This window comes from Sphingobium sp. DC-2 (assembly GCF_000722555.1).
GTDB lineage: Bacteria > Pseudomonadota > Alphaproteobacteria > Sphingomonadales > Sphingomonadaceae > Sphingobium > Sphingobium quisquiliarum.
On record NZ_JNAC01000165.1, the window covers coordinates 166,975 to 224,645 of the forward strand.

Annotated in this window: 50 protein-coding genes and 1 pseudogene (2 of these 51 only partly in view); 29 read left to right on the forward strand and 22 right to left on the reverse strand. The window is 64.8% G+C overall.

Annotation, left to right across the window (positions count from 1 at the left end; all coding sequences use genetic code 11):
- Nucleotides 1-578: the 5' portion of a DUF1338 domain-containing protein gene (locus ET21_RS0124820; protein WP_030541776.1), read on the reverse strand. The gene continues 442 nt to the left of window position 1, outside the view; 578 of the gene's 1,020 nt are visible here — the first part of the coding sequence; its start codon is at nt 576-578; its stop codon lies beyond the left edge, outside the window.
- A gap of 82 nt (nt 579-660) precedes the next feature.
- Nucleotides 661-1,656: an SPOR domain-containing protein gene (locus ET21_RS0124825; protein WP_021237239.1), complete on the reverse strand. Its 996-nt coding sequence runs from the start codon at nt 1,654-1,656 to the stop codon at nt 661-663.
- 193 nt (nt 1,657-1,849) lie between these two features.
- Here ET21_RS0124825 and ET21_RS0124830 point away from each other — a divergent pair, with 193 nt between their 5' ends.
- Genes ET21_RS0124830 through ET21_RS0124840 form a run of 3 tightly spaced genes read left to right on the forward strand, consistent with a single transcriptional unit; the run spans nt 1,850 to nt 4,418 of the window.
- Nucleotides 1,850-2,569: a ParA family protein gene (locus ET21_RS0124830; RefSeq protein ID WP_030541777.1), complete on the forward strand. Its 720-nt coding sequence runs from the start codon at nt 1,850-1,852 to the stop codon at nt 2,567-2,569.
- A 14-nt stretch (nt 2,570-2,583) separates the two neighbouring features.
- Complete coding sequence (locus ET21_RS0124835) at nt 2,584-3,105, forward strand: hypothetical protein (protein WP_030541778.1); 522 nt, start codon at nt 2,584-2,586, stop codon at nt 3,103-3,105.
- A gap of 17 nt (nt 3,106-3,122) precedes the next feature.
- On the forward strand, nt 3,123-4,418 hold the full coding sequence (locus ET21_RS0124840) for an SPOR domain-containing protein (RefSeq protein ID WP_030541779.1): 1,296 nt from the start codon (nt 3,123-3,125) through the stop codon (nt 4,416-4,418).
- Between the two features lie 43 nt (nt 4,419-4,461).
- Here ET21_RS0124840 and ET21_RS0124845 read toward each other — a convergent pair whose 3' ends face one another.
- Genes ET21_RS0124845 through ET21_RS0124860 form a run of 4 tightly spaced genes read right to left on the reverse strand, consistent with a single transcriptional unit; the run spans nt 4,462 to nt 8,627 of the window.
- Nucleotides 4,462-5,532: a PA0069 family radical SAM protein gene (locus ET21_RS0124845; RefSeq protein ID WP_030541780.1), complete on the reverse strand. Its 1,071-nt coding sequence runs from the start codon at nt 5,530-5,532 to the stop codon at nt 4,462-4,464.
- 43 nt (nt 5,533-5,575) lie between these two features.
- On the reverse strand, nt 5,576-6,103 hold the full coding sequence (gene moaB, locus ET21_RS0124850) for a molybdenum cofactor biosynthesis protein B (RefSeq protein ID WP_030541781.1): 528 nt from the start codon (nt 6,101-6,103) through the stop codon (nt 5,576-5,578).
- On the reverse strand, nt 6,103-7,890 hold the full coding sequence (locus ET21_RS0124855) for a lytic transglycosylase domain-containing protein (protein WP_030541782.1): 1,788 nt from the start codon (nt 7,888-7,890) through the stop codon (nt 6,103-6,105). Before ET21_RS0124855 ends, moaB begins: the two co-directional genes overlap by 1 nt.
- Nucleotides 7,891-7,892: 2 nt before the next feature.
- Complete coding sequence (locus ET21_RS0124860; protein ID WP_030541783.1) at nt 7,893-8,627, reverse strand: uracil-DNA glycosylase family protein; 735 nt, start codon at nt 8,625-8,627, stop codon at nt 7,893-7,895.
- A 127-nt stretch (nt 8,628-8,754) separates the two neighbouring features.
- Between ET21_RS0124860 and ET21_RS0124865 the strand changes: the two genes are divergently transcribed.
- From ET21_RS0124865 to ET21_RS0124900, 8 genes are read left to right on the forward strand one after another with little or no spacing between them, the layout of a single operon-like run.
- Complete coding sequence (locus ET21_RS0124865; protein ID WP_030541784.1) at nt 8,755-10,407, forward strand: electron transfer flavoprotein-ubiquinone oxidoreductase; 1,653 nt, start codon at nt 8,755-8,757, stop codon at nt 10,405-10,407.
- A gap of 31 nt (nt 10,408-10,438) precedes the next feature.
- Nucleotides 10,439-12,055 (forward strand): tetratricopeptide repeat protein, encoded by a 1,617-nt coding sequence (locus ET21_RS0124870; protein WP_030541785.1) that lies wholly within the window; start codon nt 10,439-10,441, stop codon nt 12,053-12,055.
- Nucleotides 12,042-12,935: a 4-(cytidine 5'-diphospho)-2-C-methyl-D-erythritol kinase gene (locus tag ET21_RS0124875; protein ID WP_030541786.1), complete on the forward strand. Its 894-nt coding sequence runs from the start codon at nt 12,042-12,044 to the stop codon at nt 12,933-12,935. The genes ET21_RS0124870 and ET21_RS0124875 overlap by 14 nt, the downstream gene beginning before the upstream one ends.
- Nucleotides 12,932-13,648: an N-formylglutamate amidohydrolase gene (locus ET21_RS0124880; protein ID WP_030541787.1), complete on the forward strand. Its 717-nt coding sequence runs from the start codon at nt 12,932-12,934 to the stop codon at nt 13,646-13,648. The genes ET21_RS0124875 and ET21_RS0124880 overlap by 4 nt, the downstream gene beginning before the upstream one ends.
- A 45-nt stretch (nt 13,649-13,693) precedes the next feature.
- Nucleotides 13,694-15,415, forward strand: a complete 1,722-nt coding sequence (ilvD, locus tag ET21_RS0124885) for a dihydroxy-acid dehydratase (protein ID WP_021237251.1) — start codon at nt 13,694-13,696, stop codon at nt 15,413-15,415.
- Complete coding sequence (locus ET21_RS0124890; RefSeq protein ID WP_030541788.1) at nt 15,396-15,788, forward strand: hypothetical protein; 393 nt, start codon at nt 15,396-15,398, stop codon at nt 15,786-15,788. Before ilvD ends, ET21_RS0124890 begins: the two co-directional genes overlap by 20 nt.
- A complete protein-coding gene (locus tag ET21_RS0124895) occupies nt 15,785-17,176 on the forward strand; it encodes a bifunctional ADP-dependent NAD(P)H-hydrate dehydratase/NAD(P)H-hydrate epimerase (protein ID WP_030541789.1) in 1,392 nt (463 codons plus the stop codon). Before ET21_RS0124890 ends, ET21_RS0124895 begins: the two co-directional genes overlap by 4 nt.
- Nucleotides 17,173-18,381, forward strand: a complete 1,209-nt coding sequence (locus tag ET21_RS0124900) for a class I SAM-dependent RNA methyltransferase (protein WP_030541790.1) — start codon at nt 17,173-17,175, stop codon at nt 18,379-18,381. Before ET21_RS0124895 ends, ET21_RS0124900 begins: the two co-directional genes overlap by 4 nt.
- Nucleotides 18,382-18,448: 67 nt before the next feature.
- On the opposite strand, the gene ET21_RS0124905 is transcribed toward ET21_RS0124900, so the two are convergent.
- The 3 genes from ET21_RS0124905 to ET21_RS0124915 form a co-directional block, all read right to left on the reverse strand.
- Entirely contained in the window at nt 18,449-19,639 is a 1,191-nt protein-coding gene (locus tag ET21_RS0124905) for a type III PLP-dependent enzyme (protein ID WP_030541791.1), read from the reverse strand.
- 147 nt (nt 19,640-19,786) lie between these two features.
- Nucleotides 19,787-20,959: a carboxynorspermidine decarboxylase gene (locus ET21_RS0124910; RefSeq protein WP_030541792.1), complete on the reverse strand. Its 1,173-nt coding sequence runs from the start codon at nt 20,957-20,959 to the stop codon at nt 19,787-19,789.
- Between the two features lie 107 nt (nt 20,960-21,066).
- A complete protein-coding gene (locus tag ET21_RS0124915; protein WP_030541793.1) occupies nt 21,067-22,272 on the reverse strand; it encodes a saccharopine dehydrogenase family protein in 1,206 nt (401 codons plus the stop codon).
- 204 nt (nt 22,273-22,476) lie between these two features.
- Here ET21_RS0124915 and ET21_RS0124920 point away from each other — a divergent pair, with 204 nt between their 5' ends.
- Complete coding sequence (locus ET21_RS0124920) at nt 22,477-22,875, forward strand: hypothetical protein (protein WP_030541794.1); 399 nt, start codon at nt 22,477-22,479, stop codon at nt 22,873-22,875.
- Between the two features lie 21 nt (nt 22,876-22,896).
- Here ET21_RS0124920 and ET21_RS0124925 read toward each other — a convergent pair whose 3' ends face one another.
- Nucleotides 22,897-23,244 (reverse strand): GFA family protein, encoded by a 348-nt coding sequence (locus ET21_RS0124925; RefSeq protein WP_030541795.1) that lies wholly within the window; start codon nt 23,242-23,244, stop codon nt 22,897-22,899.
- 244 nt (nt 23,245-23,488) lie between these two features.
- Between ET21_RS0124925 and ET21_RS0124930 the strand changes: the two genes are divergently transcribed.
- Genes ET21_RS0124930 through ET21_RS0124940 form a run of 3 tightly spaced genes read left to right on the forward strand, consistent with a single transcriptional unit; the run spans nt 23,489 to nt 25,978 of the window.
- Entirely contained in the window at nt 23,489-23,767 is a 279-nt protein-coding gene (locus ET21_RS0124930; RefSeq protein ID WP_030541796.1) for a hypothetical protein, read from the forward strand.
- A gap of 41 nt (nt 23,768-23,808) precedes the next feature.
- Nucleotides 23,809-24,912, forward strand: coding sequence for a hypothetical protein (locus ET21_RS0124935; protein ID WP_030541797.1), 1,104 nt, complete (start codon nt 23,809-23,811; stop codon nt 24,910-24,912).
- Nucleotides 24,899-25,978 carry a nucleotidyltransferase family protein gene (locus ET21_RS0124940; protein ID WP_030541798.1) on the forward strand — a complete coding sequence of 360 codons (1,080 nt, stop codon included), beginning with the start codon at nt 24,899-24,901 and terminating at the stop codon, nt 25,976-25,978. Before ET21_RS0124935 ends, ET21_RS0124940 begins: the two co-directional genes overlap by 14 nt.
- 13 nt (nt 25,979-25,991) lie before the next feature.
- Here ET21_RS0124940 and ET21_RS0124945 read toward each other — a convergent pair whose 3' ends face one another.
- Entirely contained in the window at nt 25,992-27,575 is a 1,584-nt protein-coding gene (locus tag ET21_RS0124945) for a cisplatin damage response ATP-dependent DNA ligase (protein WP_030541799.1), read from the reverse strand.
- 119 nt (nt 27,576-27,694) lie between these two features.
- Nucleotides 27,695-28,666, reverse strand: a pseudogene (locus ET21_RS0124950) (ligase-associated DNA damage response exonuclease); the annotation flags it as partial.
- A gap of 131 nt (nt 28,667-28,797) precedes the next feature.
- On the opposite strand from ET21_RS0124950, the gene ET21_RS0124955 reads away from it, so the two are divergent.
- Nucleotides 28,798-30,015 carry a DUF3419 family protein gene (locus ET21_RS0124955; RefSeq protein ID WP_030541801.1) on the forward strand — a complete coding sequence of 406 codons (1,218 nt, stop codon included), beginning with the start codon at nt 28,798-28,800 and terminating at the stop codon, nt 30,013-30,015.
- Nucleotides 30,015-30,662 carry a class I SAM-dependent methyltransferase gene (locus ET21_RS0124960; RefSeq protein ID WP_030541802.1) on the forward strand — a complete coding sequence of 216 codons (648 nt, stop codon included), beginning with the start codon at nt 30,015-30,017 and terminating at the stop codon, nt 30,660-30,662. Before ET21_RS0124955 ends, ET21_RS0124960 begins: the two co-directional genes overlap by 1 nt.
- Before the next feature lie 75 nt (nt 30,663-30,737).
- On the opposite strand, the gene hemA is transcribed toward ET21_RS0124960, so the two are convergent.
- Entirely contained in the window at nt 30,738-31,958 is a 1,221-nt protein-coding gene (gene hemA / locus ET21_RS0124965; protein ID WP_030541803.1) for a 5-aminolevulinate synthase, read from the reverse strand.
- Between the two features lie 155 nt (nt 31,959-32,113).
- Complete coding sequence (murI, locus tag ET21_RS0124970) at nt 32,114-32,917, reverse strand: glutamate racemase (protein WP_030541804.1); 804 nt, start codon at nt 32,915-32,917, stop codon at nt 32,114-32,116.
- A 229-nt stretch (nt 32,918-33,146) separates the two neighbouring features.
- Between murI and plsY the strand changes: the two genes are divergently transcribed.
- From plsY to topA, 3 genes are all read left to right on the forward strand, one after another.
- Nucleotides 33,147-33,746: a glycerol-3-phosphate 1-O-acyltransferase PlsY gene (plsY, locus tag ET21_RS0124975; protein ID WP_030541805.1), complete on the forward strand. Its 600-nt coding sequence runs from the start codon at nt 33,147-33,149 to the stop codon at nt 33,744-33,746.
- Nucleotides 33,743-34,825 carry a DNA-processing protein DprA gene (dprA, locus tag ET21_RS0124980; RefSeq protein WP_030541806.1) on the forward strand — a complete coding sequence of 361 codons (1,083 nt, stop codon included), beginning with the start codon at nt 33,743-33,745 and terminating at the stop codon, nt 34,823-34,825. Before plsY ends, dprA begins: the two co-directional genes overlap by 4 nt.
- Before the next feature lie 74 nt (nt 34,826-34,899).
- Nucleotides 34,900-37,488 carry a type I DNA topoisomerase gene (topA, locus tag ET21_RS0124985; RefSeq protein ID WP_021236566.1) on the forward strand — a complete coding sequence of 863 codons (2,589 nt, stop codon included), beginning with the start codon at nt 34,900-34,902 and terminating at the stop codon, nt 37,486-37,488.
- A 104-nt stretch (nt 37,489-37,592) separates the two neighbouring features.
- Here topA and era read toward each other — a convergent pair whose 3' ends face one another.
- The 4 genes from era to lepB are packed head-to-tail and all read right to left on the reverse strand — an operon-like array spanning nt 37,593 to nt 40,297.
- The gene (era, locus tag ET21_RS0124990; RefSeq protein WP_030541807.1) at nt 37,593-38,501 is read right to left on the reverse strand and encodes a GTPase Era; all 909 of its coding nucleotides are present in this window, start codon (nt 38,499-38,501) and stop codon (nt 37,593-37,595) included.
- A gap of 37 nt (nt 38,502-38,538) precedes the next feature.
- Nucleotides 38,539-38,904, reverse strand: a complete 366-nt coding sequence (locus ET21_RS28870; protein ID WP_337587972.1) for a GIY-YIG nuclease family protein — start codon at nt 38,902-38,904, stop codon at nt 38,539-38,541.
- On the reverse strand, nt 38,805-39,518 hold the full coding sequence (gene rnc, locus ET21_RS0124995; protein ID WP_051209595.1) for a ribonuclease III: 714 nt from the start codon (nt 39,516-39,518) through the stop codon (nt 38,805-38,807). Before rnc ends, ET21_RS28870 begins: the two co-directional genes overlap by 100 nt.
- Nucleotides 39,473-40,297, reverse strand: coding sequence for a signal peptidase I (gene lepB, locus ET21_RS0125000; RefSeq protein ID WP_030541808.1), 825 nt, complete (start codon nt 40,295-40,297; stop codon nt 39,473-39,475). Before lepB ends, rnc begins: the two co-directional genes overlap by 46 nt.
- 178 nt (nt 40,298-40,475) lie before the next feature.
- Between lepB and pgi the strand changes: the two genes are divergently transcribed.
- On the forward strand, nt 40,476-41,978 hold the full coding sequence (pgi, locus tag ET21_RS0125005; RefSeq protein ID WP_030541809.1) for a glucose-6-phosphate isomerase: 1,503 nt from the start codon (nt 40,476-40,478) through the stop codon (nt 41,976-41,978).
- A 97-nt stretch (nt 41,979-42,075) separates the two neighbouring features.
- Complete coding sequence (gene gor, locus ET21_RS0125010) at nt 42,076-43,422, forward strand: glutathione-disulfide reductase (protein ID WP_030541810.1); 1,347 nt, start codon at nt 42,076-42,078, stop codon at nt 43,420-43,422.
- Nucleotides 43,423-43,455: 33 nt separating this feature from the next.
- Here gor and ET21_RS0125015 read toward each other — a convergent pair whose 3' ends face one another.
- Nucleotides 43,456-44,172 (reverse strand): 2OG-Fe dioxygenase family protein, encoded by a 717-nt coding sequence (locus ET21_RS0125015; RefSeq protein WP_030541811.1) that lies wholly within the window; start codon nt 44,170-44,172, stop codon nt 43,456-43,458.
- A gap of 78 nt (nt 44,173-44,250) precedes the next feature.
- Nucleotides 44,251-45,666 carry a short-chain fatty acyl-CoA regulator family protein gene (locus tag ET21_RS0125020; RefSeq protein WP_030541812.1) on the reverse strand — a complete coding sequence of 472 codons (1,416 nt, stop codon included), beginning with the start codon at nt 45,664-45,666 and terminating at the stop codon, nt 44,251-44,253.
- Nucleotides 45,667-45,786: 120 nt separating this feature from the next.
- On the opposite strand from ET21_RS0125020, the gene ET21_RS0125025 reads away from it, so the two are divergent.
- The 7 genes from ET21_RS0125025 to alr all read left to right on the forward strand — a co-directional run bounded on the left by ET21_RS0125025 (nt 45,787) and on the right by alr (nt 56,288).
- Complete coding sequence (locus tag ET21_RS0125025) at nt 45,787-47,319, forward strand: acyl-CoA carboxylase subunit beta (protein ID WP_030541813.1); 1,533 nt, start codon at nt 45,787-45,789, stop codon at nt 47,317-47,319.
- 65 nt (nt 47,320-47,384) lie between these two features.
- A complete protein-coding gene (mce, locus tag ET21_RS0125030; protein WP_030541814.1) occupies nt 47,385-47,825 on the forward strand; it encodes a methylmalonyl-CoA epimerase in 441 nt (146 codons plus the stop codon).
- Between the two features lie 91 nt (nt 47,826-47,916).
- A complete protein-coding gene (gene scpA, locus ET21_RS0125035; RefSeq protein ID WP_030541815.1) occupies nt 47,917-50,070 on the forward strand; it encodes a methylmalonyl-CoA mutase in 2,154 nt (717 codons plus the stop codon).
- Between the two features lie 103 nt (nt 50,071-50,173).
- The gene (gene bioB, locus ET21_RS0125040) at nt 50,174-51,175 is read left to right on the forward strand and encodes a biotin synthase BioB (RefSeq protein ID WP_030541816.1); all 1,002 of its coding nucleotides are present in this window, start codon (nt 50,174-50,176) and stop codon (nt 51,173-51,175) included.
- A gap of 164 nt (nt 51,176-51,339) precedes the next feature.
- On the forward strand, nt 51,340-53,325 hold the full coding sequence (locus ET21_RS0125045) for an acetyl/propionyl/methylcrotonyl-CoA carboxylase subunit alpha (RefSeq protein ID WP_030541817.1): 1,986 nt from the start codon (nt 51,340-51,342) through the stop codon (nt 53,323-53,325).
- Nucleotides 53,326-53,608: 283 nt separating this feature from the next.
- A complete protein-coding gene (locus ET21_RS0125050) occupies nt 53,609-55,201 on the forward strand; it encodes an MFS transporter (protein WP_030541818.1) in 1,593 nt (530 codons plus the stop codon).
- A gap of 40 nt (nt 55,202-55,241) precedes the next feature.
- A complete protein-coding gene (gene alr, locus ET21_RS0125055; RefSeq protein WP_030541819.1) occupies nt 55,242-56,288 on the forward strand; it encodes an alanine racemase in 1,047 nt (348 codons plus the stop codon).
- A gap of 69 nt (nt 56,289-56,357) precedes the next feature.
- Here the strand turns inward: alr and ET21_RS0125060 are convergent, their stop codons facing one another.
- Both ET21_RS0125060 and ET21_RS0125065 read right to left on the reverse strand, forming a co-directional pair.
- A complete protein-coding gene (locus ET21_RS0125060) occupies nt 56,358-57,530 on the reverse strand; it encodes an acetyl-CoA C-acetyltransferase (RefSeq protein ID WP_021236582.1) in 1,173 nt (390 codons plus the stop codon).
- Nucleotides 57,531-57,576: 46 nt separating this feature from the next.
- A protein-coding gene (locus ET21_RS0125065) for an alpha/beta hydrolase (protein ID WP_237751666.1) crosses the window boundary here: on the reverse strand, nt 57,577-57,671 show its 3' end. It continues 994 nt past the right edge of the window; 95 of the gene's 1,089 nt are visible here — the last part of the coding sequence; its start codon lies off the right edge, out of view; its stop codon occupies nt 57,577-57,579.

The following is a 57,671-nucleotide window of genomic DNA, read 5'->3' on the forward strand; positions in this document are numbered from 1 at the left end:
TCGAACGTTACCGGCTCTCCGGCGGAGTAGCGGGCGAGCAGGTCCCGGCAATCGGCGTCGAGAGGATCACGCGACGTTCCGAACAGGCGGCTGGCCGCTTCCAGAAATTCAGCGTCGAAACGGTCGACATGCAGTTCCGACAGGAAGAATTGGGGTATGTTTTCCGGCGCGTCCTTGTGCCGGTAGGCGCGGCCGGTCATCTTCAACCGGTCGAGCGGATAGACGGCGGCCATCTCATAGCCCAGCGGCAGGAATATGCGGGTGAAGGCGTCCTCGCCCGCTGGCAAGGCGCCGGTCGGACCGTGGGGCAGGCGCACGGTGCGCAGCGCGCCATGGTCGAAGACGATCCTTTTTCCCCGCGCACGCACATTGGCGACATAGGCCGCTCCGTCAGGGACCCTTTGCAGCAGCCCGTGGAACAAGAGGACGTTCATCGCCATGGCGAAGGCGGCGCGTGAAATGGCGGGACCTTGCTCCCCCAGCAGTTGCGGATCGATGGCGAGCGAGGCCAATGCCTCGTCAGCGGCCTGCTCGCCTAAAGACGATCGGATGAGGGCGGGGATATTTCCATTGCTCATGGCGCGCTCCGGTTGAGCACGGTTTATCGCCTCTTGCCGGAGAAAAGCCAAGCCTGACGCCCGTCAGCAGCCCGGCTTTTCCTCACATCTTCCGGGGCATGCACTCAGCGCCCGCAGCCTTGATCGCGCCGCAGAGGCGGGCGGCTTCCGCGCTGCTGGACAGTGGCCCGGCCTGGAGCTTTGTCACGGCCCCGCCCTTGACCAGGAAGAGTTGATAGGCGGACAGTCCGCCGACCTGACCTTTCAGCTTGTTCCAGAGCGCGCGGGCGCGGCCCTCTTCACTGAAAGCGCCCAACTGCACCCGCCATGGGCCGCTGGCCGGTTTTGCGGGCGGAGCGGCTTTGGCGGGAGCGGCCTTCTCCACCGGCTTGGGAGCAGCGGCGGGGGGCAGGGGCGCGGCGGTCCGCTTGCTTTCCGCCGGGGGCGATGCCTCCTTCCTCGCCGGAGTTGGGGCAGTGGCTGGCACGGAGGCCCCCTTCTTGTCGCGGCGGTCGTCCTGATCGAGCGCGGCGAGATCCTTGCGGCCTGCCTCATTCGCCATGGCGGCGCCCTGCTGACGCTGCGCGGCGGGGATATATTTGTCCATCTGCTTGAGGCTGGCGGTCGCCTGCGCCAGCCCGGCGGCCGACGCGCGGGTCATCAGAGCATAGGCGCGCACCCAATCCTTGGGCGTCAGGTCGCCGTTGAACAGCGCGGTGCCGACGATATATTGCGCGCGCGGCTCCCCCCGGTTGGCGGCGCGTTCCAGATAGGGCAGGGCGCTCGCCCGGTCGCCCTGCTGGAACATCAGCAGGCCCAGATTATCCTCCGCCCGCACATGACCCTGTTCGGCGGCCTTGCGATACCATTGGATCGCCGTGGCCATATTGGCGGAAACGCCGCGGCCCAGCTTGTAGGCCTGACCCATGTTGAACTGCGCGTCGGGATCGCCCGCCTGGGCCAGCGGCTGCCATTCCGCAACGGCCTTGGCATAATCGCCCTGCTGCCATGCATCGACGCCAGTCTTGACGTCCGCCGCCGCCGGTTGCGCAAGGGCGGCCATCATTCCCGCGGCCAGCGCGGCCCACATCTGCTTCATCTGACATGCTCCCAGCGTATCGCTTTGCAGCAGCCTATGATCGAACAAGGTTAAGAGCAACTTAGCAACATTAACTATAGGCCCGCCGATGCCCCCCCATTCCAGCCGCCGGAAGGCCCATGCGCCGCATTAACCAAATTTTAGGCGCCTGCGTGGCAATTTCCCGGACGATTGAAAATCTGGGGGAAATTGCGTGCGCATACTTGCTTTGGCATCGCAAAAGGGTGGTTCTGGAAAGACCACATTGTCCGGGCATCTGGCCGTGCAGGCGCAAATGGCCGGGGCGGGGCCTGTCGTCCTGATCGACATCGATCCGCAGGGGTCGCTTGCCGACTGGTGGAACGAGCGGGAAGCGGAGTTCCCCGCCTTTGCCCAGACGACGGTGGCGCGCCTTGCCGCCGATCTGGAGATATTGCGCCAGCAAGGGTTCAAGCTGGCCGTCATCGATACGCCGCCCGCCATCACCATGGCGATCCAGAGCGTCATTTCCGTGGCGGAACTGATCGTCGTTCCCACCCGTCCCAGCCCGCACGACCTGCGCGCCGTTGGCGCGACCGTGGACCTTTGCGAACGGGCGGGCAAGCCGCTGATCTTCGTCGTGAACGCCGCCACCCCCAAGGCGCGCATCACGTCGGAAGCCGCCGTCGCGCTCTCCCAGCATGGCACGGTCGCGCCGGTCACGCTGCACCACCGCACCGATTTCGCCGCATCCATGATCGACGGCCGCACGGTGATGGAGGTCGATCCCAAGGGACGCTCCGCCGGGGAGGTCGAACAGCTTTGGAGCTATGTTTCCGACCGCCTGGAAAAGAATTTCCGGCGCACGGTATTTTCGGTGCCCCACAGCGGCAGCACATCGGGCGCGCTTCGTCCCGCGTCGGGCGGCTTTGGCCGCCGCGTCGTGGGCCAGTGAGGGAGGGAAGAGACATGGCCGAACCCAAACCGCTCGCCTCCCTGACCTCAGGCCTTCTTGCCCGCAAGGGAGCGGCCCAGCCCGCGATGCGCCGCCCCGTCATGGGCTTTGGCGGCCAGGCCGCCGCGGCGATGTTGCAGGATGACCTTGGCTGGAACGACATGGGTTTTGACGTGACGGAGCCCGAACCTGCTCCGGCCGAACCCCGTTCGGTGGTGGGCCTGACGCCCATGACGACGCCGGTGACCGCCGCGCCCGTGCCCCCGGTGGTGGTGGAGCGCGTGGAACTGGCGGAGCGCGTGAAGGACGCCGTCGCAGCCGCCGCGCCCGTTACCCGTACCGTGCCGAAAGGACGCAAGGCGGCTTTCACGCTGCGGCTGGATTCCGAACGGCATCTGCGGCTGCGGCTCGCCTGCGCGGTCAGCGGCCGATCGGCTCAGCAGATCGTGACCGATGCGCTGGACGCGCTGTTGGCCACGCTACCGGAAATCGACCGTCTGGCGCAGCAGGTGCCGGGCGAACGCGACACGCATTGAAGAAGAAGGACCACGGCATGAAACGCACGGCTTTCGCCAAGGCGGCGGTTTCGTCGCTGATCTTGGCAACGACCATGGTGGGCTGCGCCGGATCGGCTTTCCGCCCTTCGGCCGCTGCACCGCAGCACCGGCAGGATCGCGATTCGCTCGCCGCCGCCACGGAAAAGGCTCTGGCCAGCCGCGATGGCGCAAAGGCAGTGAAGGCGGCGGAAGCGGCGGTAAGCGCCGATCCGCGCAACGCGGCCTATCGTCAGTTGCTGGGCCGCGCCTATGTGGCGAGCGGGCGTTTCGCTTCGGCGGAGACGGCGCTGACCGACGCCATGACGCTGGGCAATCGCGATGCGCGCACCATCGTCAGCCTTGCGCTGGTGAAAGCCGCTCTGGGCAAGAATGAGGCCGCGCGCGAATTGCTGAGCGCCAATGCCGATGTCGTGCCCGCTGGTGATTATGGGCTGGCCATGGCGATGGCGGGCGACGCAGAGGAAGGCGTGCGCATCCTGTCCGAAGCGATCCACGATCCGTCAGCCACCGCGCAGACGCGGCAGAACCTGGCCTATGCCTATGCTCTGGCAGGCCGGTGGAAGGACGCGCGCATGATGGCCGGGTTCGACCTTGAACCGCTGGCCGCGAATCAGCGCATCTCGCAATGGGCGCAAAGCGCCGCCCCCGTCTATACCGCGCAGCGCATCGCCCTGTTCATGGGCGTGAGCATCGACGGCGCAGATGCCGGACAGCCGGTCGCGCTTGCTCTTGCGCCCCGGCAGGATGCCGTGGACGTGGCCGCGAGCGATGCCGCAGCGCCTTCTCCTGAGATCGCCGTGGCCAGCGCCGATACCACCGATGCGCCTGCGGTCGACGAGACTTTGCCTGATGTGGCGGCCGCCACCCCGGTCCCTGCTCCGGCCTTTGCCGCGCCCAAGCCTGTTGTCCGCAGCGCCGCGCTTGCGCCCGCGCCTAAGGCTCGTGCGGCTGCGGCGACCCGGCCCGTCCGTCAGGCTGGCCCGGTAAGCAATTGGGTCGTCCAGCTCGGCGCCTATGACAATGCGGCCATCGCCAAGGAAAAATGGTTCGCCCTGGCGCGCCGCAACACTGCGATCGCCGCGCGTCCTGCCCTGACCAGCCAGATCAAGGTCAATGGCGCGACCTTCTCCCGCCTGGCGGTGAGCGGCTTTGGCGACCGGGCCGAAGCAGTGGCGCTGTGCCGCAGCATCCGCGCGCAACGCGGCCAGTGCTTCGTGCGCGAAAATGCGCCCGATGCCACGGCCCAGCGCTGGGCCTTGACGGCGAAGCGGCAGCAACTCGCTTCGCGCTGAGCCGACCGGAACAGGGGGGCGGGCTGACCCGCCTGCCTTTTCCTCACAGCAGCCGCAGCTGTCCCTGCTGCCCCGGCGGACGGAACAGGTCGGTCCGCAGCGTCAGCCGCTCGCTTGAAAGACCGGCGCGCTTGCGGGCTTTCAGGAAACGCGTGCGGATCAGCTCGGCCCACACGCCTTGCCCGCGCATCCTGGTGCCGAAGCCCGGATCATTGTCGCGCCCGCCGCGCATGTCGCGGATGATCGCCATCACCTTTCCGGCCCGGTCGGGATAATGTTCCTTTAGCCAGGCGCGGAACAGGGGCGCGACTTCGTGCGGCAGGCGGACCGGGATGAAAGCCGCGTCACGCGCCCCGGCCGCGGCGACGCGAGCGATGATCACCTCAATCTCATGATCCGTGATGGCGGGGATGATGGGCGACAGGCTGGCGGTGACCGGCACGCCTGCCTGCGTCAGCCGCCGGATCGCCTCGATGCGCCGGAGCGGATGAGCGGCGCGCGGCTCAAGCGTGCGCGCGACCTTGGGGTCCAGCGTGGTGACGGAGATCATGACCGCCACCAGCTGATCCTTCGCCATGCCGGTCAACAGGTCCAGATCCCGCAGCACCCGGTCCGACTTGGTTGTGATGAACAGGGGGTGGCGGCATTCCGCCAGCAGCTCGATACATTCACGCGTGATCCTCCAGTCGCGTTCGATCGGCTGATAAGGATCGGTGTTGGTGCCCATGGCGATCGGGGCCACCCGGTAGGACTTGCGCGACAATTCCTCGCGCAGCAGCCTGGCGGCATCGGGCTTGGCGAACAGGCGGGTTTCGAAGTCCAGCCCCGGCGACAGATCGTGATAGGCATGTGTCGGCCGAGCGAAACAATAGATGCAGCCATGCTCACAGCCGCGATAGGCGTTGATTGATTGGGTGAAGCCGATGTCGGGCGACCTGTTGCGCGCGATGATGGTGCGGGGATGTTCCACCGTCACCTGCGTGCGCAACTTCGGGGAGGGGCCGTCCACCTGTTCAAGGGCGTCGAGCCAGTCGCCGTCGGCAATATGTTCGGACAGGTTGAAGCGGCGGCTTTCGCCGTTCAACGTTGCGCCTCTGCCCTTCTCCACAGCCATGGCTGCTTAGAACATAAGAAGAACAAATTTGCAATCCCGTTGATCAGCGCTCCAGCAGCCGGGGCATCAGTTCCACGAAGTTGCAGGGACGAAAGCGGCTGTCGAGCTGGCTTGCCAATATGCCGTCCCAAGCATCCTTCACCGCGCCGGTCGAGCCGGGAAGGGCGAAGATATAGGTGCCGCGCGCAACGCAGGCGGTGGCGCGGGACTGGATGGTGGAGGTGCCGATGCTTTGATAGCTGAGCCACCGGAACAGTTCGCCGAAGCCGGGTATTTCCTTGTCCTGCACCTGCGCCAGGGCTTCGGGCGTCACGTCGCGGCCAGTGACTCCGGTGCCGCCGGTGGTGATCACGCAGTCGACCTGCGGATCGTCGATCCAGGCATGAAGACGCGCCACGATCGCGGAACGATCATCCTTTTCGATGCGGCGATCGGCCAATATGTGCCCGGCGGCCTCTATCCTGTCCGCCAAGGCGTCGCCGGACCTGTCCTCCGTGAGGCCCCGGCTGTCGGATACGGTCAGAAGGGCGATCCGCACCGGCTGGAAAGGGCGGCTTTCATCAATGGGCATCAGTCGGAGCCGCCCGCGATCACCGGGGCGTTGATCTGGCCCTTTTGCGTCAGGCGGACCATCCGAACGCCCTTGGCCGTGGGGAAGGCGGGCCACATGCCCTGCGCCATGCCGGTCAGGCACTCCGCCTCGCCCTTGGCCTGGATCTGGTACATCCAATAGTTGCGCATGACCGTGTTCACATAAGCGCGGGTTTCATAATAAGGCAGGGACTCGATGAAAAGCAGCGGGTCGCCATTGTCCTTGACCTCGCTGTTCCAGCGTTCGACCGGCACGGGACCCGCATTATAGGCGGCCATCACCTTGGGCAGCAGCCCGCCGGTCGCGCTCATGTCCCGCAGGCTTTCCAGATAGCGCTGGCCATATTCCATGTTGGTCGACGGCACGAATAGCTGGGCCGGGGAGGAAAGGCCCATGTCGCCGCCTGTTCCGGGCAGCACCTGCATCAGGCCGCGCGCCCCCGCGCTGCTCACGACATCGCTGCGAAAGCCCGATTCCTGGAGGGTATGGGCGAAGATGAGCGAGGGATCCACGCGCCAGCCCCCATCGGGCCGCCAGTCGGGCGTGGGGAAGCGGGCGAAGCTGCCCGGCTTCTTTCCGGCAGGGCCGTTATGGGCGAGCCAAAGCTGCGTCGCGGGCAGGTTGAGCGCTCCGGCGAGGTTCAGCAGCGCATCATATTCGGCCGCGCCGCCAAGCTTCGCCTGATGCCGGATAAGCTCCTCGGCCCGTCCGCTCTGGCCGATCGCTACAAGGGCGACGGCCGCGCGGATGTTGGGGCTGTCCTTGATCTGCCGCCATTCGGACGCGCCGAAATGAGGGGCCACGCGCGCGCCGCCGAGCGGCATGCCCAGCGTTTCGCGGGCGAGCAGGCCATAAAAGCTGTCTTCGTTGCGCGCGGCAGTCTTGAGCAGATTTTCGACCTTTTCGGCCTGGCCGCAGACCATATAGGCACGCGCGGACCAATAAGCGCCCGCCGCACGCATGTCGGCATTGCCCGCCAGCGCAGCCACGTTGGCGAAGGCGGGCGCCGCCGTCGTACAATCATTCTGACGCCATGATGCAAGGCCGGTCGTCCAATGCGCCTGCACCGCCCAGTCGCCACCGGCGCGCACGTCCAGCGCGCGCGCAGCCATGCGCCGGGCGCTGCTGTCGTCATTTTCGATATAATAGGACCAGGCGATGCGTTGCCGCGCCTCCGTCAGCCCCTCCGGCGACAAGCCTGCTTCCCTGCTGGAGAGCAGCGCTTCCGCGCCCGCCGGATCGTCATTCTTGATATAGGGGGTAATCTGCGCCACCAGCGCCTGCGCGAGCAGGTCGGTCTTGACCGTGGGCACATATTCCCGGCGGGGAGCGGAGCCCAGCCAGACCATCTTCTGCACCTGCGGAAGGACGGGCAGGATCGTCGCGCCGCGCTTCTGGGCGAGGCGCGATAGCTGATCGGCGTCGGGCAGCCAGGCTGCCTTGTTGATGAGGTCCAGAAGGTCGAACAGTTCGACGCGCGGCGAATCCTTCGCCAGATAGAGTTGCGCCAGCGCCACGGGGCGAACCGGATCGTCCGGGCCAAGCGCCAGGATCATCGCCTTGGCATCGGCCCATTTCTGATCCAACAGCGCTGCAAAGATCGCGGCGTAGCGCGCCTTGTCTCCATCGCTGACATCAAGGATGGAGCGGGACAGGCTGGCCGGGATGGCCGCCGCCGAAGTCGTGTCAGCCGAAGCAGGCAGGGCCGCGAGCGCCCCCATGGCGGCCAGAGCCAGGCAAGACGAGCGGGTCAGGACGCGAATCACCGTTATTCTTCCTCGATCAGGCGCTGCAAGGTCCGCCAGCATTCCGCTTTTGCCGCGGGCTGCCCCAGCAGCAGGCGCGGATGGAAAGTGGCGAAGGCTGGCACATTGCCGCCATCATGGTTAAAAAACTGTAAATCTTCTATCATGCGCGCCCCTTCGCCCGTCATGCTATTCGGGGGAGGGAGCAAGGTCCGCACCGTGCGGTCGCCCAATATCAGCAGCCGCCGGGGCGCCGCCAGAGCGACCTGCGTGCGCATGCGGCCAGCGGCGGCGCCCAGGTCCGCAGCCTCGACCATCCCGCCCGGCGGACGCGACAGAAAGAGCGACGCCAGATAGATGTCGGCCCGGACAAGGCCGATCGCGGCGAGCATCGCGTCGAAAAGCTGCCCCGCCCGGTCGGCGAGCAGGGTCCCGGCCGTCATGTCGGCAGGGTCCGGCATGTCGGTGACGACCATCAGCGACGCCTGCGCCTTGCCCTGCGGGAGGATGGGCGCGCCGGGCCAGCGCCGTTCCGGCTGGTGAGGATCATTCGCCAGCCAGTCGTGGAACCCTTCCAGACTTGCGGGTTTTTCCTGTTGCGGCGCTTGAATGGCGGGCGCGGCCGGTTGCGCCGGAGCCGCTGGCCGCAGCCAGTCCACCGGCTCCTCCGCCGTCGCGCAATCGACGCCGGCAAGGTCCCACCACGCCAGATAGGCGCTGGCGGCGGCCGCCGCATCTGCCTGCAATATTCCCCGCATCGATCTTCTAGGGCCAGAGGTTGACGCCGTGGTCAAGAATCTTCATCGGCACGGATGGCAAAACGTTTACGTAATACGGCGACCGGACTGAGGATGAGGGAACCACCGGACGCCTGATGGAGGACATATGAGCGAACGGGAATCGATGCCTTATGACATCGTCATTGTCGGCGGAGGCCCGGCGGGACTGTCAGCGGCGATCCGGCTGAAGCAACTGGCGAACGACGCGGGGCAGGAACTGGCGGTATGCGTGCTGGAAAAGGGGTCGGAAATCGGCGCCCATATCCTGTCCGGCGCTGTCATCGATCCCAAGGCGCTTGACGAATTGCTGCCGGACTGGCGGGACATGGGCTGTTCGCTTGCCGAAACATGGGTGACGGACAATCAGCACTGGTTCCTGACGAAGCGCGGCAAATTTTCCATGCCGCACATCGCTCTGCCCCGCTGGATGCACAACAAGGGCACCTATACCGGATCGCTTGGCAATTTGTGCCGCTGGCTGGCCGAGCAGGCCGAGGGGCTGGGGGTCGAAATCTTCCCCGGCTTCGCCGCCGCTGAAATCCTCTACAATGAGGATGGTTCGGTAAAGGGCGTCGCGACCGGCGACATGGGCATCGACCGCGAGGGCAATCGCAAGCCCGATTATCAGCCGGGGCTTGAACTGCACGCCAAATATACCTTCTTCGCCGAAGGCGCGCGCGGGCATCTGACCAAGATATTGAAACGGCAATTCGATCTGGATGCCGATAGCGAGCCGCAGGTCTACGGCATCGGCATGAAGGAATTGTGGGACATCGATCCCGCCATGCACAAGCCGGGCCTGGTCATCCATACCCAGGGCTGGCCGCTGACGGACGCCTATGGCGGCGGTTTCCTCTATCACCAGTCCAATGGCCAGGTCGCGCTGGGCTTCGTCGTGGGCCTTGGCTACCGCAATCCCTATCTCTACCCGTTCGAGGAATTCCAGCGGTGGAAGCAGCACCCGGAAATCCGCAAATATCTGGAGGGCGGCCGTCGCGTGTCCTACGGCGCGCGCGCGATCAACGAGGGCGGGTGGCAGTCCATTCCGAAGCTGGCGTTCCCCGGCGGCGCGCTGATCGGCTGCTCGGCCGGCTTCGTCAACGTGCCGCGTATCAAGGGCACGCACACGGCCATGAAGTCCGGCATGCTGGCGGCCGAAGCGGCGTTCGCGGCGATCAAGGCGGAGCGCGGCGGCGACGTGTTGCAGGATTATGAGGATAATCTGCGGACGAGCTGGGTCGCCAGGGAATTGCAGCTCGTGAAGAATGCCGAGCCGCTGCTGGCCAAGTTTGGCGGCACCATCGGCACGCTGCTGGCGGGCATCGATATGTGGATGCGCACGCTCAAGATCGGCCTGCCCTTCACGATGAAGCACAAGCCCGACAATGAGAAGATCTGGCGCAAGGACCAGTGCGCGAAGATCGACTATCCCAAGCCCGATGGCGTCATCAGCTTCGACCGCCTGTCCTCCGTGTTCCTGTCGAACACCAATCATGAGGAGGATCAGCCGGTCCACCTGCAATTGAAGGACCCGTCGATCCCGATCAGCTACAACCTGCCCCTTTATGACGAACCGGCGCAACGTTATTGTCCGGCGGGCGTCTATGAAGTGGTGGGATTGGACGAAGGCGCGCCGCGCTTCCAGATCAACGCCCAGAATTGCGTCCATTGCAAGACGTGCGACATCAAGGACCCGACCCAGAATATCAACTGGGTCGTGCCGGAAGGCGGCGGAGGGCCGAACTATCCCAATATGTAGGCGGATCCTCCTTTCTTCCGTTCCGTTGCTGATGCTGCCGGGCATTGCCCGCGCATCGGTCGACCGGACCAGCGCGCTCCACGCCTATGCGCGGGGCCGTCTGGCCGACAGCAATGGGGCGGCGGCGATCGCGCTGGAAAATTACCGCCAGGCGCTGGCCGCTGACCCGGATCAGATGGATATCGCGCGGCGATCCTATTTCCATGCCCTGATCAGCGGGGACATGGCGCTGGCGATGCGGTCCGCCGCCTTGCTGGATCAACAGGGCGTCTTGCCGAGGGACGGCGCCCTGCTGTTCCTTTCCGGCGCGCTCAGCCGCAAGGACTGGCAGGCCGCGCGCCAGTGGACCGACCGCCTCGTTTCGGAGGGCAATTTCGCCTTTCTCGCGCCTATCCTGCGTAGCTGGATCGCGCTGGGAGAGGGCAGGGTCGCTGCTTCCGAAGTGGAAGGGACGGATCGGTTCGCATCACTGGTGCAGCGCTATGCCGATGAGCATGCGGCGTTGCAGGCGCTGGCGCGGGGCGACGTCAAGGAAGCCGGGCCAGCCGTCAATCGCGCGCTGGCGCTGCGCACGGCCGACCTCACCGAATTGCGCCTGTTTTTCGCCGCGCAACTGGCGGCGCGCGGGGCAAAGGAACAGGCGCTTGCCCTTCTTCCCGCTGGCGAGGCGAACTATGCCAGGGCGCGCGATGATCTGAATGCCCGGAAAGGGCGGAGTGACGCCGGAAAGCCGCTCACGCCGGCACAGGGATTTGGGCGGCTTCTGACGCGCCTTGCGACGGATGTGAGCACGGATGACGCGACGCGCATTCTGGGCATCCGCCTTGCCCGGATCGGCAGCTTCGCCAATCCGTCCGGCGTGGACGGCCGCATCGTCCTTGCGCAGTTGCTGAGCGAGGCGGGATATTCCCGCTACGCCATTGAGGAGGCGCGGAAGGTTCCGGCCGATGGCTGGTTCGGCGTGCTGGGGCAGGCCGCCCTCGCCGATGCGCTGGCGCAGGCGGGCGACAAGGAAGCGGCCATCCGCCTGGCGCGCAGCCTGGCCGCCGCGCCGGGCGCAAGTGCGGAGCGCCATGTCCGGCTGGGCCGCCTGCTGGCCAATGCCGGGGATTTCAGCGGGGCCGCCGAGGCGTTTCGCGCGGCGCAGGCGGCCTATGCGCCCGGCGCCGTGCCCTGGGCGCTCCTGCTGTTCGAAGGCAGCGCGCTGGAACAGGCGGGGCGCTGGGATGAGGCGCGGGCCGTGTTGGAGCGGGCCGCCAAGGCCGCGCCGGGCGAGGCGGTGGTGCTCAACTATCTGGGCTATGCGCAGATCGAGCGGCGGCAGAATGTGGAGGAGGCGCTGGCGCTGCTGAAACAGGCGAGCGCGCTCAAGCCCGAAGATGCGTCGATCATGGATTCGCTTGGGTGGGCGCAGTTCGTGACCGGCAATGTGACGGAAGCCGTGCCCGTGCTGGAGCGTGCGGCGGCGGGCGCTCCAAGCGATGCGACGATCAATGAGCATCTGGGCGATGCGCTCTGGACGGCGGGCCGCCGGTTCGAGGCGCGATATGCCTGGAAGGCGGCGGCCGTTTTTGCGGAGGGCGAGGCGGCGGCGCGGCTCAAGGCCAAGACACGGGAAGGATTGAAACCGGAATATGCCGCCCCTTGATGCGGACATGCCGCCCGGCGTCGCGCCCGGCGTGGGAGAATTGACCGAGACCGCTTATGCGAAGGTCAACCTCGCGCTCCATGTGCGGGAGCGGCGGGCAGATGGCTATCATGCGCTGGAAAGCCTGTTCGTGTTCGCGCAGGATGGCGATGTGCTGACCGGGCGCATCGCCGACGGGCTCAGCCTGACCATCGAAGGCCCTTTTGCGGCGGGGCTGGAGGCGGGGGAAGGCAATCTGGTCATGAAGGCTGCGCGCGCCATGCTGGACCAGGTGGGGCAGGGACGCGGCGCGACGTTGAGGCTGGTCAAGAATCTGCCGGTGGCGTCCGGCATCGGCGGAGGATCGGCCGATGCCGCCGCCGCCTTGCGCCTGCTGGACCGGTTGTGGGATGCGCGTGTCCCACAGCCGGAGCTTGAGCGGATTGCCTTGTCGCTCGGATCGGACGTGCCCGCCTGCCTCGCCAGCACGGCGCAGATGGTGCGCGGACGCGGCGAGGTGCTGGAGCGCGCAGATCTGGCGGGGCTGCCGGGCACGCCCATGCTGCTCGTCAATCCGGGTGTTGGGGTTTCGACGGCGCAGGTCTTCGCCGATTGGGATCAGGTGGATCGGGGCGTGTTGAACGCCAGCAGTCTGGACGGCGTGATTGCTGACGGCCGCAACGATCTGGAACCGGCGGCCGTGGGGATTGCGCCTGTGATCGCGGATGTGCTGGCGGACCTGAGGCAATGCGCGGGCGTCCGCCTTGCCCGCATGTCGGGATCGGGCGCGACATGCTTTGCCCTTTTTGGCACGCAGGCGGAGGCGCAGGCCGCCGCGGCCGCCCTGAAGCGGCGGCGCGATGGCTGGTGGGTCATGGAAACAAGGATCAGGGCGGCGTGAGCGAGGCTTTTACTCAGATTGACGGCGGCGATCTCAACCTGCTGATCATCGCGGACCATGCATCGGCGCATGTTCCAGAGGATATCGACCTTGGCATCGATCCGGCGCTGCTCAAGGATCATATCGCCGTGGACATCGGCGTGGCCGGGGTCAGCCGCCTGCTTGCCGGGCAGCTGGGATGCACCACCATCCTGGGCGGGGTGTCGCGGCTGGTGATCGACCTCAACCGGGAGGATGACGCGCCGGGCCTGCTGCCGGTGATGAGCGATGGTCATGCCATCCCCGGCAACCGCCATGCTGACCTTGCCGATCGCATGATGCGTTTCCATCACCCCTATCATCATCATATCGAACGCGTTCTGGAGGGGATGGGGAACGCCTTCATCCTGTCCGTGCACAGCTTCACCCCGCGGCTCGCCAGCGATCCGCAGCAGCATCGGCCATGGGACATCGGCATCCTCTACAATCAGGATGACCGTGCCGCGTGCATCGCGATCCCGTTGCTGGAGCAGGCCGGGCTGATCGTCGGCGACCAGCAGCCTTATTCCGGCAAGCTGCTCAACGCGACGATGAACCGCCATGCCGAAGCGAACGGCATCCCTTATCTGGGCATCGAGATGCGGCAGGACCTGGTCGCCGACGAGGCTGGGCAGCGCCGCTTTGCGGACATATTGGGTCCCGTGGTGCTGGAATGCCGCAATAGCCTTGCGTGACTCGCGCCTTTTTGAAAAAGAGGCCCGCGCAAGAAGGGTAGGTTTATGTCTCACACGTTCGACAAGTCGAAGCTGCCGAGCCGTCATGTCTCGGTCGGTCCAGAGCGGGCTCCGCATCGCAGCTATTATTATGCGATGGGCCTTACCGAGGAAGAGATCGGCCGCCCCTTCGTAGGCATTGCGTCCGCAGGCAATGACAGCGCGCCGTGCAACACGACGCTGGACATGCAGGCCGACTGGTGCCGCCAGGGCGTGAACGAGGCGGGCGGCATGCCGCGCCGGTTCAACACCATCACGGTGACGGACGGCATCGCCATGGGCCACCAGGGCATGAAAAGCTCGCTCGCCAGCCGCGAAGTGATCGCGGATTCGGTCGAGCTGTCGGTGCGGGGCCATTGCTATGACGCGCTGGTCACCTTTGCCGGGTGCGACAAGTCGCTGCCGGGCATGATGATGGCGATGCTGCGGCTCAATGTGCCGTCGATCTTCGTCTATGGCGGGTCGATCCTGCCGGGCCGGTTCGAAAATCGCGACGTGACCGTTGTCGACGTGTTCGAAGTGGTGGGCAAATATGCGGCGGGGGCCTGTCCGCTCAAGGACGTCATCGCGCTGGAAAAGGTCGCCTGCCCCGGACATGGCGCATGCGGCGGCCAGTACACCGCCAATACCATGGCCTGCGTCGGTGAGGCGATCGGCCTGTCGCTGCCCAACAGCAACATGGCGCCCGCGCCGTACAAGAGCCGGGAAGAAGTCGCTGTTGCCGCGGGGCGCCAGGTGATGGAATTGCTGGCGAAGAACATCCGTCCGCGCGACATCTGCACGCGTGAGGCTTTCGAAAATGCCGCGCGCATCGTTGCAGCGACGGGCGGTTCAACCAATGGCGCGCTGCACCTGCCCGCCATGGCGAACGAGTGCGGCATCGATTTCGACCTGTTCGACGTGGCCGAGATCTTCAAGTCGACGCCCTATATCGCCGACCTCAAGCCCGGTGGCAAATATGTCGCCAAGGACATGCATGACGCAGGCGGCGTCTACATGCTGATGAAGACACTGTTCGACAACGGCCTGCTGCATGGCGACTGCATGACGGTGACGGGCAAGACCATTGCCGAGAATATTGAGGAAGTGACCTGGAATCCCGACCAGAAGGTCATTTACGACGTCAAGTCGCCGATCACCCCGACCGGCGGCGTCGTCGGCCTTAAAGGCACGCTCGCGCCCAATGGCGCGATCGTGAAGGTCGCGGGCATGCACCGGCTCCAGTTCGAAGGGCCAGCGCGGGTCTTCGAATGCGAGGAAGATGCTTTTGCGGCGGTCGAGGCGCGGGATATCGCCGAAGGCTGCGTGATCGTCATCCGCTATGAAGGGCCAAAGGGCGGCCCCGGCATGCGGGAGATGCTGGCGACCACGGCGGCGCTTTACGGGCAGGGCATGGGCGAGAAGGTGGCGTTGATCACTGACGGCCGCTTCTCCGGCGCGACGCGCGGCTTCTGCATCGGCCATGTCGGCCCCGAAGCGGCCGAGGGTGGGCCGATCGCGCTGGTGGAGAATGGCGACATCATCGCGATCGACGCGGAAGCGGGCACGATCGACCTGAAGGTCTCCGAATCGGTGCTGGCGGAACGGCAGAAGAACTGGAGGCCGCGCCAGAATGATTATCAGTCCGGCGCGCTTTGGCGCTATGCGCAGAATGTGGGACCGGCCTACAAGGGAGCGGTAACGCATCCCGGAGCAAAGGCCGAAACCCATGTCTATGCGGATATCTGAGACCTTGGCGGTGGCGGGGCTTCTGTGCCTCGCCCTTGCAGCCTGCGACAGTGGCAGGGACCCCGCATCCGCTCTTCCCGAGACGGCGGCGGTATCGGACGGCACGGGTGGCATGGCCGATTGCGCCATTGGGCCAAGGGCGGCGTGGAGCCGTAGCTGTGCGGTCGAGCGATCCGGCGATCTGCTGACATTGCGCCATCCCGGCGGCGGCTTTCGCCGTTTTCATGTCGTGACGGACGGGCGCGGGCTGGTGGCGGCCGATGGGTCGGAGCAGGCGGCGGTCACCGTGCTGGGCAAGGACCAGATCGAACTCAGCATCGGCGAAGATCGCTATCGTTTGCCCGCGACGATCGCCGCAGCGGCCAAGCCGTGACACCCTGCCCGGTGGTGACGGCGGCGCAGATGCGCCGGGCCGAACAGGCCGCGATCGCCGCTGGCGTGGACGAATACAGGCTGATGGAACGGGCGGGGGCTGCGGCAGCGGAGATCGTCTGGCGTGCGGGCGGCAAGCGTGATCTGCTGGTCCTGTGCGGACCGGGCAATAATGGCGGGGACGGCTTCGTCGCCGCGCGGCTGCTGCGCGCGCGCGGCGTTCCGGTGCGTGTGGCGGCGCTGGGTGAGAGCCGCACCGAATGCAGCCGCACGGCGCGCGCGGCGTGGGATGGTCCTGTCGAACCGCTCGCAACGGCTGCCCCCGCCACGCAGATTGTCGATGCCCTGTTCGGCACGGGCCTGACACGCGGATTGGACAAGGATGTTGCCGACAGACTGGCCGCGCTGACCGGGCAGGCGAGTTTCAGCTATGCGATCGACCTGCCGAGCGGGGTGGAAACGGATAGTGGGGCGCTGCTTTCGCAGGTGCCCCGATTTGGCATTTGCATCGCATTGGGCGCGCTGAAGCCCGCGCATCTCCTCTATCCCGCCGCATCCTGTTTCGACCGGCTGGTCTGTGCCGATATCGGCGTGGACGCGCCCGATAAGGTGCAGCGGCTTGCGGCTCCTGTTCTGAGCAGCCCGGTGCCGTCCGCGCATAAATATAGCCGGGGGCTGGTGGCGGTGGCCGGCGGAGACATGGCGGGGGCGAGCAGCCTTGCCAGCCATGCAGCGGCGCGGTCGGGCGCTGGCATGGTGCGTCATATCGGCCTGGGGCAGCCCGGACGCGGTCCCGATGCGCTTGTGGAATTGAAGGGCGAAGCGCCTGATCAACTGGCCGCACTGCTGCGTGACCGGCGTCTGGCGGCTGTGCTTGCGGGGCCGGGACTGGGCAGGGACGACCGGGCACGGGCAAGGCTGGACACGGTGCTGGCCTGCGGCCGCCCGCTTGTGCTGGATGCCGATGCGCTGACGCTGCTGGGCGATGGGGGCGATCCTGCCGTGCCTGCGGGTTCGGTTCTGACGCCGCATGAAGGGGAGTTCGTCCGGTTGTTCGGCGATCTGCCCGGCAGCAAGATCGACAGGGCGGCCGAAGCGGCGCGGCGCTGTGGCGCTGTCGTCATCTACAAGGGCGCCGATAGCGTCATTGCCGCGCCTGATGGCCGGGTTGCGATCGCATCCGGGGCGTCCTCCTGGCTCTCCACCGCGGGGACCGGAGACGTGCTGGCGGGCCTCGTGGCGGGGCGGCTGGCCGTGACGGGCGATCCGTTCCGGGCGGCGTGCGAGGCGCTATGGCTGCATGGCGAAGCCGCGCGCCGGGCAGGTCCCGCCTTCATCGCGGACGATTTGATCGCGCGACTGCCAGCCGCTATCGCCTGCCGCTTGTGACGTCCGCCGACAATGACCTGATCGTCCGCATCGCCGCGAAGGGCGATGGCGTGACCGCCGATGGACGGCATGTCGCCCTGGCCGCTCCGGGCGACCGGCTGACGGCTGATGGCGCGCTGCTCCATGGGCCGCATCATGCGGAACCTCCGTGCGTCCACTTCCCGGCCTGTGGCGGGTGCGAGCTACAGCATGTCGATGAGGCTAGCCTGGCCGATTTCGTCAGCGCGCGCGTCGCCGGGGCGCTTGCGGGTCAGGGCGTGGAGGCCGCCGAACTGCTGCCGCCGCATCTGTCTCCACCCCGCACCAGAAGGCGCGCATCGCTGCGTGCGGCGCGGCAGGGACGGAAAGTCACCATCGGTTTTGCCGAATCGGGCAGCCATGTGCTGATCGACCTTGCCATGTGCGAAGTTCTGGACCCCCGGCTGTTCGCGCTGGTTGCCCCGCTGCGGACGCTGCTCAACCTGATCCTGCCGGACAGGCGTGCGGCCCATGTCCGCATGTCGCTGACCGATCAGGGCGTCGACCTGCTGCTGGAAGGCGTTCGGGTGGAGGGCCTTGCCGCTGACGAGGCGCTGCTGGAGTTCGCCGCCGCGCATAAGCTCGCGCGGTTGACGATCGATGAGGGCGATGGGCAACAAGCGCGCTGGGAGCCGGAGCCGGTGACGGTCAGCTTCGGCGGCGTTCCTGTTGCTTTCCCGCCATTCGCCTTTCTGCAAGCCACGCCCGATGGCGAAGCGGCTCTGGTGGAGGTAGTGCGGCAGGCCCTACCGCCCCAGGGCGCGATAGCGGATCTGTTCTGCGGGCTTGGCACCTTCGCCCTTGCTTTGGGAGAGGCGCGGCCCGTCTATGCGGCCGAAGCGGCGCGCGATCTGGTGCTGTCGCTCAAGAGCGCCGCGAATCGGGCGCAGCGGCGGATGGCCGTGGATCATCGCGACCTGTTCCGCCGCCCGCTCACGCCGCAGGAACTGAACCGCTTTGCCGCCATCGTGATTGACCCGCCGCGTGCGGGCGCGCGGGAGCAGGTGATGCAACTTGCCGCCTCGTCGGTGCCGGTGATCGCCTATGTCTCGTGCAATCCGGCCAGCTTCGCACGGGACGCCGCGCATCTGATTGCGGGCGGCTATCGGCTGGCGAGCGTCAAGCCGGTGGGGCAGTTCCGCTGGTCGACCCATGTCGAACTGGCGGGCACTTTCCGGCGCTCATGAAAATTGTCCCCCGCCGCTGTTACGGCGAGGGACAGGCATCCTCTCCATGGGGGGAGCTTGAGCTTGATTAGCCCAGCTTGATGACAGTTGCGCGACGGCGTGCGGGAACCGGATCGGCATAGAGGCTGGCCATCGGCTCGTCCTCCACTTCGATGATCGCTTCCGATGTAAAGCCGTTGAAGCCGGTCCGCATCGCCGCGCCATAAGCGCCCAGCATCCCGATTTCGATATAGTCACCCGCCTGCACGTCGCCGGGCAGCATGAACGGGCCGGCCATATGGTCCATGTCGTCGCAGGTGGGGCCGTAGAAGGAGAAGCCGGTCAGTTCCGCCTCGCTCTCTTCCTCGCGCAGCAGCGCCACGGGGAAGCGCCAGCCGATATGCGCCGCGTCGAACAGCGCGCCATAAGCACCGTCGTTGATGTAGAGTTCGGTCCCCCGGCGGCGTTCGACCCGCACGATGACGGAGCTATATTCCGCCGACAGCGCGCGGCCGGGTTCGCACCACAGTTCCGCCGAATAGCTGATCGGCAGGCTTTCGAAGCCGCGATGGATTGCGTCGAAATAGGCTTCCAGCGCGGGCGGCTCCATTCCGGGATAGACCGACGGGAAGCCGCCGCCGACATCGATGATGTCCACCGTCACCGCTGCATCGACGATGGCGGCGCGGACGCGTTCGATGGCGTCGCTATAGGCTTGCGGGCTCATCGCTTGGCTGCCGACATGGAAGCAGATGCCCAGCGCGTCGGCCGCCTGGCGGGTGGCCATCAGCAGTTCGCTGGTTTCACCCAGTTCAACGCCGAACTTCGACGCCAGGCTGAGTTCGGAATGCTCCGAAGAGACGCGCAGGCGGACGCACAGTTCCAGGTCGGCCGCTCCACCGGTGGCGCGTACGATCTTTTCCAGTTCGTCCATCGTGTCGAGCGAAAAGGTGCGCACGCCATGCACATGATAGGCTTCCGCGATCGCTTCCTCGGCCTTGACCGGGTGCATGAAGCACAGCTTCGCATCGGGAAGCGTTTCCGCGACGAGGCGAACCTCTGCGATCGACGCAACGTCATAATGCGTGATTCCGCTATCCCACAGCGTGCGAATAAGATCCGCCGAAGGGTTCGCCTTGACCGCATAGAGCGAGCGGCCCGGAAACTTCTGAGCGAAGAATCGAGCGGCCCGGGCTGCTGCCTGGGGACGAATAAGCGTTACCGGTGCTGCCGGTTTGAGGGCGGTCGCTACCCCCAGCGCGCTATGATGCTTGTGCAACTCAAGGGACCTCCAGTGTAGTCGTGGCAATCAAGCTGCCTTGCGGTGGAAGTCCCATGGGGCAGCGGAAGGGCGATATATGCGTAGGGGTCCCCCCTGTAAAGCGCGCGTGTAAATTTTGTTGCGCGCAAGGGCACAAAGCGTGCGTCAGGAGAGGCGGGACTTGAAGTCCGCGTAGGAAAAGCGGCGGATTTCCTTGAGTTCGTCGGTATCCGAATTCCACAGCCAGATGCCGGGCAGGGGTACGCCGTTGAAAGTGTTGGTCTTCACCATCGAATAATGCGCCTGGTCGAGGAAGGCGATCCGCCGTCCCGGAGTCGCGCCGCCGGGGACTCGATAGTCGCCGATGATATCCCCGGCGAGGCAGGACGGACCGCCGAGTCGGGTGACGGGGCCGTCCGCCTGCTCATGGAGCATGGCCGGGCGGTAGGGCGCCTCGATCACGTCAGGCATGTGGCAGGTCGCCGAAATGTCGGTGATCGCCACGGCCATGCCGTTGTCGATAACGTCGAGTATCTCTCCGACCAGGATGCCAGCGTCGAGCGCCATCGCTTCGCCCGGTTCGAGATAGAGGGCAAGGCCGGTCCGGGCCCTAACGCGCTTCAGGAAGTCGATGAGGTCATCGCGCTGGTAATCCGCCCGCGTGACATGATGGCCGCCGCCGAAGTTCAGCCATTCAAGGCCGCTTACATGGGGCATGATGCGCGATTCGATCGCGGCCCAGGTACGTTCGAGCGGAAGGAAATCCTGTTCGCACAAGGAGTGCATGTGAAGGCCGGAAACGCCCTCCAGATGTTCGGGCCGCAACTGGTCGATGGGAAAGCCAAGGCGGCTGTGCGGCTGGCAGGGGTCGTATTTCGCGACCTCGCCCTCGGCATGGAGGGGGTTGATGCGCAGGCCGATGTCGAAGTCATGGCCAGCAGCGCGCGCGGCTTCGATCACATCGCTCATGCGTGCGATCTGGCCGGGGCTGTTGAAGATCACATGGTCGGAAATTTTGAGGATTTCGGCGAGGTCGTCCGGTTTGTAGGCAGCGCAATAGGTCGCGACCTCCCCGCCATATTCCTCGCGGCCCAGACGCGCTTCGTAGATGCCGGAAGCGCAGACGCCGTCCAGATATTGCGCGACCACGGGGCCAAGGGACCACATGGAAAAAGCCTTGAGCGCGCCCAGCACCTTGATGCCCGCACGGTCGCGAATGCCGGCCAGGATGGAGAGGTTCCGGCGTATCGCGGCCTCGTCCACCACGAAGGCGGGCGAGGGTACGCGGTGCAGGTCGAAATGCGCGAATGCGGCGGGATCGCCTGCTTTGGTTTCCATAATATCTCCGTCCGGGCCGAGCCCTTCATCGAACGCAAGTGAAATGCCTTAGCCGGGGCTCAGGCTGGCCCTTCGACTTCGCTCAGGGCGAACGGGTTTGGCGCAAGCTAGAAATCGAGCGGCTTGTCCAATTCCTTCACCTGCCAGGGCAGGCCATGCTTGTTCAGCATGTCCATGAAGGGATCGGGATCGAACTGTTCGATGTTGAACACGCCTTCGCCCTTCCATGCGCCGGTCAGCATCAGCGCAGCGCCGATCATCGCGGGGACGCCGGTGGTGTAGCTGACCGCCTGATTGCCGGTTTCGGCATAGGCGTCCTCATGATCGCAGACATTGTAGACATAGACGGTCTTCTGCTGCCCGTCCTTCTGGCCGGTGGCGATGTCGCCGATGTTGGTCTTGCCCTTGGTCGTGGAACCCAGGCTCGACGGTTCAGGAAGGACGGCTTTGAGGAACTGGAGGGGGATAATCTCCTGACCGTTGTATATGACTGGATCGATGCGGGTCATGCCGACATTCTGGAGAACTTCCAGATGCTTGAGATAGGCGTCGCCGAAGGTCATCCAGAAGCGTATCCGTTTAATTTCAGGGTAGAATTTGGCGAGGCTTTCCAGCTCCTCATGATACATGAGGTACATATTCTTCTCGCCGACCTGATCGAAATCGAAGACCTGCCTGTGCTTGAGCGCGGGGCCTTCGACCCACTTGCCGCCTTCCCAGTGGCGCGAAGGCGCGGTGACTTCGCGGATGTTGATTTCCGGGTTGAAGTTGGTGGCGAAATGCTGGCCATGGTCGCCGCCGTTGCAATCGAGAATGTCGAGCGTGTCGATGCGGTCGAGCAGATGCTTCTTGATGTAGCTCGCGAAGACGCTCGTCACGCCTGGGTCGAAGCCGGAGCCCAGCAGCGCCATGATGCCCGCTTGCTTGAAGCGGTCATGATAGGCCCATTGCCAGCTATATTCGAACTTGGCGGTGTCGCGCGGTTCGTAATTGGCGGTGTCGAGATAGTCCGTCCCGGTCGCAAGGCAGGCGTCCATGATCGCCAGGTCCTGATAGGGGAGGGCGAGGTTCACGACCAGCCTGGGCTGGACCTTTTCTATGAGGGCGACGGTTTCTTCGACATTGTCGGCATCGACCTGGGCCACGTCGATGGTGACGCCGGTGCGGGCCTTCACCGATTCGGCAACTTTCTCGCAGGAAACGATGCGGCGGCTGGCGAGGGTGATATGGCTGAAAATATCAGGGTTCATCGCCATCTTGTGAACCGCGACAGAACCAACGCCGCCCGCGCCAATGACCAGAACCTTGCTCAATTACCTGCTCCATAGCTGCACCGCGCCGGATGCGCGAAAGCGCCCATATAGGGAGTCAGCGTTACAGCGCAAAGTCAGACATGAGGCGAAGCTGGCCATCCGCCCGCGCCGGGCAAATCAACGCCATCAATCAATCAATCCGCACGCCAGAGGAACCCGGAACGATTCGACAAGCGGCGAATTGAAGCTGTGGAGTGCGGCAAGATGCCAGATATCCATTCTGATCCCGGAAAGGCGGATACCGGCGCAGATCGCAGGCCGCTTGTCGCCGCGGAGTTGTTGCTGACGCTTGTCCGATCCCGCCGCTATCATCTTGAAGAATTGGTGGACGGGGACGGCCCGTTCTGGATTTCGATCGGCTTGTTCATCAATGATGAATATGGCGTCGAAACCGGCCTTGAACGGGTAATCGACTTTGCCGACGAGTCGATCGAGACAAGCCGGGCGATGCTGAAAATGATGATCGAGCGCGGCTTCGTGCAGCGATATATCACCAGCGCGCAGGAGGAAGCATATCGGCTGACGCCCAACTACTCCATGTCGTTCGGCCGTTTTCTACAGCGCCAGTTCGATCATATCAAATCGGCGTGCGGTGCGATGTGAAGCACAAGAATGGCTGAGCGGTCAGAAGCTCGCGCCGTCCACCCTGTTGATCCTGAGCGCGTCGATGTCGATGTCCGGCACGCAGCGCAGGTTGATGGCGCGCATGGGGCCGTCGGGGGATTCTCCCAGAGCAAAGGCCTGAGCGCCGCAGGTGGCGCAGAATTGATGCGTGATCTTGTGCTTGTAGAATTGATAGCTGGTAAGCCCGTTGCCGCCGCTTTCGAGGGTGAACTGATCGGCGGGCACGAAGGTCAGCAGAAAGCCTTTCCGGCGGCAGTGCGAGCAGTTGCAGCTCATCGCCTCGTCCGGCGCGTCACCGGCCACGGTGAAGGTGACTGCGCCGCAATGGCAGCTTCCGGCATAGGACATTTGTAAGCTCCTCTCATATCGGGACGCGAATAGAGAGCCATGGGCCAGCGGCAATCAAGGGAAATGATGCGCCACACGGGACCAGAAGGGGGAAATGTCCGGCTTTTCCTTTTTCGCCGGTGCAGCTTAGGGCTTATGCTCCCCCGGAATGGCCGGTTATGGCCAAGGATATACCCCTTGATAGCAGTGCGGCCCTGATCCGCGCCATGATAGCTTCGCCTTCCACAGTGCGAAGGAGGCCGCCTTGTCAGAGGAACCCATTCCCATTTCAGGCGCAGAAGACAGGCGCGATTTCCTGAGGAGCTGCGGGCGTTTCGCCGTCACCCTTCCGCCCGCCGTCACCATATTGCTGTCGACGTCGCTGTCTTCCGAAGCGATCGCCAAGTCCGGCGGTGGTGGCGGCGGGGGCGGTCCGAAGGGTAATAACGGCCTGGGCAACGGCCCTGACCCGCAGCCGCCCGGCAACCCCCGGATCAACGACGGGCCGGGCACCAGCCCCGGCAACCCCGGCAATCGCAAATAGGTTGAGCGCTGAATGACGCCCTGGTTCCACGGCCGGTGCGGATGATGCTGCGTTTGTCCCATGGCACATCCATCGTCTTCATCGACGGCCAGCCGCTCATCTTTTCCTCCGGCAGCCAGTCGCTGCTGGGGATGAACCAGATTGCTGGCTATGTGGGATGCCGGCTGGAGGAAGGCATTCCCTTCGCCCAACTGGCGCAGGAGGTGCTGGAACGCGGCTTTGCCGAACCACGGGCGATGCTGCGCGCGGTACTGGCGAACTGGTCCCTGCGCGGGCTGGTGAATGCGTGCGACCCGCCGCCATCGTCCCCGCCCTGGTCCGTGCAGCGCATCGCCATTGGCGGCGTGCGTTTCGCGCTGCGCCATCACGACCGGGTCCTCGCCGCGCGCGTGGCCCCGCTTTTCACCCATCTGGAAGCAGGCGGCGAGGCCGCCGCCATCACCTATGACCTGTGGCAGGATGACGGCATGGCCTGCCTCAGCCGCGATGGCGAGCCCGCATCCGTCATGCAAGTGGCGCAGGCCGCGCCCGTCATCAAGGCCAGGATCGCCGATGATATCTTGAAATCCCCGGTCTGGCTGCTGGCGCTTCATGCCGGTTGCCTGCACCGGAACGGCAAGGCCCTGCTGATCCTGGGAGAACCGGGGGCGGGGAAGACGACGCTTACCTCGTGGCTGACGGGGCAGGGTTTCGTTTATGGCGGCGACGACATCACCGTGGCCGGTGACGATGGCAGGGTGACGGGATTGCCCTTCCTGCCATCGGTAAAGTCAGGGGCGTGGAAGCTGCTGGCGCCGGTTTACGAGGATCTGGCGCGCCTGCCGGTGCATGTCCGCCCCGACCGCAGGCGCGTGCGTTTCCCAACGCCGCGCGAAATGGCTGGCGGCGCGCCTGCCAGGATCGGCTGGATCGTGAAGCTGCGCCGTTCCCGCTCCGGTCCCGCGCGGCTTGAGGAGATGCCTTCAGCGGTGGCATTGAAACATCTTCTGGCCGAAGCGACGTCACGCAGCCGGGGCATGGCCCGTCCGTCGCTCGACGTCATGATAGCGGCCGCCGCCGCAGCACGGTGCTGCGAACTTCATTATACACGGCTTGACGATGCGTCGCGGCTGCTGAAGCTGATGTGCGACGATGAACCGGCTTGATCATCTGCGCGGCCTGCTCGCCTGCCTGAATGGAGAGATGCCGGAAAGCAGCGACTGGACGGGCATCATCCAGATCGCCAATCATGCGCTGTGCACGCCGATGGTGGCGAGCCGGTTGCAGCAGGCCGGGGTTTTTTCCGCGCTGCCCGATGACCTGCAACGCTTCCTGCGGGAAATCCAGTCGCGCAACGCGGAAAGGAACCGGCGGCTTTTGGAGCAACTGGACGAGGCGGCGGCGCATTTGAATGCGATCGGCGTGCAGCCCGCATTGCTCAAGGGAACTGCCTGGCTGGCGAGCGTGGATGCAGCGCAACGCCCGGACCGCCTGATTACCGACCTGGACCTGATGGTTCCGGCGCGCGATTTCGGCCGCGCGGTGGAGCAATTGACCTGCGCGGGCTACAGGCTGGACACGCAGTTGGTGCGCCCCGGCATACCCGTTGTGCTTCTGCGCCCGGAGGATGCGGGAACGGTCGACCTGCACGGCGAATATGGCGGGGCGACGACGCTGCGCTTCTGCCATGATGACGTGGCTGCCGACGGGTCGCTCCGGCATTTGGGGCGCGGCGGCGTGATCCTACCCTCGCCGGTCGCCAGCATGGCCATCCTGCTGCTGCACGATCAGTTGAAGGGCCGGGATTATCTGAGGGGACGGATCGACCTTCGGCACCTGCTGGACATGCAGGCGCTGGCGGCGGGGTTTGGCGATGCCGAATGGGAGCGGCTGGAGCGGCTGTTCGCAACCGGCTACGCACGGGCGGCGGCGCGGACGCAACTGCTGACCGCGTACAGGCTGCTGAAGATGGAAGTACCCGGTTCTGTTGTCCGCGACAGGCGTGCGAGGCTGCAATATTGGCGGCGGCTGATGCAGATACGCTGGCCCAGGATCGCGCTGCCGCTGACGATGCTGTCGCTGCTCGACCCGCAATATCTTGCAGCGCGCCGGTCCTGGAAACGGGCGGAGGCGGGCCTGCCGTCCGGCGGCGATCGCAAGGCGCGCGCATGGCTCCCCCGGCGGGCGAGCGTCGCGCGGCTGTTGAGCTGGAAGGAAGTGGGGAAGATCTGACCCGGCTGGCCCATCAACTGACGAGCCGTTTCAATCCTTCCACCGTGTCGGCTTCGCTGGCGGGCTTGTCGCGGCGGATGCGCGCGATGCGGGGAAAGCGCATGGCGAGGCCGGACTTGTGCCGCTTGCTGTCGTGGATGCTGTCGAAGGCGACTTCCAGCACCAGCGACTTTTCCACCTCTCGCACGGGGCCGAAGCGGTTGACCGTATTGGTTCGCACGAAGCGGTCGAGCCATTTCAGTTCCTCGTCGGTGAAGCCCGAATAGGCCTTGCCGACCGGCAGCAACTCGCCATCCTGCGTCCAGCAGCCGAAGGTATAGTCCGAATAGAAGGACGAACGCTTGCCATGGCCGCGCTGGGCATACATCATGACGCAGTCCGCCGTCAGCGGATCACGTTTCCATTTATACCAGAGCGCGGCCTTGCGCCCGGCGACATAGGGGCTGTCGCGCCGCTTGAGCATCACGCCTTCGATCGCGGCGTCGCGCGCCCCTGCGCGGATGTCGGCGAGGGTTTCGAAATCGGACGCTCCGATAAGGGCAGAAAGGTCAAAGCGATCGGGGTCTAGCGCTGGGACCAAAGCCTCCAGACGGGGGCGGCGCTGTTCCCATGGCAGGGCGCGCAGGTCTTCATCGGCGTGGAGCAAAATGTCGTACAGGCGGACGAAGGCGGGATAGTCGCTCATCATCTTCGCCGTCACCGCCTTTCGTCCCAGCCGCTGCTGAAGCGCGTTGAAGCTGGCCGCTTTCCCGCCCTGGAACTCGCCCTTCACCAGCAGTTCGCCGTCAAGGACCGCGTGGGCGGTGAAGGCCTCTGCGATCTCCGGGAAGCTGCCGGTGATGTCGTCCCCGGCGCGGCTGTAAAGGCGGGTTTCGCGGCCGGTGCCGACAATCTGGACGCGGATGCCGTCCCACTTCCATTCGGCGGCATAGTCGGCCAGGTCGACGCTGTCCGCCTCCAGCGGATGGGCGAGCATGAACGGCCGGAAGAAGGGCGTGCCAGCCGGATCGGGGCGGCCTGACCTGCCCTCGGCCCAATCGAACAGGGCGGCATAGGGCGGCGTCAGGGCGTGCCAGCATTCTTCCACATCGTCGACGTCCAGGTTGAAGGCCTGGGCGAAGCCGGTCTTGGCAAGGCGGGCGGAGATGCCCACGCGCAGGCCGCCGGTGGCGAGCTTCAGCAGGGCGAAGCGGCCGGAGGCGTCGAGATGGTCCATCATCTGGGCGAGCGTCGCCGGGGCGGCCGCCCGGCTGACGCCGTGCAGGCGATCGACGATGGCGGACAGGGTGAGCGATCCGTCATCTATCTCGGCCGGCTGGTCTTCCCGCTTGGGCCAGAGGAGGGCGACGGTTTCGGCAAGGTCGCCGACATAGTCGCGGCTCATTTCGAAGAGGACGGGATCGGTGCGGGCGCGGATCATCTCTCCGATGGCGGAGGCCTTGACCGCCTTGATATCAAGATTGCCGGTGAGCGCGGCAAGCGCCCAGCCGCGATCCGGGTCGGGCGCGGACGCCATATAGTTGGCGATGAGGTCGAGCTTTCCATTGCGCGAACGGGTGTAGACGAGGCCGTCGAGCAGTTGGGAGAATTGCCTCATTTTCCGCCTCCGTTCGTTTCGAGCGAAGTCGAGAAATGCGGAGAGCGGACATATCGTTTCTCGACTTCGCTCGAAACGAACGGGGGAGAGGCGGGGCCGGGCATCATCACCCCCCCTCCTCGCCCGACCAGTTCGAGGGCGCGCGCGCGCATCTGGTGGGTCATGCACCAGTGGAGCAGCGCTTCTTCCCGGCCGTGGGTGATCCAGGTTTCCGATGGCGCGACCTCGCGGATGGTGGCGGTCAGTTCGTCCCAGTCGGCATGGTCGGAGATGACGAGCGGCAGTTCGACATTCTTCTGCCGGGCGCGCTGGCGCACGCGCATCCAGCCTGACGCCATGGCGGTGATCGGATCGGGCAGGCGGCGGCTCCAGCGGTCGTTGAGCGCCGATGGGGGCGAGACGATGATGTGGCCGCGCATCTCCCTGGCGGGGACGCCCGTGGCCGGACGCAGTTCCCCAAGATCGATGCCGAAGTCCCTGTAGAGCGCGCACATGCGTTCCAGCGCGCCGTGGATGTAGATCGGGTCATGGTGGCCCCGCGCACGCACTTCGCAGATAAGGCGCTGCGCCTTGCCCAGCGCATAGGCGCCCACAAGGACGCAGCGGCCGGGATGCGCATGGAGCGCGGCGAGCAGGCGGTCGACCTCGCTGCCGGTTTCGGGATGACGGAAGACGGGAAGGCCGAACGTCGCTTCCGTGACGAAGATGTCGCAGGGGACAGGCTCGAACGGCTTGCAGGTGGGATCCGGGCGGCGCTTGTAATCGCCGGTGACGATCACCCGCTCCCCAGCATGTTCGAGCAGGATCTGCGCGGAGCCCAGCACATGCCCCGCCGGGATGTAGGATATGTCCACGCCGCCCATGCGGACCTGCTCGCCATAGCCCACGGCCGTGCCGCTGGCGGTGCCGTAGCGCAGCGCCATGATGGCAAGGGTTTCTTCCGTCGCCCACACATGGCCATGGCCGCCGCGCGCATGATCGGCATGGCCGTGGGTGACGAGCGCCCTTTCGCAGGGTTGGGACGGATCGATCCAGGCATTGGCGGGGCGGACGTAAATTCCGGTGGGGTGCGGTTCGATCCAATGCGGCATGTCTGGGAGAAGGTGGATGGGCGGGGTTGGTTCCGCAAGGGCTTCACAAAGCCGTAACCTGATCGACATGCGGCCGACATGCCGCTGCCCTAGCGGAAGCGCCACGACCCGGCAGCGAGGAGGCGCGGCATATGGCATCTGTGGCACATCGGAACATCACCCGCGCCGTACACCGGCATCGGCACCTGTCGAAACAGGGGCTGCTGGAGCGGGCCTTCACCTTCGCCTTTCGCGGCCTTGTCTATGCGCAGATCTGGGAGGACCCGGACGTGGACATGGAAGCGCTGGCGATCACGCCCGACAGCCATGTCGTCACCATCGCTTCGGGCGGCTGCAACGTGCTGAGCTACCTGACGGCGGATCCGGCCAGGATCACGGCGGTGGACCTGAATACCGCCCATATCGCGCTCAACCGGTTGAAGCTGGCGGCGGCGGGCGCCTTGCCCGATCATGACGCGTTCCATCGCTTCTTCGCCAGGGCGGATTGCCGGGAGAATGTGAGCGCGTACCGGCAGTTCGTAGCGCCGGTGCTGGACGATGCGACGCGGCGCTATTGGGAAGGGCGCGACTTTACCGGGCGGCGGCGGATCGGCGGCTTTGCGCGCGGCATCTACAAGCATGGCCTGCTGGGGCGCTTCATCGGCGCGGCGCATCTGCTGGCGCGGCTGCATGGCGTCAATCCGCGGCGGATGCTGGACGCGAAATCGCTGGACGAGCAGCGCGCCATATTCGAGGCGGAACTTGCGCCCGTGTTCGACAGCGCCTTCATGCGTTGGCTGACGAGCCAGCCTGCCTCTCTGTTCGGCCTGGGCATTCCGCCCGCGCAATATGAGGCGCTGGCGGGCGACGAACGGATGGACAGCGTGCTGAAGGCGCGGCTGGAAAAGCTGGCGTGCGGTTTCGACCTCAAGGACAATTATTTCGCGGTGCAGGCGTTCGGGCGCGGCTATGCGGGCGGCGAGGGGGCGTTGCCGCCCTATTTACAGGCGGGGAACCATCAGGCGATTGTCGAGCGTGCCGGGCGGGTGGACGTGCGGCATGTGAACTTCATCGACTTCCTCGCCGCGCAGGAGGCGGGATCGGTGGACCGCTATGTGCTGCTGGATGCGCAGGACTGGATGGACGATGCGCAGCTCAACGCGCTTTGGGCGCAGATCACGCGGACGGCGCGACCGGGCGCGCGGGTGCTGTTCCGCACGGCGGGGGAGCCGAGCATCCTGCCCGACCGGGTCGACGACGCCATGCTGTCGCGCTGGGACTATCGGGCGGAGGAGTCGGTGGGTTTCACCGCACGCGACCGTTCGGCCATTTATGGCGGCGTCCACCTCTATGTGCTGAAGGACGCGTGATGAGCGGCGGGCATGGCGGGCTGATGGACAGCGTGTACCGGCATCAGCGGCACATCTACGACCTGTCGCGCAAATATTATCTGCTGGGACGCGATGGGCTGATCGCCGATCTGGCCCCTCCACGCGGCGGGGCCGTGCTGGAGATCGGCTGCGGGACGGGGCGGAACCTGATCGCGGTGGGCAGGGCGTGGCCGGAAGCGCGGCTTTATGGCGTCGATATTTCAGAAGCCATGCTGGAAACGGCGCGCAGGGCGGTGGCGAAGGCGGGCATGGCGGACCGCGTGGTGCTGGCGCGAGGAGATGCCTGCGGTTTCGATGCGGTGACGCTGTTCGGACAGGCCGCGTTCGAGCGGGTGTTCATCAGTTACGCGCTGTCAATGATTCCGAGATGGGAAGGCGCGTTGCGGCATGCGGCGTCCTGCGTCGCGGCGGGCGGCAAGCTGGAGGTGGTGGATTTCGGCCAGCAGGAAGGATTGCCGGCATATTGGAAGCGGGCGCTGTTCGCATGGCTGGCGAAGTTTCACGTTTCGCCGCGTGACGGGATCAGGCAGGTGCTTGAAGGGCTGGCGGCGGAAACGGGAGGCTTTCCGCATAGCCGGACGCTGTATCGCGGCTATGCGGTGAGGGGCGGGTTGATACGGGTTTGAGCGGGTGCAGTCAGTCTGCTCCTGCGCAGGAGCGGGCATTCAACCATTGGTCGTGATGAGCCGGAGAATGGCCGCTCAGGCCGCCTTCTTGAATTCCAGTTCCAGCCGGTCCCAGATTTCCACCAGCGCCTGCACCAGTTCCTCCATCATCTCCACCGTGTGCGCCGGACCCGGCGTGAAGCGCAGGCGTTCCGTGCCACGGGGGACGGTGGGATAGTTGATGGGCTGCACATAGGCGCCATATTCGGCGAGCAATATGTCGCTGATCCGCTTGGCCTTCACGGGATCGCCGACCATCAGCGGAACGATATGCGTGACCGACGGCATGACCGGAAGGCCGGCTTCCGCCATCAGCCGCTTCAAGGTCGCGGCGGCCGCCTGCTGGCCTTCGCGTTCCTCGTTCGATTGCTTGAGGTGCCGGACGCTCGCCAGCACGCCCGCGACCAGCACCGGCGACAAGGAGGTGGTGAAGATGAAGCCCGGCGCATAGCTGCGGATCACGTCGATGATCATCTGGTCAGCCGCGATATAGCCGCCCATGACGCCGAACGCCTTGCCCAGCGTGCCTTCGATGATGGTCAGGCGGTGCGCAACATCGTCCCGCTCCGAAATGCCGCCGCCATGCGCGCCGTACATGCCGACAGCATGGACTTCGTCCAGATAGGTGAGGGCGTTGAACTCGTCAGCCAGATCGCAGATTTCAGCGATCGGCGCGACGTCGCCATCCATGGAATAGACGCTTTCGAAGGCGATCAGCTTGGGCGCGTCGGGATCCTCGGCGGCCAGCAGTTCGCGCAGATGATCGACGTCATTGTGGCGGAAGACGCGTTTTTCGCAGCCCGAATTGCGGATGCCCGCGATCATGCTGGCGTGGTTCAGTTCGTCGGAAAAGACGATGCAGCCCGGCAGCAGCTTGGCGAGGGTGGACAGCGCTGCTTCGTTCGACACATAGCCCGAAGTGAACAGCAGCGCGGCTTCCTTGCCATGCAGACCGGCCAGTTCCGCTTCCAGATCGACATGATAATGGGTGTTGCCGCCGATATTGCGGGTGCCGCCCGATCCCGCGCCGACATCATGCAGCGCCTCTTCCATCGCGGCGACGACCTTGGGATGCTGCCCCATGGCGAGATAGTCGTTGGAGCACCAGACGGTGATGGGCTTGGGACCATTATGGCCGTGAAAGCAGCGGGCGTTGGGAAATGCGCCCTTGTTCCGCAGGATATCGATGAACACGCGGTAGCGGCCCTCGCTATGGAGCCGGTCGATCGCCTGCGCGAAGATATGCTTGTAATTCACGTAACCGCCCTAGTCCCTTAGTGGCCCGCATCCCCTCTTTGGGGGCGTTTACCCGCTGCGCCGCCTCATTACCAGCGATAACCGTTCGCAGCGTTAGGGAGAAATACCTATCACAATGATAGAGGCGGTTGAGAGTGGACCAAAGGTCCTACCCGTCACAATGCCTCCATCTGGGTCAGGCCATAGTCCGCCAGCGCGGGAGCAAGCGCCGCGACGCTGTTGTCGAGGCGCGTGAAGACCGCTTTCCCGGATGGGTTGGAGGCTGGCCAGTCCTGCCCCTGCGTCAGATAGGCGATGCGGCGCGCAATGCCTTCGCCGCCATGGACGAAGGTGAGCGGCCGGGGCGCGGCGGCGGCCAGTTCGGCCTCCACCAGCGGGAAATGGGTGCAGGCGAGGACGACCGTATCCATCCGGTCGCCAGCGGGTTGATCGAGCAGGCCCGCAAGCGCATCCCGCGCGATGCCGGGGTCGAGGGGTTCGCCGCGCAGCTTGGCTTCGGCAAGCTGCACCAGCGCGGCGGAGCCATGGCGCAGGACGGTGCAGTCAGCGCCGAACTCTGCGGTCAGGCGATCGACATAAGGCTGGCGCACGGTCGCATCGGTGCCAAGGACGCCGAACACGCGGCTTTTCGAAAGGAGCGCCGCTGGCTTGATGGCGGGAACGGTGCCGACGACGGGGATGTCGAGCGCGGCGCGAACGGCCGACAGCGCGATGGTCGAGGCGGTGTTGCAGGCAATGACGGCGAGGCGCGGGCGGTAGCGTTCGACAAGGCGGCCGAGCAGCGCGGGGACGCGGGCGGCGATTTCCGCCTCGCTCTTGGTGCCATAGGGGAAACCGGCGCTGTCCGCCGCGTAGACGATGGGCGCGTTCGGCAGCGCGGCGCGGGCCGGGGTGAGGATGGAAAGCCCGCCTACGCCGGAATCGAAGAACAGCAGGGGGGCGGACGGGGCGGCTTTCATTATGCGGCACATCTCGCGGGAGAGGGGTGGGCTGTCAATATCGGGCTTCCCGATCCGCCCTGTGCCGGTGGCGCGGGAGGCGGAGGTTGCGCCAGTTCCCCTCCACCAGCCTATGGCTGCTCCCCTCCCCATGACGAGCATGGGAGGATTTGTTGCGGCTGGACCAGCTTCGCCATTGCCCCTTGCGGCGGCAACGCTATGGTCCGCGCGCAATCATCTTGGCGAGATCATGAATCCTCCCTGGCTCCTTCCCGCATCCGTCCTGCTGATGTCCTATCTTCTGGGATCGATTCCCTTCGGCCTGCTGCTGACGCGGCTCACCGGGGCAGGCGACCTGCGCAAGATCGGCTCGGGCAATATCGGCGCGACCAATGTGCTGCGGACGGGACGGAAGGGGCTGGCGGCGGCGACTTTGCTGCTGGACTTGCTCAAGGGCGTGGCGGCGGTGCTGATCGGCGCGGCGCTGGTGGATGGCGGCGGGCCGATGGCGGGGGCGATGGCCTTTATCGGGCATTGCTACCCGGTATGGCTGCGCTTTGCGGGCGGCAAGGGCGTGGCGACGATGATGGGCGTGGTGACGGCGCTGCATTGGCCTGCCGGGATCGTGTTCGCACTTGTTTGGCTGGGGGCGTTGTTCGGCACGCGATGGTCGTCCGTCGGCGGCATGGCGGCGGGGATCAGCGCGCCGGTCGCTTTGTGGTTCATGGGGCGGATCGACCTGGTGCCGGCGACCTTGGCGCTGACGCTGATCCTGTTGTGGCGGCACCGGGGCAATATCGCGCGGCTCGCCAAGGGGACGGAGCCCAGGATCGGAGCGTCGAAGGGGTGAGCGAGCAGGAGCGGTTCGACCGCCTGCGCCTGATCCGTTCGCCCCGCATCGGCCCGGTCACCTTCCGGCATCTGATGGCGCGCTTCGGCAAGGCGGGCGACGCATTGCGAGCCGTGCCCGAACTTGCGGCGCGCGGCGGCGGCAAGGCGAGCGTGGCGGATGCTGCGGTGGTCGAGAAGGAGATCGCCCGCAGCAAGGCGCTGGGCGCGCGTTATCTGCTGATGGGCGACAAGGACTATCCTTTCCTGCTGGAGCAGATGGACGGTTCGCCGCCAGCGCTGATCGTCCGGGGCGATGTGGGCCTGACGGCAAGGCCGTGCGTGGCGATGGTGGGCGCGCGCAACGCTTCGGCCGCCGCTTGCCGCTTCGCCCGCACGCTGGCGCAGGAATTGGGGCAGCAGGGCGCTGTGGTCGTGTCGGGGCTGGCGCGCGGCATCGACACGGCGGCGCATCAGGGGGCGGTCGCGACCGGGACGATCGCGGTCATCGCCTGCGGCATCGACATCGTCTTTCCGCCGGAAAATGCCGGGTTGCAGGAGCAACTGGCGAGCCAGGGGCTGCTGGTGACGGAGCATCCTCCGGGCACGCAGCCGCTCGCCAGGCATTTCCCCGCGCGCAACCGTATCATTGCCGGGCTCGCCGCCGGAACCGTGGTGGTGGAGGCCGCGCCAAAGTCGGGATCGCTCATCACCGCGCGGCTGGCGGTGGAGGCGGGGCGTGAGGTCATGGCGGTGCCGGGGTCGCCCGCCGATCCCAGGGCGCAGGGCTGCAACCAGTTGATCCGCGAGGGTGCAACGCTGGTGCAGAATGGCGCTGACGTGATCGAGGCGATCGGCGGGCTGGATGGGCGGATGGTGCGGCAGGGGCGGTTGAACTTCGATGCGGAGCCTGTATCGCCGGATGTGGAGGGACGCGACAGGGACCTAGTGTCGGGGCTGCTGGGCCATGCGCCGGTGCCGGTGGACGAGGTGATCCGCCTGTCTGCGCTGAGCCCGGCGATCGTGCAGACGGTATTGCTGGAGCTGGAGCTTGCGGGCCGCCTCGAACGCCATGCGGGCGGAAAGGTGAGCCTGTCGTGACGCTCTTGACGCGGGCCGCCAGCGCCTTCCAGACTCGCGCGTGTACGTGAGAGCACTCAAGAACCGGGGCATGAATGCAGCTTGTCATCGTTGAATCGCCAGCCAAGGCGAAGACCATCGAGAAATATCTGGGCGGGGATTTCCACGTCCTCGCCAGCTATGGCCATATCCGCGACCTGCCGCCCAAGGACGGGTCGGTGGACCCCGACAATGGCTTTGCCATGCAGTGGGAAAATTATGGCGACAAGGGCAAGCAGCTCAAGGCCATTGCCGACGAGGCCAAGAAGGCCGACCGCCTGATCCTTGCCACTGACCCTGACCGCGAAGGGGAGGCGATCAGCTGGCATGTGCAGGAAGTGCTGCGCGCGAAGAAGGCGCTGCCGCAGAAGGTGGACCGCGTCACCTTCAACGCGATCACCAAGCAGGCGGTGACCGAGGCGATGGCGCAGCCGCGTGCCTTGGATGAGGACCTGATCGACGCCTACCGGGCGCGGCGGGCGCTCGACTATCTGGTGGGCTTTACGCTTTCGCCGGTGCTGTGGCGCAAGCTGCCGGGGGCCAAGTCGGCCGGGCGCGTGCAATCAGTCGCGCTGCGGCTGGTGGTCGATCGTGAGCGCGAGATCGAGAGCTTCGTCGCTCAGGAATATTGGTCCGTCGCGGCGGAGATGGAGCAGGGCGGGCAGGGCTTCACCGCGCGGCTGGTGCGCTGGCGCGGGGAAAAGATCGACCGGCTGACCATCGGCAAGGAAGGCGACGCCATGGCCGCGAAGGCGGACGTGGAGGCTGGGCGCTTCACCGTCGAGAAGGTCGAAACCAAGCCGGTTTCGCGCAATCCTCCGCCGCCGTTCACAACGTCGACCTTGCAGCAGGAGGCGGCGCGCAAGCTGGGCTTCTCCGCCAGCCACACGATGCGGATCGCGCAGCAGCTTTATGAAGACGGCGCGATCACCTACATGCGTACCGATGGCGTGCAGATGGACGGCAGCGCCATTTCCGCCGCGCGCAAGGCTATCGCGGAGCGCTATGACGGCGGATACCTGCCGGAAAAGCCGCGCCAATATCAGACCAAGGCCAAGAATGCGCAGGAAGCGCACGAGGCGATTCGCCCGACCGAGTTCGGGCGCGACAAGGTGGGGAGCGGCGATCATGCGCGGCTCTACGACCTGATTTTCAAGCGGGCGCTGGCGAGCCAGATGGCTTCCGCGCGGCTGGAGCGGACGACGATCGATCTGGTCGACGGCACCGGCCAGCACGGCCTGCGCGCGACCGGTCAGGTGGTGATCTTTCCCGGCTTCCTCGCGCTCTACGAAGAGGGCCGCGACGACGTTAATGTGAACGACCCCGGCAAACATGCCGGGTCTGGGGAGGATGACGACAGCAAACTGCTGCCGCGCATGGCGGAGGGCGACGCCCCGGCCAAGAAGAAGGTGACGGCAGAGCAGCATTTCACCCAGCCGCCGCCGCGCTATTCCGAAGCATCGCTGGTCAAGAAGCTGGAGGAACTGGGGATCGGGCGTCCTTCCACCTATGCCTCCACGCTCCAGGTGCTGAAGGACCGCGACTATGTGCGGATCGAGAAGAACCGCTTCTTCGCCGAGGAGAGCGGGCGGCTGGTGACGGCGTTCCTTGAGCGCTTCTTCGAACGCTATGTCTCTTACGATTTCACAGCGGGGCTGGAGGACGAGCTGGACGATATTTCCGGCGGCCGGGCGCAATGGCAGGCGGTGCTGGAGGCCTTCTGGCGTGACTTCAAGCCCAAGACAGCAGAAGTCATGGAACAGAAGCCATCCGACATCACGGCGGAACTGGACAAGTTCCTTGAACCGATGCTGTTCCCGCCCAAGGCGGACGGCAGCAATCCGCGCGCCTGCCCGATGTGCGGCGACGGACAATTGTCGCTGCGCGGCGGGCGGTTCGGGGCCTTCATCGCCTGCTCAAACTATCCCGAATGCAAATATACGCGCAAGTTCGGCCAGCCGGGCGGCAGCGACGGCGGGGAAGACAAGGGGCCGGAGGTGCTGGGGCAGCATCCCGAAACCGGGCAGGACATCGTACGGAAATCCGGCCGTTTCGGTCCCTATATCGAAATGGGCGAGGGCAAGGAGGCCAAGCGCGGCTCCATCCCCAAGGACCTGCCCGATGGCGAATTGACGCTGGATTGGGCGGTGAAGCTGCTCAGCCTGCCGCGCGAAGTGGGGCTGCACCCGGAAACCGGCAAGCCGATCGTGGCGAATATCGGGCGTTTCGGGCCTTATCTGCTGCATGACGGCAAATATGGGCGGCTGTCCTCCACCGCGGAGATTTTCGAAGTCGGGATGAACAGCGCCGTCGCGAAGCTGGCGGATGCGGCGAACAAGGGCGGGCGCGGCGGAGCATCGCGCGAGCCGCTCAAGCTGCTGGGCAAGCATCCGCGTACCGAGGCGGAGATCAAGCTGATGGCTGGGCGCTATGGTCCTTATGTGACCGATGGCACCACCAACGCGACCTTGCCCAAAACGATTGAGCAGGATGCCTTGACGCTGGAGGAAGCGGCGCAACTGATCGATGCGCGGGCTGCTGCGGCACCTGCGAAGAAGGGGAAGAAGGCTGCCCCGAAAAAGGCGGCGGCGAAGAAGCCTGCTGCGAAGAAGGCGCCTGCCAAGAAGAAGGCTGCGGCTGAGTAACTAACATATTCCGTTCGCTTCGAGCGAAGTCGAGAAGCGCATAGGACGCACTTGCTGTTTCTCGACTACGCTCGAAACGAACGGAGATTGAACTGCGGTGAGTCTTATTCCACCCAATCCAGCCCGATATCGCGGTAGATGAAGCGGTCATCCTCCCAATCTTCCTTTACCTTGACGTGGAGGTAAAGGTGGACCTTGACGCCCAGCAGGCTGGCGAGTTCAGCGCGCGCCTTTGATCCGATTTCCTTGAGCCGCTGGCCGCCCTTGCCCAGCACGATGGCGCGCTGGCTGGAGCGTCCGACGAGGATCTGTTGGTGGATTTCCACCGAGCCGTCCTCGCGCTCGCTATATTTCTCGGTGTCCACGGCTGCGGCATAGGGTAGTTCGGCATGAAGCTGATGGTAGAGCTGCTCGCGCGTGATTTCGGCTGCCAGCATACGGTCGGTGGCGTCGGAAACCTGATCCTCCGGGAAGTGCCAGGGGCCTTCCGGCATGGCATTGGCGAAGGCGGTCTTGAGTTCGGCAAGGCCATCACCTGTTGCCGCGCTGATGAAGAAGGTTTCCTCAAAACCCAGCGCGTCATTCAGCTTATGCGTGTGGACGAGCAGCTTGTCCTTGGCGGCGATGTCGACCTTGTTGAGGATCAGCCATTTGCGTTCGGGCCGCGATGAAAGCGCTTCGATTATCGGTTCGATCTTGGGGCCCAGACCCGCCTTGCCATCCACGATGAGCGCGATCAGGTCAGCCCCCTGCGCGCCGCCCCATGCGGCCTGCACCATGGCGCGATCAAGGCGGCGCTTGGGCTGGAAGATGCCGGGGGTATCGACCAGCACGATCTGCGCGTCCCCTTCGATCGCCACGCCCATCACCCGCGTGCGGGTGGTCTGCGCCTTGGGACTGGTGATGGCGACCTTCTGGCCGACAAGGGCGTTCACCAGCGTGGACTTGCCCGCGTTGGGCGCGCCAACAATGGCGACGACGCCGCAGCGTTGAGATTCAGTATCAACCGTCAATCACTATCTCCGTTCGCCCTGAGCTTGTCGAAGGGCTTCACTGTTCCTTGTTCGAGCGGGCTAAGCTGGAGATCAGCTTCCAATCCTCGCGGATCAAAGCCAGCTTTTTCGCCCGCCTCCAGCCTTTGCTTTGGCGCTCTGCTTCAAGCGCCTCCATACGCGCCCCGAACTGCTGCGACCAGACCAGTTTTATCGGGCGGCGGTTTTGCGTGTGTCCGGGAATTGCGCCAGCTTCATGCTGTGCGATGCGGGTTTGGAGATCGTCCGCGAGGGGAGGGGTGGGGAATGGCAGCGAGGCGCCGTCTAGCCCGTCAGCTTGTCCAGCAGCGCCTTTGCCGCTGCCGTCTCCGCTTCCTGCTTCGACCCGCCTGTCGCGCTCGCCTCGCCTGCGCCCTTGATCGATACCGTTACTGTAAAGCGCAACGCATGGTGCGGGCCCGACCGGTCGGTCATGGCATATTCGGGCGGCTTACGGCGGTTGGCGGCGGCCCATTCCTGGAGCGCGGACTTCGGGTGCTTGGGCGCGCTTTCCTGCGTGTCGACGCGGTCGGCCCACAGGCGGCGGACGAGGGCGCGCGCTTCATCCAGCCCCGCCTCCAGATAAAGCGCGCCGATCAGCGCCTCCATGACGTCGCCCAGCACATTGTCGCTGTCCGCCGCGCCATCGTCGCGCGCCTGCTTGCCCAGGATGAGATGGGCGGGGACGCCAGCGGCGCGCGCCACCTCTGCGCATGTCTCACCCGACACAAGCGCGTTGAAGCGGCGGGACAGCTTGCCTTCGGGCTCGCCCGCGAAACGTTCATAGAGCCATTCGGCCATGATCAGGCCAAGGATGCGGTCGCCCAGAAACTCCAGCCGCTCATAATTGACCGCGTTGGCGCTGCCATGAGTCAGCGCCTGCTGGAAAGGCGCGGCGTCCCTGGGCGCTCGCCCGATCAGCCCGGCGAGCCAGCCTGCCGTGCCGGGCTTGCTCAAAAACCTTCCCCGATGCGGTTCCAGCGGGCGGCGGTGAACCATGTCCAGGGGAGCAGCCAGTTGGCGCTGCCATCGGTTGAGAAGACGGAGATCATCGCCTTGCCCACCAGATTTTCCTGCGGGACAAGGCCGATGCCGCCGCCTTCCACCGCCGGGAAACGGCTGTCGGCGCTGCGATCCCGATTGTCGCCCATCATGAAGAGATGGCCTTCGGGCACCAGCACCGTGTCGCGATCGTCGGCCGCGCCATCGGGCACCAGATCGAGCACATTGTAGCTGCGCCCGCCCGGCAGAGTCTCGCGATATTGGGGATAGCGGCACTGGCGGCCACCGCCCGGCGCATTCTCTTCGAACTTGGGCCGGAAACAGGGCGAGGGGCTGCCTTCCTTGTCTGCGGCCTGGAGCATGTTGGGTGACACCGGGATGACGAGGTCCGCGACCCGCTGCTTGGGAATGGCCTGGCCGTTCAGATAGACGGTTCCCCCGCGCACCGAGATCATGTCGCCCGGCAGGCCGATGACGCGCTTGATATAGTCATTCTTCTGATTTGGCGGCGCCTTGAACACCACCACATCGCCCCGCTGAGGCGTCGACGCGAAGATGCGGCCGGGGATCAGCGGCAGGTTGAAGGGCAGCGAGTAGCGCGAATAGCCATAGGGCCATTTGGCGACGAGCAGATAGTCCCCGATCAGCAGGCGCGGCTGCATCGATTCAGATGGTATGTTGAACGGTGAGACGATGAAGCTGCGCAGGATGAAGACGAACACCGCCAGCTTTGCGAGAAACCAGAGGAAGTCCCGCGTTTCGGATTTTGCGCTCATGCCAGCTCGTCTAGTCCTTCGATTTGCCCTGAAAACAGGCCGCTGCGGCTTTTGCTGTGTTGGAAACCCGCCGTCAAGCGCATGGGGCGGTGCATTGGCCGTGCCGCTTGGCTAAGAGAGGCGAGAATCGACAGTGCAGCGTCGGTATCGATCAACGGAAAAGAGGATACGCCCTTCCATGTCCAGCCCTGCACTGAAGGCCATTGCAGCCCTTGCGCGGCCTGAATTGAAATCCGTCTTCACGGCGGATCCGAACCGGCTGAGCAAGTTCACGATGACGCAGGGGCCTCTCCGTTTCGACTGGTCGAAAACGCATCTGACCGGCGATATTCTGGACGGGTTCCTCAAGCTGGCCGGTGACATGGACTTCGCCAAGTGGCGCGACGCCCTTTTCGCGGGCGAGCCGATCAACAACAGCGAAGGCCGGGCGGCCGAACATCCCGCCGAACGGGGCGAGGGCAATGCGCAAAGCGTGTCCCGCGCCAAGATGCTGCACGCCCGCATGCGCGCGCTGATCGACGCGATCGAGGGGGAAGCGCTGGGCCCGATCCGGCACATATTGCACATCGGCATCGGCGGGTCGGCGCTTGGTCCCGACCTGATCATCGATGCGCTGGGCGGCGACGGCGCGCGTTATGACGTGGCGATCGTGTCCAATGTCGACGGCACGGCGCTGGAGCGGGCGATTTCCCGCTTCGATCCCGAAGCGACGCTGATCGCCGTTGCCTCCAAGACCTTCACCACCACCGAAACCATGTTGAACGCAGCGAGCGCGATCAACTGGCTGGTGGAGGCGGGGGTGGACGATCCCTATGGCAAGGTGATCGCGCTGACCGCCAATCCTGAAAAGGCCATCGAATGGGGGATCGACGAAACCCGCATATTGCCTTTTTCCGAAACGGTGGGCGGGCGTTATTCGCTCTGGTCCTCCATCGGCTTTCCCGCGGCGCTGGCGCTGGGCTGGGATGCGTTTGAAAGCCTGCTGGAGGGCGCGGCGGCGATGGACCGGCATTTCCGCCTGTCCGCCCCGGCGCAGAACGCGCCGCTGATCGCCGCCTTTGTGGATCAATATTATACGCGCGTCATGGGATGCCAGACCCGCGCCCTGTTCGCCTATGACGAGCGGTTGAGGCTGCTGCCTTCTTATCTCCAGCAGCTGGAGATGGAGAGCAATGGCAAGAGCGTGACGCGCGATGGCCAGCCGGTGGATGGCCCTACCGCGCCCATCACCTGGGGCGGGGTTGGCACGGACGCGCAGCATGCGGTGTTCCAATTGCTGCACCAGGGCACGATCCTTACGCCCGTCGAGTTCGTCGCTTCGATCGAGCCCGGCCATGCGCTGGACCCGGCGCATCACCGCGCGCTGCTGGTCAACTGCTTCGCGCAGGGCGCGGCGCTGATGCGGGGGAAGGACAATGCGGACGACCCGGCGCGCGCCTATCCGGGCAACCGGCCTTCGACCACCATCCTGCTGGACGATGTCACGCCCGACGCCTTGGGCGCTTTGATCGCCTTTTACGAGCATCGGACCTTTGCCAACGCCGTGCTGATGGGGATCAATCCGTTCGACCAGTTCGGCGTCGAGCTGGGCAAGGAGATCGCCAAGTCGATCGAGGCGGAAGGCGCGAAAGGGTTTGATCCTTCCACCATGGCGCTGATCGACCTGGCGCTGGGGGCGTAAGCCGCGAGGCAGACCCCTTCCTTTCAAGGGAGGGCCAGGAAGATTGTAACTCGGCCCGTCTCCCGCCATATCCCGCCACATCCACAGGGAGACCAGCATGAGCGACTATGACTTCGACCTTTTCGTCATCGGCGCGGGTTCGGGGGGCGTTCGCGCTTCGCGGGTGGCGGCGGCGCATGGGGCGAAGGTCGCCGTGGCGGAGGAATATCGCGTCGGCGGAACCTGCGTCATTCGCGGATGCGTGCCCAAGAAGCTGCTGATCTACGGCGCGCATTTCGCCGAGGATCTGAAGGATGCGCGGCGTTTCGGCTGGAACGTGCCGGACTGCGGTTTCGAATGGAAGGTGCTGCGCGACAATGTGCTGGCGGAGGTGGACCGGCTGGAAGGACTCTACAAGAACACATTGTCGAGCCATAAGGCCGAACTGATCCCGGAGCGCGCCACGATCACGGGGCCTCATTCGGTCAAGCTGGCGAGTGGGCGGGAGGTGAGCGCCAAATATATTCTGGTTGCGACCGGCGCGTGGCCTGCGATCCCGCAGATCGAGGGCGCGGAACATGGCATCACGTCCAACGAAGTCTTTCATCTGGAGGATGCGCCGGGACGGATCGTCATCGTCGGCGGCGGCTATATCGCCAATGAATTTGCGGGGATTTTCCATCAGCTTGGCAGCCATGTGACGATCGTCAACCGGTCATCCGCCCTGCTGCGAGGATATGACGAGCAGATCCGCGACCGGCTGCTGCAAATCTCCACCATCAAGGGCATCCAGTTCCGGTTCAATGCGGAGATGGAGCGGATCGAGAAGAATGCCGACGGAACGCTGTGCATGCATTTCAGCAATGGCGATCCGATCCCCTGCGACACGGTCCTGTTCGCGACCGGGCGGCAGCCGCATGTCCATGGGCTGGGCCTGGAAAGCGCGGGCGTGGAACTGGACGAGAAGGGCGCGATCAAGGTCGATGATTACAGCCGCACCAGTTGCGAGAGTATCTATGCGGTCGGCGACGTCACCAACCGGCTGCAACTGACCCCCGTCGCCATTCGCGAAGGCCATGCCTTTGCGGACACCGTGTTCGGCGACAATCCGCGCACCGTCGATTATAACTGCGTGCCATCGGCCGTGTTCAGCCATCCGCCGCTGGCCGGAGTGGGGCTGACCGAAGCGCAGGCGAAGAACAAGCTGGGCACGGTCAAGGTCTATACGTCCGACTTCCGCCCGATGAAGAATGTGCTGGCGGGCCGGGACGAGCGGGCGCTGTACAAGATGGTGGTGGATGCGACGACGAACCGCGTCGTCGGGCTGCACATGATCGGGCCGGATGCGCCGGAAATCCTGCAAGCGGCGGCCGTCGCGGTGAAGGCGGGCCTCACCAAGGAGCAGTTTGACGACACCGTGGCGCTGCACCCCAGCATGGCGGAAGAATTAGTGCTGCTGAAATAATCGCCGCCCCCCTTAAAGAGGAGGATCTGGCGGTTATCGCTCCCTTACGAAGGTCACCACCAGCGCGTCGCGCCAGGCGGGAAGGCCGGGCTTCACCGCATGGATTTCGGTGACGCCGTGCAGGATGCGGCGGTCGTCGATCAGCACCGCGTCGCCCGGCCGGGCCAGCGTGAATTCGCCCAGCGGCGTGCCATCAGGCGCGCCGATCCGGGTCACGCCTTCGCGGACATTGCGGCGCTCGATCAGCATCACGAACACCCAGTCCACGCCGTCCCGGTGCAGCCCTTCCGGCGTCGGACGGCCGATTTCGCCATCGCCAGTCTCGATGCGGAACTGATGCATTTCGACATGCCAGCCATCGGGGACCGCTTCGCCGAAACTCGCCGCGCAAAAGGCGAAGACCGCCTGCATGACGGGATTGTCGATAACGGCCTGATGCACCGGATCGAACCAGCGCTGCACATCGCCATTCAGGGGATTATAGTCGCGGCTCTGAAAGTGCGGCTGATGCGGCTTGCGGGTGAAGCGGCCCTGCGCGCAATGGAAGGCGGCATGCCGCCTGCGCCGGTAGCGGCCTCCATCCGCCATATAAAGGTCCGGGCCAAGATCATCCCAGCTTAGCGCGAAGGCGCGCCACGCCTGTTCCCTGGCGTCCAGCATCGCCAGCATCTCACGCCCCGCGACGCGCGCGAAACCATGCCGGGTGAGATCGGTCCGAAGATCGGGGACGGTAAGGGTGGCGTTATCCATGGGTCCCCTCTTAGGCCGCCGGGTAAACGAGCGACAGGGCCAGTTTCCGCAAGCTGGGTGGCTGCGCAGGCCGCTGCTTCAACCGATCCAGTAGGGGACGATCTGCCGGTTGTCGGGATCGACGCGGATCGGACGGTCCGCCGGAGGGAAGGCGCGCTGATCGCAACCCTGGCGCGAGCAGAGGCGGCAGGTGATGCCGATGGGCGTCGCCGCGCCCTCCATCTCCAGTTGAAGGCCATCGGCATAGACGAAGTTCGCCGCATGCGCGATTTCGCAGCCCAATACCACGGCGTAGCGGCGCGGCGTGCGCGAATAGCTGCCCGACGGCTTCACCAGCCCCTTCGCCATGGAAACATAGCGGACGCCGTCGGGGGTTTCACCCAGTTGCACGTTGATGCGGTCGGGAATGGCGACCGCTTCATGCACGTTCCAGAGCGGGCATGCGCCGCCGAAGCGGGCGAATTGCAGGCGGGTGGCGCTGTGCCGCTTCGTGATATTGCCAGCCATGTCGACGCGGCAGAAGAAGAAGGGAATGCCGCGCAGGCCGGGCCGCTGGAGCGTCGAAAGCCGATGGCATGCCTGTTCGAAGCTCACACCGAAACGGCGGGCCAGCCGGTCGATATCGTGGCGAACTTCCCGCGCCGCCGCGCGGAATTGCGCATAGGGCATCAGCAGCGCGCCCGCGGCATAATTGCCAAGGCCGATGGCGAGCAGCCGGTCCGCGCCCTCGACGGGCAGGGCGGCACGGTTCACCACATCGGCGATCACTGCCTGCCCCTCCAGCATCATAAGCTGGTGCGACAGCATGAACTTGCGGCTTTCGGTGGGCAGCGCCGCATTCACGAACAGCCGCCGGTCCGCCGAGGAATAAGCGCGCAGGGCGGAATCGGGCGTGTCCGCGATCAGCGTTTCGATGCCATGACGCCGCGCCAGCGCTTCGACCAGCATGCCTTCGTCCAACACCTGCCCGGCGGTGAAGCTGGACGCCATGTCCTCCGCCAGGCAATCGAGCGCGTGGACATAATTGCCCGCCTCATGAAACCAGTCCCGCGCCGCTTCCCAGGGGAGGCGGGCCTGCACCTCATGATCGTTGGCGATCGCTTCCTCGATCATGTTGATCCGCTCATTGGCGCGCATATGAGCGTTGTAGAGATCGATGTAGCGGGCGGCGAATTCCGGGAATTGCAAGTGCAGCTTTTCGATCCGTTCCGGCTCCATCAAAGGACCGGGCAGTTCGGGGTGGGCAAGCGCATAGGTAAAGGCGCCGAGAAGCTGCTCCTCCTCCCGGCTGTCGAAGCTTGCCCAGTCGGTGGGAAAGGCGCTGGCGACGGCGGCCTTCACCTTGGCGGTCAGGGGGCGATCGTCGTTTTCAAGCTGGCTGAGATAGGACACGGAAATGCCCAGCGCCTGCGCCATGGTGGCCTGATCCATCCGGTGGTCCAGACGGAGCTGGCGCAGCCGCGGTCCTGCGAAAATGCGATTGCCTCGTGCCATGTCTCGCCCATAATTTGCGAAATGGTGATTTGCAAATTGGCAAATTTGCATTTGCGAAAATTGTAAAAAGCGGGAAGGGGCAGATATAGCCGTCCGCCGTCACCGGAGAGATATTCTAATATGTCGAAGCTCGCCATCATCGAACAGCTGGAAGCCAAGAGGGACGCCGCGCGCCTGGGCGGCGGCCAGCGCCGCATCGACGCGCAGCATGCCAAGGGCAAGCTGACCGCGCGGGAGCGCCTGGAAGTGCTGCTGGACGAAGACAGCTTCGAAGAACTGGATATGTATGTCGAGCATAATTGCATCGACTTCGGCATGGACGAGCAGCATATCCCCGGCGACGGCGTCGTCACCGGATCGGGCACGATCAACGGCCGCCTTGTTTATGTCTTCAGTCAGGATTTCACGGTCTATGGCGGTGCTGTGTCGGAACGGCACGCCATGAAGATCTGCAAGATCATGGACATGGCGCTGAAGGTCGGCGCGCCGGTCATCGGCCTCAACGATTCCGGCGGCGCGCGCATTCAGGAAGGCGTGGCTTCGCTCGCGGGCTATGCCGAAATCTTCCAGCGCAACGTGCTGGCGTCGGGCGTGGTGCCGCAGATCAGCGTCATCATGGGGCCCTGCGCGGGCGGCGCGGTCTATTCGCCTGCCATGACCGACTTCATCTTCATGGTGAAGGATTCGAGCTTCATGTTCGTGACCGGCCCGGACGTGGTGAAGACCGTTACGAACGAGGTCGTGACCCAGGAGGAACTGGGCGGCGCGGTGACGCACACGACCAAGTCGGGCGTCGCGGACGTGGCGTTCGAAAATGATATCGAAGCGCTGCTGTCGGTCCGTGATTTCGTGGACTTCCTGCCCGCCTCCAACAAGGAGCCTGTGCCGGAGCGTCCCAGCGCCGATCCTTGGGACCGTATCGAGGAAAGCCTGGATACGCTGATCCCCGCCAATGCGAACCAGCCCTATGATATGCATGAGCTGATCCGCAAGGTCGTGGATGAAGGCGACTTTTTCGAGGTGCAGCCCGCCCATGCCGCCAACATCATCTGCGGTTTCGGCCGGATCGAAGGCAAGACGGTGGGCATCATCGCCAACCAGCCGATGGTGCTGGCGGGCGTGCTCGACATCAACTCGTCGAAGAAGGCGGGCCGCTTCGTGCGCTTCTGCGATGCGTTCGAAATCCCGATCGTGACCTTCGTCGACGTGCCGGGATTCCTGCCGGGCACCGCTCAGGAACATTCGGGCATCATCAAGCATGGCGCGAAGCTGCTGTTCGCCTATGCCGAAGCGACCGTGCCGAAGATCACCGTCATCACGCGCAAGGCCTATGGCGGCGCCTATGACGTCATGTCGTCAAAGCATCTGCGCGGCGACCTCAACTATGCCTGGCCCACCGCCGAAATCGCGGTGATGGGCGCGAAGGGCGCGGTGGAGATCATCTTCCGCGGCAAAACGCCGGAAGAGATCGCGGAGAAGACCAAGGAATATGAGGACCGCTTCGCCAACCCGTTCGTGGCGGCGAGCAAGGGCTTCATCGACGAGGTGATCCAGCCGCACTCGACCCGCAAGCGGATCGCCCTTGGCCTGCGCAAGCTGCGCAACAAGGCGCTGGAGAATCCGTGGAAGAAGCACGACAATATTCCGCTGTGATAGTCCGCCTCCCGCAAGCGGGAGGGGTTAGGGCAGGGCAGGTTCCTGCCAAGGGGTGACAGAAGATGAAACTCGGCCGCTTGAACCATATCGGCGTGGCGACGCCCTCTCTGGAGGCATCGCTGGCTTATTATCGCGATGTGATGGGCGCGACGCTGACGCACGAACCCTTCGACCTGCCCGCGCAGGGGGTGAAGGTCTGCTTCGTGGATACGCCGGGTGAGAATGGCGCCCAGGGCACGCAGATCGAACTGATCGAGCCGCTGGGTGAGAACAGCCCGATCCACGGCTTCATCGCCAAGAACCCGGCGGGCGGGCAGCATCATATGTGCTATGAAGTGCCCGACATTCACGAGGCCAAGGCCTGGTTCGAAGGGCTGGGCAAGAAAGTGCTGGGCGAACCGCGCATCGGGGCGCACGGGACGCTGATCTTCTTCGTCCACCCCAAGGACATGAACGGGGTGCTGACCGAGATCATGGAAACGCCGAAAGAAGGGGCGCATTGAACCAATATCCGTTCGTGTCGAGCGAAGTCGAGACACGGACAGGGCGCACATAACGTCTCTCGACTTCGATCGAGACGAACGGAGAATGGAAGTGACCGACAAGCCGACGCTGGACCAGTGGGCCGCCGCCGCCGCCAAGGAGGTGAAGGGCAAGGACCTGAACTGGGAAACCCCGGAAGGGATCACCGTCAAGCCGCTCTATACGGCGCAGGACGTGACCGTCGACCCCGGCCTGCCCGGCTTCGCACCCTTCACGCGCGGCGTGCGCGCATCCATGTATGCGGGCCGTCCGTGGACCATCCGCCAATATGCGGGCTTTTCCACCGCCGAGGAATCCAACGCTTTCTACCGCCGCAACCTGGCCGCAGGTCAGAAGGGCCTCAGCGTCGCCTTCGACCTTGCCACGCATCGCGGCTATGACAGCGACCATCCGCGCGTCGTGGGCGACGTCGGCAAGGCGGGCGTCGCGATCGACACGATCGAGGACATGAAGATCCTGTTCGACGGCATTCCGCTCGACCAGATGTCGGTTTCCATGACGATGAACGGCGCGGTGATCCCGATCCTCGCCTTCTTCATCGTCGCGGGCGAGGAGCAGGGGGTTGAGCGCAAGCTGCTGGACGGAACCATTCAGAACGACATTCTGAAGGAATTCATGGTCCGCAACACCTATATTTACCCGCCCGAACCGAGCATGCGGATCATCTCGGACATTTTCGGCTATACCAGCCGCGAGATGCCCAAGTTCAACAGCATCTCCATTTCCGGCTACCATATGCAGGAAGCCGGCGCGACGCAGGTGCAGGAACTGGCCTTCACCATCGCCGATGGCATTGAATATGTAAAATATGGCGTGGCGTCGGGCCTCGACATCGACAAGTTCGCCGGGCGCCTCAGCTTCTTCTTCGCGATCGGCATGAACTTCTTCATGGAGGTGGCCAAGCTGCGTGCCGCGCGCGTGTTGTGGCACCGCGCCATGACGAAGCTGGGCGCGCAGGATGAGCGCAGCAAGATGCTGCGCACGCACTGCCAGACGTCAGGCGTGTCGCTGACGGAGCAGGACCCCTATAACAACGTCATCCGCACCACGATCGAGGCGATGGCGGCGATGCTGGGCGGCACCCAGTCGCTGCACACCAATGCGCTTGACGAAGCGATCGCGCTCCCGACCGACTTTTCCGCCCGGATCGCGCGCAACACGCAGATCGTGATCCAGGAAGAGACGGGCATGACCAAGGTCGTCGATCCCCTTGGCGGCAGCTATTATGTCGAAGCGCTGACCCAGCAACTGGTCGACGCCGCGCAGGAAATCATCGACCGCGTCGAGAGCGAAGGCGGCATGGCCAAGGCCGTGGCGGCAGGCTGGCCCAAGGCGATGATCGAGGAAGCGGCGGCGGCGCGGCAGGCGCGGGTCGACCGTGGCGAGGATGTCATTGTCGGCGTCAACAAATACCGCCTTGCCAATGAAGACCTGCTCGAAACGCTGGAGGTCGACAACAGCAAGGTTCGCGAGGCGCAGATCGCGCGCATCAACAAGGTGAAGGCGGAGCGCGACGAAGCCAGGTGCCAGGCGGCGTTGCAGGCGCTGCGCGACGGTGCGGCCCGGCCTTCCAGCATCGAGAATAATCTTCTCGCCCTGGCGGTGGAATGCGCCCGCGCCCGCGCTACGCTGGGTGAGATTTCCTCCGCGATGGAGGACAGCTTTGACCGGTATGGCACGGTGCCGACGCCGGTGAAGGGCGTCTATTCCAAACCTTATGCGCAGGACAGCCGCTGGAAACAGGTTCTTGACGGTGTGCAGGCCGTCGAGCGGCGCCTCGGCCGCAAGCCGAAACTGCTCATCGCCAAGATGGGACAGGACGGCCACGACCGGGGCGCCAACGTGATCGCCTCCGCCTTCGGAGACATGGGCTTTGACGTGGTGTCGGGTCCGCTGTTCCAGACGCCGGAGGAAACGGTTGTGCTGGCGCTCGACAGCGGCGTGGACGTGGTGGGCGCATCGTCGCTGGCGGCCGGTCACAAGACGCTGATCCCCGAACTCATCAGGCAGCTTCGGGAAAAGGGCCGCAACGACATCAAGGTGATCGCGGGCGGCGTCATCCCGCCGCAGGATTACGACTTCCTCCGTGACGCGGGCGTGCAGGGCATTTATGGACCAGGCTCCAATGTCGTGGAATGCGCGGCCGACGTGCTGCGCCTCCTCGGCCACAACATGCCCCCGGCGGGGCTGGAGGAAGCCGCTTGAATAGTCTCACTACCCAAGCCTCGTTCGTTTCGAGCGTAGTCGAGAAACGACATATGGGCGCTTTCCGCTTCTCGACTTCGGCCGAAGCAAACGGAGGTGGAAAATGACCGCTACAGCTCCCCGCACCGACTGGACCCGCGACGAGATTGCCGCGCTGTTCGACCTGCCCTTCAACGACCTGATGTTTGAAGCGCAGTCGATCCACCGCGCGAACTTTCCGCGCAATGAGGTTCAGCTTTCCACCCTGCTGTCGATCAAGACCGGCGGATGCCCGGAAGATTGCGGCTATTGCAGCCAGTCGACCGAGGCGGAAAGCGGGCTCAAGGCCACCAAGCTGATGGACGTGCAGGCCGTGCTGCAAGCGGCGGCGCAGGCGAAGGATCATGGTTCGGGCCGTTTTTGCATGGGCGCTGCGTGGCGCAATCCCAAGGAACGGGACATGCCCAAGCTCATCGAAATGGTGAAGGGCGTGCGCCAGATGGGCATGGAAACCTGCATGACGCTGGGCATGCTGTCGGCCGATCAGGCGAAGCAACTCGCCGACGCGGGGCTCGATTATTATAATCATAATATTGACACCTCGCCGGAAAATTACGCCAACGTCATCACCACGCGGACCTTCGAGGATCGGATCGAGACGCTGGAAAATGTGCGTACGGCAGGGATCAATGTGTGCTGCGGCGGGATCGTCGGCATGGGCGAGACGCGGTCTGACCGCATCGGGTTCCTCCATGCGCTCGGCACCATGCCGCATCCCGAAAGCGTGCCGATCAACGCGTTGGTGCCGGTGGCCGGAACCGTGTTGGGCGACATGCTGAAGGACACGCCGCTCGCCAAGATCGACGAGGTGGAGTTCGTCCGCACGGTCGCGGTGGCACGGATCGTGATGCCGCAGTCGATGGTACGGCTTTCCGCCGGGCGTGAAAGCATGAGCGAAGCCTGTCAGGCGCTCTGCTTCATGGCGGGGGCGAACAGCATCTTCACTGGCGACAAGCTGCTGACGGCGGCCAATGCTGGCGATGACAAGGACAGCGCGCTGCTTTCGAAGCTCGGGCTGACGCCGATGATGGCGCAGCCGCATGGGCATTTGGAGGCTGCTGAATAGTTTCTCCTCTTTCGTCATGCTGAACTTGTTTCAGCATCCATCGCGCCTCCGCAGCCTTCGGTTGAGGGGGGAAATGGACCCTGAAACAAGTTCAGGGTGACGTTGAGGGATGGTGATGGGTTAGCCCGACTGGGCGACAAAATAGGACTGGGCAAGGACAGATAATGGCAATCACCAAGATCCTGATCGCAAACCGTGGCGAAATTGCGTGCCGTGTCATCCGCACCGCGCGGAAGATGGGCATCAAGACCGTGGCGGTCTATTCGGACGCGGACGCGCGCAGCCCTCATGTCCTGATGGCGGACGAAGCCGTGCACCTTGGCCCGCCGCCTGCCGCGCAGTCCTATCTGCTGGCCGACAAGATTATCGAGGCCTGCAAGGCGACCGGCGCCGATGCGGTGCACCCGGGCTATGGCTTCCTGTCGGAGCGTGAGAGTTTCCGCAAGGCGCTGGACGAGGCAGGGATCATCTTCGTCGGCCCTCCCGCCAACGCCATCGCCGCCATGGGCGACAAGATCGAGTCGAAAAAGCTCGCCAAGGCAGCGGGCGTCAATGTCGTCCCCGGCTTTGTCGGTGTGATCGAGGACACCGAACATGCCGTCCGCATCTCTAACGAGATCGGTTATCCGGTGATGATGAAGGCGTCGGCGGGCGGCGGCGGCAAGGGCATGCGCCTTGCTTATTCCGAGCAGGACGTCCGGGAGGGCTTTGAGGCGACGAAGCGTGAAGGCCTCGCCAGCTTCGGCGATGACCGCGTGTTCATCGAGAAGTTCATCGAAAGCCCGCGCCACATCGAAATCCAGATATTGGGCGATCAGCACGGCAATATCGTTTACCTGAACGAGCGCGAATGTTCGATCCAGCGCCGCCACCAGAAGGTGGTCGAGGAAGCGCCTTCGCCCTTTGTCAGCCCCGAAATGCGCAAGAAGATGGGCGAGCAGTGCGTCGCCCTGGCGCGCGCGGCCGGCTATTTCAGCGCGGGCACGGTCGAACTGATCGTGTCGGGCGCGGACAAGACGGGCGACGGCTTCTACTTCCTGGAAATGAACACCCGTTTGCAGGTCGAGCATCCGGTGACGGAAGAGATCACCGGCCTTGATCTGGTCGAGCAGATGATCCGCGTCGCCAATGGCGAGGAACTGTCCTTCCGTCAGGAGGATGTGAAGATCAACGGCTGGTCGATCGAGAACCGCGTCTATGCCGAAGATCCCTATCGCGGCTTCCTGCCTTCCACGGGCCGCCTGATCCGCTACAATCCGCCCGAAGCGGTCGATGGCGTGCGCGTCGATGACGGCGTGGTCGAAGGCGGCGAAGTGTCGATGTTCTACGACCCGATGATCGCCAAGCTGATCACCTGGGCTCCCACCCGCCTGGAAGCGATCGACAAGCAGATCGCGGCGCTCGACCGGTTCGAGATCGAAGGGCCGGGGCACAATATCGACTTCGTTTCCGCGCTGATGCAGCATGAGCGTTTCCGTTCCGGCAACATCACCACCGGCTTCATCGCGGAGGAATATCCCGAAGGCTTCACCGGCGCGCCCGCATCCGAAACGTTGCTGAAGCGGCTGTCGGCCATCGGTGCCTTCGCCGCCATGGCACAGGCGGACCGCGCGCGCCGTATCGATGGTCAGCTTGGCAAGAAGCTGCGCGCACCGACCGGCTGGCAGGTGAAGATCGGCGACGCGGTGCATGATGTCGTCATCAATGGCGATGACGTCACTGTTGATGGCGAAGCGGTTGACATGGCGCTGGAATATACCCCCGGCGATCGCCTGATCGAAGCGGAGTTTGGCGAGGAGCAACTGGCGGTCAGGATCGCGCCGGTGCGGGCCGGGTTCGTGCTGACGGCTCATGGCGCCAGCCACAAGCTGCGTATCCTGCCCGCTCATGCGGCGCCGCTTGCCAAACATATGATCGAAAAGATCCCGCCGGATCTTTCGCGCTTCCTGATTTGCCCTATGCCCGGCCTGCTCGTCGCGCTCAATGTCAAGGAAGGCGACAAGGTCGAGGTTGGTCAGCCGCTGGCGGTGATCGAGGCGATGAAGATGGAAAATATCCTGCGCGCGCAAAAGGCGGGTGTGGTGAAAAGCGTGTCGGCGGCACAGGGCGAGAGCCTGCCGGTGGACGCGATCATTCTGGAACTGGAATAGGGCGGACTAGCCGCGCTGCCTTGGCGGCGCGGACCGTTCCATATGAGCGGGCGCAATAAGTCCGTTGCCGGTGCGACAATCCCGGAGGCGAGGTAGTGGCGCTCGGCTTATCCCGGCGGGGTTTCCTGTGCTTCGCCTCCGCTCAGCAGAACCCTTCGACTTCGATCAGTGCGAGTCTAGCGGCAACACTCATCCATAACCTGTCGCCGGCATCGTCCGGCACTTATTGCCGCCGGTTCCTTTTTCTCTAAAAGCAATCGCTCATGGAGGGGAGCGGGGGCAGATGGGCGAGGGGACAGGCAGCGCCGATTATGTGATGAATGCGAAGCGCGACCGGCTGGTCATCACCGCGTCGGCTCTGGGCACCGTATTCGAATGGTATGATTTCTACATCTATGGCGTGCTTGCGCCCATCATCGGACGCACATTCTTTCCGACCGATAATCCCACGGTCGAGCTGCTCTATTCCCTTGCCGGATTCGCCATCGGCTTCGGCTTCCGTCCATTGGGAGCGGCGCTGTTCGGCTATCTGGGTGACCGGCTGGGACGCAAATATACTTTCCTCGCCACGATCGTCCTGATGGGCGGAGCGACGGCGGGTGTCGGGCTGACGCCGTCTGCCGCCAGCATCGGCATTGCCGCTCCCATCATCCTCATCCTGCTCCGCATCGCCCAGGGGCTGGCGCTGGGCGGCGAATATGGCGGAGCAGCCATCTATGTCGCGGAACATGCGCCGCCCGGAAAGCGCGGCTTCTATACCAGCTTCATCCAGGCGGGCGTGATTGGCGGATTCATCCTGTCGCTGGTGGTGGTCGTCGTCACCCAATGGCTGGTGGGCGCGGAGGTATGGGACAGCTGGGGCTGGCGCCTGCCCTTCATCTTTTCCCTCGCCTTGCTCGCGATTTCGCTCTGGATGCGGCTGATGCTGCGCGAAAGTCCGGTCTTCGCGGCGATGAAGGCGGCGGGGGAACAATCCCGCAATCCCCTCAAGGAGGCATTCACCTTTCCCGGCAACAAGCGCCGGATGCTCGTGGCGATGGTCGGCATTGCGGCGGGCTTCACCGTCATTGCCTACACCGTGATGTTTCAGGCGCTTTATTTCCTGCAAAGCGGGCTTCATGTCGCGCCGGGTATCGCCCAATTGCTCGTGGGCGGCAGCGCCTTCGCGGGCATGGCGGCATTTGTCTTCTTCGGCTGGCTTTCGGACAGGATCGGGCGCAGAAAGCCGATCATCGTCGGCTATGCGCTGGTGCTGCTTCTTCTCATTCCGATCTATCAATTCATGGGAAGCATGGCCAATCCAGCCCTGACCCAGGCAGCGGCGAAGGCTCCGGTGGTGGTGCGCGGCCCTGACTGCTCGTTCGATCCTTTCGCCAAGGTCCAGCCAACGGGGTGCGGCAAGCTGCTCGACCATTTTTCGAAGCGCGGCATTCCCTATGACGCCGTTGCGGGCAGGGAACCGTCTGTAACCATCGGCGGCGATCCGGTCGCCGGCCTCAGCAGCAAGGGGATCGAGGCTGCGCTTGCCGCCAATGGCTATTCCACGGGGCAAGTCACGCCGGATTGGCCCCGCGCGGCACTGGTGTTCGTCGCGCTGCTGCTGCTGTGGACGCTGTCGGGCGCGACCTATGGGCCGGTGGCCGCGCTTCTTTCCGAATATTTTCCCGCGCGCATCCGTTACAGTTCGCTGTCCATCCCCTATCATATCGGGACGGGCTATTTCGGCGGGTTCCTGCCGCTGGTCAGCCAATATATCGTTGCGCGCACGGGCGATCCCTATGCGGGGCTGTGGTACACGATCGCGGTGGTCGCGGCGGCGCTGGTGACCTGCCTTGCCGCGCTGCCGGAGACGCGCGGAGCGAAACTCGACGCGTGACGGCCTCGACGCGCCGGATGGATGAGGCTATCGCGGCGCGATGACGGATTTCACTGCTCCGCTGCGCCTTCGCCTGGATGGCGATGCGCTTGTGTCAAACTGGTCCTGGCTGAATGCGCGCAGCGGAAAGGCCGCTTGCGGGGCCGCGATCAAGGCGGACGGATATGGCACGGGCGCGGCCGAAGTGATGCGCCGCCTGATGAAGGCCGGGTGCCGCGATTTTTTCGTGTCCAACTGGGGCGAGGCGATCGCGGTCGAGCCGCTGCTGGAACAAGGGGTTTCGCTGGCCGTGCTGCATGGCGTTCGTGCGGAGGACATGGCGGCCGCGCTGCAATCGCGTGCGCGGCCGGTGCTGAACAGCCCGGCGCAGATAGCGCGATGGAAAGGCGCAGGCGGCGGCGCTTGCGACGTGATGGTGGATACCGGGATGAACCGCCTTGGCCTCGACTGGCGGCAGGATGTCGTAGCCGAAACGGAGGAGCTGGAGGTCGTGACGCTGCTAAGCCATCTCGCCTCCGCGGATGAGGATACGCCGCTTACCGCCACGCAGTTGAACCGGTTCCAAGACATCAGGAACATCGTGCCTGCCGCCCGCTACAGTCTGGCCAACAGCGCTGGCATATGCCTGGGCGAAAGCTACGCCTTCGATCTGACCCGTCCGGGGCTGGCGCTCTATGGCGGCGTTCCTCGCGCGCAAGCGGCTGGCGCGATCCGGCAGGTCGTCTTTCCGCAGGCGCAGGTGTTGCAAAGACGGCGCGTGCTGGCTGGCGACACCATCGGGTACAACGCCACCCATATCGCGGAGCGCGACATGGAGGTTGCGGTCCTCAATCTCGGCTATGCGGACGGATATTTGCGCGGCTTTTCTGGGCGCGGCAGTGTTGCCTTCGAAGGCGAAAGCCTGCCGGTCGCCGGACGCGTTTCGATGGACCTCGTGGCGGTCGATGCCAGCCGCTCGCCTCATGTCGCGGAGGGCGATTGGGTGGATATAGACTATGCGCTTCCATCGGCCGCTGCGGCTTCGGGATTGTCCCAATATGAGTTGCTGACGGGTCTCGGAGCCCGATTTGATCGCGTCTGGTACTGAACGCGGGCCATAAAAAAGCCGCCAATCCCGTGTGGGAGATTGGCGGCCCGGTCAGTTCAGCAATAGAGATCAGCGTTCAATGCACATCGAAACGCCCATGCCGCCGCCCACGCAGAGGGTGGCGAGGCCCTTCTTGGCGTCCCGCTTCTGCATCTCGTAGAGAAGCGTGGTCAGGACGCGCGCGCCGGATGCGCCAACGGGATGGCCGATGGCGATCGCGCCGCCGTTCACATTCACCTTTTCCGGGTCCCAGCCCAGTTCCTGCCCGACAGCCAGAGCCTGGGCAGCGAAGGCTTCATTGGCCTCGATCAGGTCGAGATCGGCAAGCGACCAGCCCGCCTTGGCGAGAGCGTTGCGAGTGGCCGGGGCCGGGCCGATGCCCATGATGGCGGGATCGACGCCGCAGGTCGCGAAGCTGGCGATACGGGCGAGGACGGGCGCGTTGCGGCGGGCCGCTTCCTCCGCGCTCATCACCACCAGAGCGGCCGCGCCATCGTTGATGCCGCTGGCGTTGCCCGCAGTCACGGTGCCGTCCTTCTTGAAAGCAGGACGCAGCGACTGAACAGCCTCCAGCGTCGCACCGGCGCGGATATATTCGTCGGCGTCCACGACCGTGTCGCCCTTGCGGCCCTTGATCGTCACGGGGACGATTTCATCCTTGAAGCGGCCGGAAGCGCGCGCCGCCTCTGCCTTGTTCTGGCTGCTCACGGCGAACTGGTCCTGCGCCTCGCGGCTGATCTGATATTTTTCCGCCAAATTTTCGGCGGTGACGCCCATGTGGTAATTGTTGAACGCGTCGGTCAGCCCGTCATGGGTCATGGTGTCGATCAGGGTGATCGGCCCCATCTTGGCACCAGCGCGCAGATATTGGGCATGCGGAGCGAGCGACATGCTTTCCTGTCCGCCAGCGACCATGATGCGCGCGTCGCCCGCCCTGATCGCCTGCGCCGCCAGAGCGACTGCGCGCAGGCCGGAGCCGCAAAGCTGATTGAGCCCGACGGCGGTCCTTTCAACCGGGATGCCTGCGTTCACGGCCGCCTGCCGCGCCGGGTTCTGGCCCTGTCCCGCCGTCAGGATCTGGCCCAGAATGACTTCATCCACCTCTTCGGGTGAAACGCCCGCTTGCTCCAGCGCGGCGACGATGACGGCGCGGCCAAGCTCATGCGCCGGGGTGGAGGCGAAAGCGCCCATGAAACTGCCAACAGCGGTGCGCTTGGCTGCGGTGATGACGATGTCTGACAACGGCCCAATCCTTCGGTCTGGTGACGAATTTGGCGCCGCCTTACCATCATCCCCCATGGGTGGAAAGCCATTCGGACAGCGGTTTCCACAAGAGATTGCGCGACTTGCCGCCCACGATCATGCCCACATGACCCAGGTCCA

Coding starts and splice junctions, on each gene's coding strand:
- pgi (WP_030541809.1), top strand. CDS start 40,476: ATGTCCAGCCCTGCACTGAAGGCCATTGCAGCCCTTGCGCGGCCTGAA.
- ET21_RS0124955 (WP_030541801.1), top strand. CDS start 28,798: ATGGCATCTGTGGCACATCGGAACATCACCCGCGCCGTACACCGGCAT.
- lepB (WP_030541808.1), bottom strand. CDS start 40,297: ATGAGCGCAAAATCCGAAACGCGGGACTTCCTCTGGTTTCTCGCAAAG.
- ET21_RS0124910 (WP_030541792.1), bottom strand. CDS start 20,959: ATGGAAACCAAAGCAGGCGATCCCGCCGCATTCGCGCATTTCGACCTG.
- ET21_RS0125020 (WP_030541812.1), bottom strand. CDS start 45,666: ATGGCACGAGGCAATCGCATTTTCGCAGGACCGCGGCTGCGCCAGCTC.
- ET21_RS0124935 (WP_030541797.1), top strand. CDS start 23,809: ATGATGCTGCGTTTGTCCCATGGCACATCCATCGTCTTCATCGACGGC.
- topA (WP_021236566.1), top strand. CDS start 34,900: ATGCAGCTTGTCATCGTTGAATCGCCAGCCAAGGCGAAGACCATCGAG.
- murI (WP_030541804.1), bottom strand. CDS start 32,917: ATGAAAGCCGCCCCGTCCGCCCCCCTGCTGTTCTTCGATTCCGGCGTA.
- ET21_RS0124840 (WP_030541779.1), top strand. CDS start 3,123: ATGAAACGCACGGCTTTCGCCAAGGCGGCGGTTTCGTCGCTGATCTTG.
- ET21_RS0124875 (WP_030541786.1), top strand. CDS start 12,042: ATGCCGCCCCTTGATGCGGACATGCCGCCCGGCGTCGCGCCCGGCGTG.
- moaB (WP_030541781.1), bottom strand. CDS start 6,103: ATGCCCATTGATGAAAGCCGCCCTTTCCAGCCGGTGCGGATCGCCCTT.
- ET21_RS0125025 (WP_030541813.1), top strand. CDS start 45,787: ATGTCGAAGCTCGCCATCATCGAACAGCTGGAAGCCAAGAGGGACGCC.
- ET21_RS0124825 (WP_021237239.1), bottom strand. CDS start 1,656: ATGAAGCAGATGTGGGCCGCGCTGGCCGCGGGAATGATGGCCGCCCTT.
- ilvD (WP_021237251.1), top strand. CDS start 13,694: ATGTCTCACACGTTCGACAAGTCGAAGCTGCCGAGCCGTCATGTCTCG.
- ET21_RS0124845 (WP_030541780.1), bottom strand. CDS start 5,532: ATGGCTGTGGAGAAGGGCAGAGGCGCAACGTTGAACGGCGAAAGCCGC.
- plsY (WP_030541805.1), top strand. CDS start 33,147: ATGAATCCTCCCTGGCTCCTTCCCGCATCCGTCCTGCTGATGTCCTAT.
- ET21_RS0124860 (WP_030541783.1), bottom strand. CDS start 8,627: ATGCGGGGAATATTGCAGGCAGATGCGGCGGCCGCCGCCAGCGCCTAT.
- ET21_RS0124940 (WP_030541798.1), top strand. CDS start 24,899: ATGAACCGGCTTGATCATCTGCGCGGCCTGCTCGCCTGCCTGAATGGA.
- mce (WP_030541814.1), top strand. CDS start 47,385: ATGAAACTCGGCCGCTTGAACCATATCGGCGTGGCGACGCCCTCTCTG.
- bioB (WP_030541816.1), top strand. CDS start 50,174: ATGACCGCTACAGCTCCCCGCACCGACTGGACCCGCGACGAGATTGCC.
- alr (WP_030541819.1), top strand. CDS start 55,242: ATGACGGATTTCACTGCTCCGCTGCGCCTTCGCCTGGATGGCGATGCG.
- ET21_RS0124835 (WP_030541778.1), top strand. CDS start 2,584: ATGGCCGAACCCAAACCGCTCGCCTCCCTGACCTCAGGCCTTCTTGCC.
- ET21_RS0124870 (WP_030541785.1), top strand. CDS start 10,439: ATGCTGCCGGGCATTGCCCGCGCATCGGTCGACCGGACCAGCGCGCTC.
- ET21_RS0124865 (WP_030541784.1), top strand. CDS start 8,755: ATGAGCGAACGGGAATCGATGCCTTATGACATCGTCATTGTCGGCGGA.
- ET21_RS0125015 (WP_030541811.1), bottom strand. CDS start 44,172: ATGGATAACGCCACCCTTACCGTCCCCGATCTTCGGACCGATCTCACC.
- ET21_RS0124920 (WP_030541794.1), top strand. CDS start 22,477: ATGCCAGATATCCATTCTGATCCCGGAAAGGCGGATACCGGCGCAGAT.
- ET21_RS0124960 (WP_030541802.1), top strand. CDS start 30,015: ATGAGCGGCGGGCATGGCGGGCTGATGGACAGCGTGTACCGGCATCAG.
- ET21_RS0125050 (WP_030541818.1), top strand. CDS start 53,609: ATGGGCGAGGGGACAGGCAGCGCCGATTATGTGATGAATGCGAAGCGC.
- ET21_RS0124890 (WP_030541788.1), top strand. CDS start 15,396: ATGTCTATGCGGATATCTGAGACCTTGGCGGTGGCGGGGCTTCTGTGC.
- ET21_RS0124945 (WP_030541799.1), bottom strand. CDS start 27,575: ATGAGGCAATTCTCCCAACTGCTCGACGGCCTCGTCTACACCCGTTCG.
- ET21_RS0124925 (WP_030541795.1), bottom strand. CDS start 23,244: ATGTCCTATGCCGGAAGCTGCCATTGCGGCGCAGTCACCTTCACCGTG.
- rnc (WP_051209595.1), bottom strand. CDS start 39,518: ATGGTTCACCGCCGCCCGCTGGAACCGCATCGGGGAAGGTTTTTGAGC.
- ET21_RS0125045 (WP_030541817.1), top strand. CDS start 51,340: ATGGCAATCACCAAGATCCTGATCGCAAACCGTGGCGAAATTGCGTGC.
- gor (WP_030541810.1), top strand. CDS start 42,076: ATGAGCGACTATGACTTCGACCTTTTCGTCATCGGCGCGGGTTCGGGG.